The sequence below is a fragment of the Streptococcus sanguinis genome (assembly GCF_019929225.1).
GTDB classification, from domain to species: Bacteria; Bacillota; Bacilli; order Lactobacillales; family Streptococcaceae; genus Streptococcus; species Streptococcus sanguinis_J.
Genome location: NZ_JAHZPA010000005.1, coordinates 114,109 through 171,779 on the forward strand (window position 1 = coordinate 114,109; position 57,671 = coordinate 171,779).

Annotated in this window: 55 protein-coding genes and 1 pseudogene; 5 read left to right on the forward strand and 51 right to left on the reverse strand. The window is 43.3% G+C overall.

Annotated features, from left to right (window positions below; translation table 11 throughout):
• Positions 1-753: 753 nt before the first annotated feature.
• The 15 genes and pseudogenes from K1I80_RS08980 to K1I80_RS09050 form a co-directional block, all read right to left on the reverse strand.
• Positions 754-2,481: a KAP family NTPase gene (locus tag K1I80_RS08980; RefSeq protein WP_223339039.1), complete on the reverse strand. Its 1,728-nt coding sequence runs from the start codon at positions 2,479-2,481 to the stop codon at positions 754-756.
• Between the two features lie 7 nt (positions 2,482-2,488).
• Positions 2,489-2,563 (reverse strand): annotated as a pseudogene (locus K1I80_RS12130) (hypothetical protein); the annotation flags it as partial.
• 973 nt (positions 2,564-3,536) lie between these two features.
• On the reverse strand, positions 3,537-5,393 hold the full coding sequence (locus tag K1I80_RS08990; protein WP_223313633.1) for a Cna B-type domain-containing protein: 1,857 nt from the start codon (positions 5,391-5,393) through the stop codon (positions 3,537-3,539).
• A 465-nt stretch (positions 5,394-5,858) separates the two neighbouring features.
• Positions 5,859-7,481 carry a chaperonin GroEL gene (gene groL, locus K1I80_RS08995; protein WP_002896724.1) on the reverse strand — a complete coding sequence of 541 codons (1,623 nt, stop codon included), beginning with the start codon at positions 7,479-7,481 and terminating at the stop codon, positions 5,859-5,861.
• A 23-nt stretch (positions 7,482-7,504) separates the two neighbouring features.
• On the reverse strand, positions 7,505-7,786 hold the full coding sequence (groES, locus tag K1I80_RS09000; protein WP_002898579.1) for a co-chaperone GroES: 282 nt from the start codon (positions 7,784-7,786) through the stop codon (positions 7,505-7,507).
• 211 nt (positions 7,787-7,997) lie between these two features.
• Positions 7,998-8,288 carry a hypothetical protein gene (locus K1I80_RS09005; RefSeq protein WP_002901670.1) on the reverse strand — a complete coding sequence of 97 codons (291 nt, stop codon included), beginning with the start codon at positions 8,286-8,288 and terminating at the stop codon, positions 7,998-8,000.
• Positions 8,289-8,300: 12 nt separating this feature from the next.
• A complete protein-coding gene (locus K1I80_RS09010) occupies positions 8,301-9,131 on the reverse strand; it encodes a PTS system mannose/fructose/sorbose family transporter subunit IID (protein ID WP_002923061.1) in 831 nt (276 codons plus the stop codon).
• A 1-nt stretch (position 9,132) separates the two neighbouring features.
• Entirely contained in the window at positions 9,133-9,990 is an 858-nt protein-coding gene (locus K1I80_RS09015) for a PTS mannose/fructose/sorbose/N-acetylgalactosamine transporter subunit IIC (RefSeq protein WP_111676703.1), read from the reverse strand.
• Between the two features lie 27 nt (positions 9,991-10,017).
• Positions 10,018-10,512 (reverse strand): PTS system mannose/fructose/N-acetylgalactosamine-transporter subunit IIB, encoded by a 495-nt coding sequence (locus K1I80_RS09020; protein WP_002896729.1) that lies wholly within the window; start codon positions 10,510-10,512, stop codon positions 10,018-10,020.
• A 43-nt stretch (positions 10,513-10,555) separates the two neighbouring features.
• Positions 10,556-10,993 carry a PTS sugar transporter subunit IIA gene (locus K1I80_RS09025; protein ID WP_002919851.1) on the reverse strand — a complete coding sequence of 146 codons (438 nt, stop codon included), beginning with the start codon at positions 10,991-10,993 and terminating at the stop codon, positions 10,556-10,558.
• 220 nt (positions 10,994-11,213) lie between these two features.
• Positions 11,214-12,497, reverse strand: coding sequence for an ABC transporter substrate-binding protein (locus tag K1I80_RS09030; RefSeq protein WP_125445445.1), 1,284 nt, complete (start codon positions 12,495-12,497; stop codon positions 11,214-11,216).
• Positions 12,494-13,177, reverse strand: coding sequence for a response regulator transcription factor (locus tag K1I80_RS09035; RefSeq protein ID WP_125445446.1), 684 nt, complete (start codon positions 13,175-13,177; stop codon positions 12,494-12,496). Before K1I80_RS09035 ends, K1I80_RS09030 begins: the two co-directional genes overlap by 4 nt.
• The gene (locus tag K1I80_RS09040) at positions 13,170-14,483 is read right to left on the reverse strand and encodes a sensor histidine kinase (RefSeq protein ID WP_223311940.1); all 1,314 of its coding nucleotides are present in this window, start codon (positions 14,481-14,483) and stop codon (positions 13,170-13,172) included. The genes K1I80_RS09035 and K1I80_RS09040 overlap by 8 nt, the downstream gene beginning before the upstream one ends.
• Positions 14,483-15,469, reverse strand: a complete 987-nt coding sequence (locus tag K1I80_RS09045) for a substrate-binding domain-containing protein (RefSeq protein WP_223311941.1) — start codon at positions 15,467-15,469, stop codon at positions 14,483-14,485. The genes K1I80_RS09040 and K1I80_RS09045 overlap by 1 nt, the downstream gene beginning before the upstream one ends.
• A gap of 277 nt (positions 15,470-15,746) precedes the next feature.
• Entirely contained in the window at positions 15,747-16,142 is a 396-nt protein-coding gene (locus tag K1I80_RS09050; protein ID WP_002896737.1) for a single-stranded DNA-binding protein, read from the reverse strand.
• Between the two features lie 128 nt (positions 16,143-16,270).
• Between K1I80_RS09050 and K1I80_RS09055 the strand changes: the two genes are divergently transcribed.
• Positions 16,271-16,858 carry a hypothetical protein gene (locus K1I80_RS09055; RefSeq protein ID WP_223313634.1) on the forward strand — a complete coding sequence of 196 codons (588 nt, stop codon included), beginning with the start codon at positions 16,271-16,273 and terminating at the stop codon, positions 16,856-16,858.
• 496 nt (positions 16,859-17,354) lie between these two features.
• Here the strand turns inward: K1I80_RS09055 and ytpR are convergent, their stop codons facing one another.
• The 3 genes from ytpR to K1I80_RS09070 are packed head-to-tail and all read right to left on the reverse strand — an operon-like array spanning position 17,355 to position 18,597.
• Positions 17,355-17,981 (reverse strand): YtpR family tRNA-binding protein, encoded by a 627-nt coding sequence (gene ytpR / locus K1I80_RS09060; protein ID WP_223313635.1) that lies wholly within the window; start codon positions 17,979-17,981, stop codon positions 17,355-17,357.
• Entirely contained in the window at positions 17,978-18,313 is a 336-nt protein-coding gene (locus K1I80_RS09065; protein WP_223313671.1) for a thioredoxin family protein, read from the reverse strand. The genes ytpR and K1I80_RS09065 overlap by 4 nt, the downstream gene beginning before the upstream one ends.
• The gene (locus tag K1I80_RS09070) at positions 18,310-18,597 is read right to left on the reverse strand and encodes a DUF4651 domain-containing protein (RefSeq protein WP_223313636.1); all 288 of its coding nucleotides are present in this window, start codon (positions 18,595-18,597) and stop codon (positions 18,310-18,312) included. Before K1I80_RS09070 ends, K1I80_RS09065 begins: the two co-directional genes overlap by 4 nt.
• Before the next feature lie 170 nt (positions 18,598-18,767).
• Here K1I80_RS09070 and pepA point away from each other — a divergent pair, with 170 nt between their 5' ends.
• On the forward strand, positions 18,768-19,832 hold the full coding sequence (gene pepA / locus K1I80_RS09075; protein ID WP_223313637.1) for a glutamyl aminopeptidase: 1,065 nt from the start codon (positions 18,768-18,770) through the stop codon (positions 19,830-19,832).
• A gap of 119 nt (positions 19,833-19,951) precedes the next feature.
• Complete coding sequence (locus tag K1I80_RS09080; RefSeq protein WP_223313638.1) at positions 19,952-21,436, forward strand: DUF1846 domain-containing protein; 1,485 nt, start codon at positions 19,952-19,954, stop codon at positions 21,434-21,436.
• Between the two features lie 54 nt (positions 21,437-21,490).
• Here the strand turns inward: K1I80_RS09080 and K1I80_RS09085 are convergent, their stop codons facing one another.
• The 33 genes from K1I80_RS09085 to pbp1b form a co-directional block, all read right to left on the reverse strand.
• The gene (locus K1I80_RS09085; RefSeq protein WP_223313639.1) at positions 21,491-21,925 is read right to left on the reverse strand and encodes a hypothetical protein; all 435 of its coding nucleotides are present in this window, start codon (positions 21,923-21,925) and stop codon (positions 21,491-21,493) included.
• Between the two features lie 9 nt (positions 21,926-21,934).
• Positions 21,935-22,099: a hypothetical protein gene (locus K1I80_RS09090; protein WP_002923047.1), complete on the reverse strand. Its 165-nt coding sequence runs from the start codon at positions 22,097-22,099 to the stop codon at positions 21,935-21,937.
• On the reverse strand, positions 22,096-22,299 hold the full coding sequence (locus tag K1I80_RS09095) for a helix-turn-helix transcriptional regulator (RefSeq protein ID WP_002910824.1): 204 nt from the start codon (positions 22,297-22,299) through the stop codon (positions 22,096-22,098). The genes K1I80_RS09090 and K1I80_RS09095 overlap by 4 nt, the downstream gene beginning before the upstream one ends.
• Before the next feature lie 149 nt (positions 22,300-22,448).
• Entirely contained in the window at positions 22,449-23,486 is a 1,038-nt protein-coding gene (locus K1I80_RS09100; RefSeq protein WP_223313640.1) for a sensor histidine kinase, read from the reverse strand.
• On the reverse strand, positions 23,453-24,151 hold the full coding sequence (locus K1I80_RS09105) for a response regulator transcription factor (RefSeq protein ID WP_223313641.1): 699 nt from the start codon (positions 24,149-24,151) through the stop codon (positions 23,453-23,455). Before K1I80_RS09105 ends, K1I80_RS09100 begins: the two co-directional genes overlap by 34 nt.
• Positions 24,152-24,163: 12 nt before the next feature.
• Positions 24,164-24,886, reverse strand: a complete 723-nt coding sequence (locus K1I80_RS09110) for a lantibiotic ABC transporter permease (RefSeq protein WP_223313642.1) — start codon at positions 24,884-24,886, stop codon at positions 24,164-24,166.
• Entirely contained in the window at positions 24,886-25,674 is a 789-nt protein-coding gene (locus tag K1I80_RS09115; protein ID WP_223313643.1) for a lantibiotic ABC transporter permease, read from the reverse strand. Before K1I80_RS09115 ends, K1I80_RS09110 begins: the two co-directional genes overlap by 1 nt.
• 1 nt (position 25,675) lies before the next feature.
• Positions 25,676-26,383: an ABC transporter ATP-binding protein gene (locus tag K1I80_RS09120; protein WP_223313644.1), complete on the reverse strand. Its 708-nt coding sequence runs from the start codon at positions 26,381-26,383 to the stop codon at positions 25,676-25,678.
• Between the two features lie 94 nt (positions 26,384-26,477).
• Positions 26,478-27,290 (reverse strand): 2-amino-4-hydroxy-6-hydroxymethyldihydropteridine diphosphokinase, encoded by an 813-nt coding sequence (folK, locus tag K1I80_RS09125; RefSeq protein WP_223313645.1) that lies wholly within the window; start codon positions 27,288-27,290, stop codon positions 26,478-26,480.
• An 87-nt stretch (positions 27,291-27,377) separates the two neighbouring features.
• A complete protein-coding gene (folE, locus tag K1I80_RS09130) occupies positions 27,378-27,932 on the reverse strand; it encodes a GTP cyclohydrolase I FolE (RefSeq protein ID WP_002896758.1) in 555 nt (184 codons plus the stop codon).
• Positions 27,913-29,307 carry a bifunctional folylpolyglutamate synthase/dihydrofolate synthase gene (locus K1I80_RS09135; protein WP_223313646.1) on the reverse strand — a complete coding sequence of 465 codons (1,395 nt, stop codon included), beginning with the start codon at positions 29,305-29,307 and terminating at the stop codon, positions 27,913-27,915. The genes folE and K1I80_RS09135 overlap by 20 nt, the downstream gene beginning before the upstream one ends.
• Position 29,308: 1 nt before the next feature.
• Positions 29,309-30,262: a dihydropteroate synthase gene (gene folP, locus K1I80_RS09140; protein ID WP_223313647.1), complete on the reverse strand. Its 954-nt coding sequence runs from the start codon at positions 30,260-30,262 to the stop codon at positions 29,309-29,311.
• Between the two features lie 193 nt (positions 30,263-30,455).
• Positions 30,456-31,094, reverse strand: coding sequence for a CAAX protease family protein (locus tag K1I80_RS09145; protein WP_223313648.1), 639 nt, complete (start codon positions 31,092-31,094; stop codon positions 30,456-30,458).
• Between the two features lie 116 nt (positions 31,095-31,210).
• Positions 31,211-31,960, reverse strand: a complete 750-nt coding sequence (locus K1I80_RS09150) for a CPBP family intramembrane glutamic endopeptidase (RefSeq protein WP_223313649.1) — start codon at positions 31,958-31,960, stop codon at positions 31,211-31,213.
• A 134-nt stretch (positions 31,961-32,094) separates the two neighbouring features.
• A complete protein-coding gene (locus K1I80_RS09155) occupies positions 32,095-33,288 on the reverse strand; it encodes an acetate kinase (RefSeq protein WP_223313650.1) in 1,194 nt (397 codons plus the stop codon).
• Positions 33,289-33,324: 36 nt separating this feature from the next.
• Entirely contained in the window at positions 33,325-34,290 is a 966-nt protein-coding gene (locus K1I80_RS09160) for a class I SAM-dependent methyltransferase (RefSeq protein WP_223313651.1), read from the reverse strand.
• 81 nt (positions 34,291-34,371) lie between these two features.
• Positions 34,372-34,764, reverse strand: coding sequence for a competence type IV pilus minor pilin ComGG (gene comGG, locus K1I80_RS09165; RefSeq protein ID WP_223313652.1), 393 nt, complete (start codon positions 34,762-34,764; stop codon positions 34,372-34,374).
• Positions 34,745-35,182: a competence type IV pilus minor pilin ComGF gene (comGF, locus tag K1I80_RS09170; RefSeq protein ID WP_002927109.1), complete on the reverse strand. Its 438-nt coding sequence runs from the start codon at positions 35,180-35,182 to the stop codon at positions 34,745-34,747. Before comGF ends, comGG begins: the two co-directional genes overlap by 20 nt.
• Positions 35,166-35,459: a competence type IV pilus minor pilin ComGE gene (gene comGE, locus K1I80_RS09175; protein ID WP_223313653.1), complete on the reverse strand. Its 294-nt coding sequence runs from the start codon at positions 35,457-35,459 to the stop codon at positions 35,166-35,168. The genes comGF and comGE overlap by 17 nt, the downstream gene beginning before the upstream one ends.
• Complete coding sequence (gene comGD / locus K1I80_RS09180) at positions 35,425-35,859, reverse strand: competence type IV pilus minor pilin ComGD (protein WP_223313654.1); 435 nt, start codon at positions 35,857-35,859, stop codon at positions 35,425-35,427. The genes comGE and comGD overlap by 35 nt, the downstream gene beginning before the upstream one ends.
• Positions 35,819-36,136 carry a competence type IV pilus major pilin ComGC gene (gene comGC, locus K1I80_RS09185; protein WP_223313655.1) on the reverse strand — a complete coding sequence of 106 codons (318 nt, stop codon included), beginning with the start codon at positions 36,134-36,136 and terminating at the stop codon, positions 35,819-35,821. Before comGC ends, comGD begins: the two co-directional genes overlap by 41 nt.
• Positions 36,136-37,170 (reverse strand): competence type IV pilus assembly protein ComGB, encoded by a 1,035-nt coding sequence (comGB, locus tag K1I80_RS09190; protein WP_263280762.1) that lies wholly within the window; start codon positions 37,168-37,170, stop codon positions 36,136-36,138. Before comGB ends, comGC begins: the two co-directional genes overlap by 1 nt.
• On the reverse strand, positions 37,100-38,041 hold the full coding sequence (comGA, locus tag K1I80_RS09195) for a competence type IV pilus ATPase ComGA (RefSeq protein WP_223313657.1): 942 nt from the start codon (positions 38,039-38,041) through the stop codon (positions 37,100-37,102). Before comGA ends, comGB begins: the two co-directional genes overlap by 71 nt.
• Positions 38,042-38,170: 129 nt before the next feature.
• Positions 38,171-38,551 (reverse strand): DUF1033 family protein, encoded by a 381-nt coding sequence (locus K1I80_RS09200; protein WP_223313658.1) that lies wholly within the window; start codon positions 38,549-38,551, stop codon positions 38,171-38,173.
• Between the two features lie 138 nt (positions 38,552-38,689).
• Complete coding sequence (locus K1I80_RS09205) at positions 38,690-39,751, reverse strand: zinc-dependent alcohol dehydrogenase family protein (RefSeq protein ID WP_002898647.1); 1,062 nt, start codon at positions 39,749-39,751, stop codon at positions 38,690-38,692.
• A 171-nt stretch (positions 39,752-39,922) separates the two neighbouring features.
• Complete coding sequence (locus K1I80_RS09210) at positions 39,923-41,029, reverse strand: glycosyl hydrolase family 8 (RefSeq protein ID WP_223313659.1); 1,107 nt, start codon at positions 41,027-41,029, stop codon at positions 39,923-39,925.
• A gap of 8 nt (positions 41,030-41,037) precedes the next feature.
• A complete protein-coding gene (locus tag K1I80_RS09215) occupies positions 41,038-42,348 on the reverse strand; it encodes a glycosyltransferase family 2 protein (protein ID WP_002896777.1) in 1,311 nt (436 codons plus the stop codon).
• Positions 42,341-42,484: a hypothetical protein gene (locus K1I80_RS09220; protein ID WP_002896778.1), complete on the reverse strand. Its 144-nt coding sequence runs from the start codon at positions 42,482-42,484 to the stop codon at positions 42,341-42,343. The genes K1I80_RS09215 and K1I80_RS09220 overlap by 8 nt, the downstream gene beginning before the upstream one ends.
• An 11-nt stretch (positions 42,485-42,495) precedes the next feature.
• Complete coding sequence (locus tag K1I80_RS09225) at positions 42,496-43,284, reverse strand: hypothetical protein (protein ID WP_002896779.1); 789 nt, start codon at positions 43,282-43,284, stop codon at positions 42,496-42,498.
• Positions 43,277-44,434, reverse strand: coding sequence for a non-hydrolyzing UDP-N-acetylglucosamine 2-epimerase (gene wecB / locus K1I80_RS09230; protein ID WP_223313660.1), 1,158 nt, complete (start codon positions 44,432-44,434; stop codon positions 43,277-43,279). Before wecB ends, K1I80_RS09225 begins: the two co-directional genes overlap by 8 nt.
• A gap of 762 nt (positions 44,435-45,196) precedes the next feature.
• Positions 45,197-48,844 carry a DNA-directed RNA polymerase subunit beta' gene (rpoC, locus tag K1I80_RS09235; protein WP_223313661.1) on the reverse strand — a complete coding sequence of 1,216 codons (3,648 nt, stop codon included), beginning with the start codon at positions 48,842-48,844 and terminating at the stop codon, positions 45,197-45,199.
• Positions 48,845-48,884: 40 nt separating this feature from the next.
• Positions 48,885-52,451, reverse strand: coding sequence for a DNA-directed RNA polymerase subunit beta (rpoB, locus tag K1I80_RS09240; RefSeq protein ID WP_223313662.1), 3,567 nt, complete (start codon positions 52,449-52,451; stop codon positions 48,885-48,887).
• 393 nt (positions 52,452-52,844) lie between these two features.
• Entirely contained in the window at positions 52,845-55,259 is a 2,415-nt protein-coding gene (gene pbp1b, locus K1I80_RS09245) for a penicillin-binding protein PBP1B (protein WP_223313663.1), read from the reverse strand.
• Between the two features lie 154 nt (positions 55,260-55,413).
• Here pbp1b and tyrS point away from each other — a divergent pair, with 154 nt between their 5' ends.
• Both tyrS and K1I80_RS09255 read left to right on the forward strand, forming a co-directional pair.
• Positions 55,414-56,670: a tyrosine--tRNA ligase gene (gene tyrS / locus K1I80_RS09250; RefSeq protein ID WP_223313672.1), complete on the forward strand. Its 1,257-nt coding sequence runs from the start codon at positions 55,414-55,416 to the stop codon at positions 56,668-56,670.
• Between the two features lie 93 nt (positions 56,671-56,763).
• Complete coding sequence (locus tag K1I80_RS09255) at positions 56,764-57,612, forward strand: putative RNA methyltransferase (protein ID WP_223313664.1); 849 nt, start codon at positions 56,764-56,766, stop codon at positions 57,610-57,612.
• Positions 57,613-57,671 lie beyond the last annotated feature (59 nt).

Here is a 57,671-nt window from a genome sequence, read left to right on the forward strand (position 1 = left end):
AAGGATTTTTTAAAAATCCGGCATAAAAGGGATAATTAAACCCTAAAATCCCCTTATGGCACAAAAGGAATTTTTCTCTGGCATAAAAAGGATTTTTTAAAAATCCGGCATAAAAGGGATAATTGAACCCTAAATCCCCTTATGGCGCAAAAGAATTTTTCCTGGCATAAAAAGGATTTTTTAAAAATTCGGCATAAAAGGGATAATTAAATCCTAAATCCCCTTATGACGCAAAAGAATTTTCCTGGCGTAAAAAGGATTTTTTAAAAATCCGGCATAAAAGGGATAATTAAATCCTAAATCCCCTTATGACGCAAAAGAATTTTCCTGGCGTAAAAAGGATTTTTTAAAAATCCGGCATAAAAGGGATAGTTGAACCCTAAATCCCCTTATGGCACAAAAGGAATTTTCCCCTGGCATAAAAAGGATTTTTTACCTCTGAAATATCTTCTGTCCGATTTTTGTCCGACTAATCCCCATTTTTTAACCCCTTTTATCACATTTTATTACACTTTAACATACTAAAAATACTGTTCTATCAACTTTTACAAAATTATCCCTAAAAATTCAAGGCATGCAGGGGGCATAGAAATATAGAGAAAAAGCCTTGATTTAAAAGGCTTTTTTGATGTCAAATTACTTTTTGTACCGAATAATTATAAAAGTTTACTTGTATTTGTTTTATAAATTTGTCTTTCTAAAAAATCAAGGTTTAAGATCTTGACTAAATAAAAATTTTATAATTATTGTTCTTTACTTTTGCCAGTGTTCTAACAACTCATATAATTTTTTAAGTAGATGATTAATTTTAAAGCTATCAACTTTATCTAATGTCTTATTCTTAGATAAATTATTGATTTCACAAATCATTTTTTTAACATCCTCTATCTCATCTTGATGATATTCGTATGAGTTACTGACTCTTAAGTATTCTGAATTTATAAAGGTTGCTAAATTGAATGCTTTGTTATTATGAGCTACAATCTTTGTAGGAAGCAAATTATGAGATAAGATACTTTCGAATACTTTGATTTCTTCAGACGGAGTATTTTCAATTATATATTTTTCTTTTTTATAATCTTCTTTAAAGATAGCATCAATCAGCTCTAAATTGTTATCTGAGTAGTGAGAAGCAAGTTTTTCTTCAATAGCTTCTTTTAAGCTGTTAATGTTTTTATTAGTAGATGAAGTATCCTCAAAAATAATGTCTTGGCGTAGACGATTTGCTTCTTCAATTGAGATATTTGTATTTGATAGCAATTGAGTTATTCTTAATATCAATTCTTCTAATTTATTTTTTTCTATTAATAATAGGTCAATTGTTTGAAAATAAGAAAACCGACGATATATGTCCACTACTTTTTCATATGTTATGTTTGGTTTATAACACTCATTTAACAATTGTTCTTGGATATTTAAAAGTTCTTTTTCAGAATAGTTGTAAAAATAATTCAATTTTTCATAATTTTCAATGCTACCATGTGGATAAAAACATTCATACCATTTATTCCTATAGTTATCATCATACCAAATTCCACTTACGACATAGGACATAATACCCTTAGAATAAATTATATAATCGTCGAATAATTTATTCTTCCGATGATATTTGCTTATTAAAATATGCCAATAATTTTTACCATCAAGTTCTCCAAAGATATAAAACATTCTGTCAAAGGCATGCAGCCCCAAAATTTTTAATTCTTCATTTTTAATATATCCTGATTTAAGTTCAGTTGTAAGAACATACACATTTAAAAATACTGACTTTAGATATTCATTACGATATTGTTCGTCAAATTCTGAAGGTTGTTCCTTAAATTTCCGTTCAATAAATTCAAAGTTATTTATGATACTAAGAACTGTTCTAATATTAATTTTGGAAATATCGTCAAAAATAGAAAAAATATCAATAATCCAATTTAGATTATCTATTAGAAAATCACTTGTTACAATGCCTTGTAATATTTCTTTTAGTAAAGACTCATCTTTAGAAAATTCAATGGTTTTACTAATAAATTTTTCTCTAATTTTCAAAAATTCCTCATAATTATCCATTTTAGTTTCATTTGAAATAATTAAGACTTTAAAATTGAACTTATCAATAATATCATTTGCTATAAATCCTAAAAAATCATGAAGTTCGATTTTTTTACTTAATCGTTCTAAATCATCAATAACTACTAGTATCGTTTTATCATTCTTCGCTAAAATACTTTGTATATATTTCTTTAGAACAACATCTGATAAAATACTTATAGAATTCAATACTAAATCGCTATTATTATTGATTCGTCTAAATATTGAAGTAATTTTATTACCGCTCTTAATTATAGAAAAATTATCAAGCTCTATTGCTAATTGTGATAATAGCTCCATTTTTAAGTTTTGCAAGTCATTATATCCATAAGACTGAAAAATAAATAACTCTAGCTTTAGTAGTAATTTTGGAATAATTATTAATAAAATAAGTTTTTCCACTTCCCCACTCGCCATCAATTTGTAAAGCATAGGGTTCTGGATTATCAATATAGTTATCAATAGCATTTGTTATATAGTCCATGTTATGCCACTCTCTTTTTTACTCCTATTATACCAAATTGTTATTTATTCTAGTGTCCCATAACATGGGGAAATTATTTTGCATCAATAGCTTTTGTAAGATTGTATCCTACTTACTGGTATATTACTTAGAGTTATTCCATCTCTATCACGTTTTTTACCGATTAGTTACAGAGAGGCTTAAAAGTTCCGCCTTGTTCATTTATGTACCGATCCGGCTTTTTCATGGTTTCGCTTGCTAGAATCAATTGTATCTATAAAATCGGCACCGTCATCCGTTTTCTGACTCAGAGAGCCGTTCGTATATTTCTGAGTCATATCATCTCGAATTTTAAAGATCTGATTTTTATTACCAATAATTGTCTGTTGGTTTAAGCTAATCATGCCAATAACTTCATCATTGAAGTTATTAGCATTTCTAGAATTTTAATCAAAGCTACCGTAAATATCTTATTTTACAAGGCTTTTTGTTTGTCTAATTTCGCTTTTTTTCAGCTCAATCATCTCCTTAAATTCAAAGTAGATTTTCCACAAAAAAATCCCCTTCCTTTAGATACAAGAAAGGAGGGGCATCGCATAGAAAAAACTACGAGAGAAGACTGAAGCAAAATATATTTGACGAAAACCTGATAAAGATGATCACACACCGAGCATATTCCTAAGGATGTCTTATAATTTTTTTAGTTTAGGAATTAAGAAAGATTATATATCAAGTTTTGATATGCCTCACGCTTGCATATCCAAGCGGCTTTCCCCGTAGTTCTGAGCAACTAATTTGTTCTAGGAAACATCTTAGTTGCTTTTTATTTTAAAACAACTATATTACGGAACATCACAGTCTGGATTAACAAAAGGATACAAGATAGTGACTGATTGTAAAAAAGCATTCTTATTTCTGCTTTCTAAAAAACGGCTACTGGTAATCTAGGTTTGGAGTAAAAAATCTCTGTCCCTCAAAGGAACAGAGATGAAATTTATTTCTTCTTCGCACGGAAGACAATGAAGCCTACCAAGCCTACTAGAGCTACTCCAGCAGCAATCATGATCCAGCTAGCATTCTCACCCGCTTTAGGGAGAACTTTCTTGGTTCCAACATTAGAGGCATTTCCTCCGCCAGTACCATCGTCTGATTCGATGATCACAACAGTACTTCCTGTAGTGCTGCTTGAGCTAGAAGTCGTGCTACTGCTGCTTGAGCTACTTGAACTGCTTGAACTAGAGCTGCTCTTAGAGCTATTGTCCGAGCTAGGTTTCGGTGGTTGCGGAACTCCTGGAACTGGTGTATTGGTAATGTTCATACCATCAACAGTGGCTGTATAACCATAAACACGATCTTCAGTAACTGAGTAGACAATATCTTTTCCATCTTCACCAGTCGCTGGCAAGTCAGTGAACTGATACTTCCACTCACCCTTATCATTCGGACCAACTTCTTTATGAGCGACTTCAACGCCATTTGCATAGAGACGAACGGTAATCTTGTCTGGACGTTTGCCATCTTTATTGTTGTCATCATTCCATGTCTTGGTACCTGAAGCGGTAATCAATGCCTTACGGTTTGTAAAGTCTTTGTAAATAATACCAGAGCCATAATTCTTGAGCTGAGCGGCATTGACCTGAATCTCTTCATCTGACAGTTGGTAACCTTCTGGTGCCTTGGTTTCCTTAATCAGATAATGCTCCTTAATCAAGTTGCTGAAAGAAGCAATCCCATTAGCATCACTGGTTGCTTTTTGAACAATTGTCACACCATCTTCATCATACAATGTGAATTCAGCACCTGCCAAGGCTTTACCAGCTTCGTCTTTTTTAGTCACCTGCACACCATAGACATCTCCATGTGCATAGCCGTTTGCACGTTGGTAGCGGACAGCAACCGAAGATTTTTGTTCTTCAATATTATCTGCTCGCATGATTGCTTCGTTCGGGAAAAGTGTTCCATCAGTCGGAACTGTAGGGAAGTTGACACGATAGCGAACATAAAAGCCTTCGTTGGCACCGATATGCCCCATGTTAATGGTAAAGGAACGCTTGTCAGCAGCAAGATTAATCGTATAATTTGCTGTCACATCCTCGCGTTGCTGGCTTAGTCGGTAAGAGTTATCAGCCGGGTCAACAACCCATGAGCCTTTAAGAATTTGGAAGCTGTTGAGATCAATTTCTCCGGTATTAAAGCCCAGAGTATCTGAAATAACAACATTATCTAGTTCTTGATTTTGTTGGTTGATATTCAGACTGTAAGTAATGCTCTTGATATTATCCGCATTATTCCAGCCGTATTTTATGAAAGTATAAGGAGTTGCTTGGCCAGGAAGACCTTTGTAGTCAATTTTTCCATATTCAACAATCTTCTTACCAACGATAAGTTTCAGAGGAATAGAGCCTTTATCTCTAGCTACTGTATGATCAACGCGAGCTAAAAGATGAACTTTTCCTTCAATATGAGAGCGAGTCAGGACATAGTCTGTATAAGTCAGTGTAAGCTGTTTAGAGCTTGCATCAACCACAGCTGTCGCTACGAGATTGCCGTCATCATCTTTGACTTCAAAATCAGCTCCCTCCAAGGCAAATTCAGCAGGAAGTCCAATGGTCGTAGTATCTCCTGGCTGAACCTTGCCATAATTAAAGGCAAAGTTTGCGTCAATTTGGAATTTTTCCCAAGGGGAAAGGCCGTCAGTCAGTTCTTCACCCTTTTGATTGTAAACATTTACTGAGGTGATAACATCGTCTACCGTGTTAGCTCTGGCAGATTGACTGCTAGAAAACAGGCTAAAGAGGAGCACAAAGGCTACTGAGAAAAAGCGCGCAATAGTATGAGATATTCTTTTCATAAATAATCCCTCCGTTTTTTTCCTTTTTTCCTTTTTATCGAACATGTAAAAATATTAAAATTTCTTTACATTTCCAATATACTACATATATTAGACTAGCATACGATTGACTATAAGTCAACTATTTACCTTTACCAGTTCAGCTTTTGTCAACAATGTGTAAACCAGTTTATTTCTCCAAAAACCTTGTCATATAAGAATTGAAAACCGTTTCCTCCGTCATCTTCTTGTATTTTCTTGAAACAAAAATGTAATATTTTGTCACGTAATAAATGAACAAATATGAATTATATGACCATAAATATTTATATATATAAATTTGTTTTTAAAAGCAAGCATAATTATTAATGCTTGCTACATAACTAGTCACAATAAAAAAACTGAACAAATCTGCTCAGTTTTCTAATTGATTAATATAAGACAAAGATTATACCTAATTTATACGAATATATAATCCATTATTTTCTACATCATACCGCCCATCATGCCTGGATCCATAGCTGGAGCTGGGCTAGCTGGTTCTGGTTGATTAGCTACTACTGCTTCGGTTGTCAAGATAAGGCTAGCAACAGAAGCAGCATTTTGCAAGGCTGAACGAGTCACCTTAACTGGGTCAATGATTCCTGCCTCAATCATGTTAACCCATTCGCCAGTCGCGGCATTAAAGCCTGTACCAACTTCAGAGTTTTTCAGACGGTCAATGACGATTGAACCTTCAAAGCCTGCATTCAGAGCGATTTGACGGACAGGCTCTTCCAAGGCGCGGAGAACGATGTTACGACCAGTCGCTTCATCCCCTGCCAACTCAAGACCTGCGACAGCGTCCAGTACGTTGATATAGGCAGTACCACCACCTGAGACGATTCCTTCTTCTACCGCTGCACGAGTTGCATTAAGGGCATCTTCGATGCGGAGTTTCATTTCTTTGAGTTCTGTTTCGGTTGCAGCTCCAACCTTAATCACAGCTACACCACCGGACAATTTAGCCAGACGTTCTTGCAGTTTTTCACGGTCAAACTCAGAAGTGCTGCTTTCAATCTGCGACTTAATAACTGCCACACGGTTAGCAATGGCTTCAGGATTACCAGAACCTTCCACAATCACAGTGCTGTCCTTATCAACAGTGACTTTAGAAGCTTGTCCAAGCGCTTCAATCGTAGCATCTTTGAGCTCTAGGCCAAGATCATCTGTAATCACTGTACCGCCCGTCAAGATAGCGATATCTTCCAACATAGCCTTACGACGATCGCCAAAGCCTGGTGCCTTAACAGCTACGACATTAAAGGTTCCGCGAATCTTGTTAAGAACCAATGTTGGCAGAGCTTCACCGTCCACATCATCCGCAACGATCAAGAGCGGACGATTGGTTTTCAAAATGTTTTCCAATAATGGCAGAATCTCTTGAATGTTAGAAATTTTCTTGTCAGTAATCAAGATGTAAGGATTGTCCAGTTCGGCTACCATTTTTTCATTGTCAGTTACCATATATTGAGACAAGTAGCCGCGGTCAAACTGCATTCCTTCAACTACATCCAGCTCAGTTTCCATCCCTTTGGACTCTTCAATGGTAATAACGCCGTCATTGCCAACTTTTTCCATAGCTTCTGAGATGTACTCGCCGACTTTCTCGCTGCGAGAAGAAACGGCAGCAACCTGAGCAATAGCTTCCTTGTTGGAAACTGGCACTGAGTTAGATTTCAGAGCTTCAACAGCTGTCGCAACGGCTGCTTCAATCCCGCGGCGGATACCGATTGGATTAGCACCAGCTGTAACATTTTTAATCCCTTCGCGGACGATAGCCTGCGTCAAAACTGTTGCTGTTGTTGTTCCGTCACCAGCGATATCGTTGGTTTTTGAAGCTACTTCTGACACCAGCTTAGCGCCCATGTTTTCAAAATGGTCTTCCAGTTCGATTTCCTTGGCAATGGTCACACCGTCATTGGTGATAAGGGGTGAACCAAAGGATTTTTCCAAAACGACGTTGCGACCTTTAGGACCCAAAGTTACCTTGACAGTATTTGCTAAGATGTCAACTCCACGAACCATACTGCTTCTTGCATCTGCTGAAAATTTAATATCTTTTGCCATTTTATTATTCCTCTCTTCTAATCTTACTCGACAACTGCTAGAATATTGGCTTCACTGACTAAGAGATAAGCCTCATCTCCATCCTTGACTTCCACGCCTGCGTGATTTTCTACGAGAACCTTGTCCCCTTCCTTAACGCTTAGGGCTACTAGCTCACCGTTCAAAGTACGAATACCTTGACCGACTGCGACAACTTCTGCTGTCTTAGTCGCTGCTTGGCCGTTGCCTGCAATGACAAATCCGCCAACTTTCTGCTCTTTTTCTTCTACTTTTAAGACCACACGGTCTCCTAATGGTTTTAACATAGTTTTCCTCCAAAGATTGAATTTTTAGCACTCTAAACTATCGAGTGCTAATCTATAGTTATTATTTTATCACTTGGTCAGAAATAGTCAAGAAAAAAACCGGCTAGATGAAAGAAAAATTTTATTTTTTTGCTTTACTTGCTCCTAGAGCCAAAGAAAAAAAACAAGTCCGAGCTAAAATCCTCTCAGACTTGTCTTTAGGGGGGAATGTCTATCTTGCAAGTTTTAGTTTTGCTTCAAAATCATCAATCACTTTTTGCAGATTTAGGCGTCCTCTATAGATACCATAGCCAAACAAAAGCATAGCTAAGATACCTAGTAGAGCTAGGACGATTCCTGCAATCAGCGCTAGGAGATTGGTCTCATGAAAGAGATAAATCAGAACAAGACCGATGCTGGCAATGGCAAAGAAGAGACTAAACCAGCGTCCTAGATTTTCAATCATATGCTTCTGGTAGTGAATTTCTGTTTCATAGCCTTGAATCAATTCTTGTTCTGTCATGATCTTCTCCTTTTAATATTTCAATCCTGGGTTGAAGAAACCAACTAATACACCAACAAAAGCAACTACAACGAGGATGAGCATAACCTTGATTGGAGAAAAGTTTTTCTTCGCCATCAGCCACCAACAGAAAACGATAAAGAGTGCTGTCAAGAGACCAGGGTAGACACCATCTAACTGATCTTGCATGACCAAAAATGCTTTACCAGATGAATCTTTCAATTGGAAAGCCGTTTTTACTGGAACCCAAGTAGCAGCAACTGCTCCGATAACCATACCACCAACGATAGATACTGATTTACGGATAGCCTGTCCTTGAGGACCTACCAAAAATTCAACAGCCTTATCACCTAATTCATAACCTTTGAAATAGGCAAATTTCATACCTGCATAAGCAAGTAAATTCCATACTACGATGTAGAAGATTGCACCTAGAGGTGAACCGCCATTAGAGAGTCCTAGGGCAATCCCTAGAATAATCGGAATCAAGGTACCAACAATAAGGGAATCCCCAATACCTGCAACCGGTCCCATAAGACCAGCCCGCAGTCCATTTATAGTTTCATCATCAACTCCATCAGCACCATTGGCACGTGCTTCTTCAAGACCAGCTGTAATCCCAACAATCAAAGCTCCCAGCTGAGGTTCTGTATTAAAGAAAGCAGTATATGTTTGCATAGCCTTTGCCTGCTCTTCTTTATCCTTATAAAGCTCCTCCACCACTGGCAACATAGAAGCTAAATAACCAAAGGTCTGCATGTGTTCTTGTGAAAAACATGTTAGATTCCCATAGTACCAATGATGGAAAGATTTGCCTAAAGTTTTTCTCGTTAATTTCACCATCTTAAATATCCTCCTCATCATCGTCTTCAATAAAATCTGCATTTGTTCCCGCAGTAGCTTGCGCTCTTATATTTTTAGCCATTTGAATTTCATAAAACAGAACAGCGAAAATCAGAGAAACAACAGCACAAGAAACAAGATTCAGACCCAGAGAAGCAGCCAATGTAAAACCGACAAAGAAAGGAATGAAATCAACAGCTTTTTCAACAATTTGTTTTAAAAGGATAGCGATTCCGACACACGGAAGCAGTGAACCAACTGTAAAGAGAGTTTTCATAGGAATTCCATCCAACGGTAGGGCTGATTTCAAAGTTGTTACAGCCTCAGCACCTAGTTTACACATGATGAGTGTAGGCAGGAATGAAAAAACCAAGTGTGAAATCCAAGGGAAACCCCAATCGACTACATATAGCTTTTTAAAATCCTTTTTTTCTACTGCTTTCCAACCAATATGCTGCCAAAGCAGATTCATAGTTGCTGTACCATAGAAGAGTACTGTACCAACTGTTCCTACCAGAGTTCCCATTGATTTTGCAAGGTTTGCCGCATCAGCAGAATCTAAAGTTAAACCTTGTGTCTTAATGGCAACCATAGCAAGTGGAATCCCGATGTAAGAAACAGCTCGCACATCAGCAGAGACAGTACCACCAGGAGTGACCAAAGCGATGTAAACCAATTGCATAGCAACTCCACAAACAATACCGAGCTTAATATCTCCTAAGATAAGACCAGATATTAAACCTCCTACTAAGGGACGTCCTAATGTATAGTTACCAATAGATGTACCACCTAAACCAGGCATAGATGACAAACATGCAAATAATCCCAGTAAAGCGGCTTGCAGCCAAGAAATTGTCATAATAGACTCTCCTTTTCATTATTGTAATTAAAAACCAAATTTAGACTTGAAATCGCTCCAGTAACCGATGGAAACATCAGGCAAGAGCTGGAATTTGACTTTGTAGCCAGCTTTTTCAATCGCTTCAATCGCTTCTGCCTCTTCCTGAGTTATGGACTGGTTGTTGCCCAGCTTAACAGCTCCCGGACGGTCATTAGCAGGACCGACGATGATTTCCTTAACATCCCCAGGTACAAAACCTTGGTCCACTAGGATTTCCTTCATATCTACAGGATTTTTCGTAATGAGGAAATAACGGCTGTCTGACTCGGTGACCTTGCCTGATTTTTCCTTGAAGGCTTCCTTGGTCCAAACAAAAGTCTTCTTGTCAGAAGCTCCCTTGTAGGCCTGAATCAAAACCTTGTTTCCTGCCGCAGCATTATTAACTGCAATCAAGCCATCACAAGGGTATTCCTTAGCCCAGCGAGTGACTGTTTGACCGTGGATCATGCGGTCGTCAATCCGTACAAATGATACTGTCATCTTTAAAATCTCCTTTTATCTTTTATAATGTATAGCGGAAGCACTAAATGTCATCTTCATCTTCGTCAGCTGCATCACTTACGACTTCAAATTCCTGCAAAGCAGCTGTGGCCTCGGAAAGGATGGCCTGAGCCAGCTCTTTTCCGTCCAAGATGTCTTTCATAACCAAGCCAGTAAGTCCCATGGTCAGGTTCAAACCTCCCAAGATAACTGCTGAGTCGAGCTTACCCATGTCAGCTAAGACGCTAGCTGCTGTCGTCAGAGGACTGCCTCCTACAATATCAGCCAGAACTAAGACACTGTCATCAGCGCTTAAGCCAGACAAGGCCTGAGTAAAATCAACTGCAAAATCATCAACTGACTTACCTTCCTGAAGACCGACCGCAATCACCTGATCCGTCTTGTCTCCAGCAAACATCTTCAAGGAACTCTGCACGCCTGCAGCCAGTCCCCCATGGCTGACCAGTACAAGGTATTTCATCTTTCCTGCCTCCTTTATCCTTCAACTTCTTAGCCAAGTCAGGCTTTAGATGACGAAGGATTTATTGATGATTTTATTGTACAGAATATGGAACCGGTTTCATATTGTCAAATGTCACTTTGCCCAGATGACATTTGTTAGGAAAAATATGACATTTGTCATATTGGTCTAGGCAGCTGTACTTTTTCTGACTTAATTAGCAATAAAAAAAGAAAGCAGATTATTTTCCGCTTTCTATTTCTCTTTGAATGCTAGGCAAGGCACTGTCAATCTCTTGATTCTGCATAGCATTTTGAATCAGATAGTCCATCCGGTCCATGGTATGACGGTCTACTTCTAGACTGATATCAATGATGGAGCGATTCAGCATGTGGTCTAGCCTCTCAGAAGTCAAGGAATCCAAGCCAAAATCATCTGCCTGTAAAATTTCTCTAGCCTGTTGACTTTTCACCACAGATGGTAAGACTGAGGTCCCCTGCGATTTTTCAAACAAGGCCTGCTGGCTTTCTTTATCTTGTGACAGCAAGAGCATAAATTCCCAAGCCAGCTTCTCTTGCTTGGTATTGGAAGACATGGCAAAGAGCGAGGTCTTGACCTGTGTTCCCATCACCTGGCTATTGGCTGTTGGCATCGGGATACAGGTCCAAGAAAAGCTAGAATACTTGGCAACATGGTATGGGTAAGGCTTGTAGGTCCGATACTGAGCCAGACTCATAGGATAGAAGGCCACTCGTCCCTCATCAAAGTCATTCGAAGTCACCTTATAATGCTGGCTGAGCATGTCTAGCTTGCTCATAAAGGCCAAGGCTTGGTGCATCTCTGAGCTGTCTACATTGATACCGGATTTATCGGTAAGATGGCCGCCGTAAGCTACCAGAGCTTGCTGCCAAGTGTAATCCGTAATACCGTACTGATCCACCACACCATCGCCATTGGTATCCTTGGTTACTTTCTTGCAAATCTCATAGAAATCCGCCAGGGTCCAACCTGACTCAGGAATGCTAATTCCTTCTTTTTCAAGCAAGTCTTTATTGACACACATCATGATGGGATTGCTCTCAACTGGAAGGGCATAGCTGACTCCCTGATATTGCCCAGCTTCATAAGCCACCGGATAAAAGGCTGTCCGTTCATCATCCGTTAGGAGGGTATCCAAGGATTTAAGCGCGCCAGTCGAAGCCAACATGCTAAAGTCGTTTTCTGGTACCATAAAGAGATCTGGCTGCTCGCCTTTCAAGACTTGCTCTGCCAGCCAGTCAGCATAATCATTCTTGGGAATACCGCTTTCATAAACGACCTTGACATGAGGATGCGTCTTTTCAAATTTTTTAATCAGGCTGTCCAAGACCTTGTTTTCGCGGCTGTTAGGCACATCCCAGCTAGAGCCAGCATAGACCCCGATACGCAGGACTTTTTCCTGAGCTGAAGCCCAAAAGACAAAAGCCAGAGCAACAGATATGATTAGGACAACCAGCAGGGCCAAATGTCTTAGTCTCCACTTCATTTGTCGCTTTCCTTACTAAAATCTCTCTGGGTGGCTCCGGTCTGCACAGCCCAGATAGCCAGCTGGGTTCGGTCGCGCAAGTTGAGCTTGGCTAGGATACCCGACAGGTAATTTCGGACTGTCCCTTCTGATAGAAAAAGCTTGGCTGCAATTTCTTTATTCGAAATCCCAAAGCCAATCTGCTGGATAATCTTCCACTCCGTCCGGCTCATGTCCTCTATATTTTCCTCCGTCACTGTAATAGCAAAGTTGGACTGGGCCATCTGTGAAAAGATTTTGAAAACCTTGGTGGCAATATTGGGATTGATCATGGCTCCGCCCCGATAGACTGTCTGAATGGCTTCGTGAAGCTCTTCTGTCGAAACCCCTTTGAGAATATAACCAGACGCACCGTATTTGAGAGCGGAGAAGATAAATTCATCGTCATCAAAGGTCGTAAGAATAATAATCTTAACATCTGGATACTGCTCCTTGACAGCCTTGGTACAGAGAACACCGTCCATGACTGGCATGCGAATATCCATCAAAATCACATCTGGGCGTACCCGATGAAGCTTTTCCAGCACTTCCTTGCCGTCTCCAACTGTCCCGACTACCTCAATATCTGCGTGGGCAGACAGAATGATTTGCAGAGACTCGCGAATCAAGGCCTGATCGTCTGCTATTAAAACCTTAATCATGTCTTCCTCCTATTTTTGGGATTTCGATATGCGTGTAGAAACCGTCCCGATTTTCAAAGCAGACGCTCCCGCCAATAATCATTAGGCGCTCCTGCATCTGCTTGAGGCCATAGCCATAGTGGAGTTCATCAAAGCCAACACCATCATCCTGAATGGTCATTACATAGGACTCTTCCTCCAACAGCTCAATCCAGATAGTCTTGGCATGCCCATGGCGGACAGAGTTGGTAATAGACTCCTGAATCACCCGGAAGACAATGTCTTCCTTGGCGATATCCAAGTCAATATTATCCCATTCGTAGCGGAGATGAATCTCCAAATTGGAGATAGCTTCATACTCACGGATAATCTTAATCAGAGCTTCCTTCAAAGTGTTATTTTCCAGAGCTCCCGGTCGCATCTTATTGAGCGAGCCTCGGACATCACGAATACCGTCTCGAACGACGACCGAGACATTATTGAGCTGCTCCTTAGCCCGATTGGTATCAATATCAACCAAGACCTTGACCGCATCAATACCCGCTGAAATTCCTGTCAGGGCATGGCCCAATGTATCGTGAATCTCTCTGGCAATACGCTTCCGTTCTCGGTCTTCTGCTATTTTTTCGGACAAGGCCAGATAAGAGTTTAGCTCGCGATTGGCCTGAGAAGCCATGCGCAGCTCTTCCTCAATCCGATGACGCTCTGTAATAGCTGACAAGATATAGAAGAGCAAGGAAATCATAAAGACGACGATATTTAAAGAATAGAGGAAATTCTTACCAAAAAGCAGTAACAGCCGGACGGACTCTGGGTAAAACCGAATATAGGTATCCAGCGAAGGCAACTTGATAAAGAGCGACATGAGGTCATAGTTGGACAAGAGCAGCATGCTAAAGCTCAAAATAATGAAAGAAAACCAATACTTCTTGTCCTTGGAAGAATTGAACTCCTTAGAGCCATAGAAAATATCCGCAAACACCAAGAGGATCAAGCCATTGTAGGACGAGTGTAAGACAGAAAAGATGACCAGCATGAGCAGGATTTCAATAATGGTCGCCTTGTCATAGACGGACAGCTGATTGGGGTGGCGCTCGCGATAGTACATGACCAAAAGCAGGCAGGCATACAGGCTAATTGATACCCAGAAAATCAAGCTGGGAGAGCCCGGAATAGCATCCAAACGCTCCAAAAGCGAGTGACTGAAGCCCTTAGCTGCTACATAGTTGGTCGCAAAGAGATAGATGGACGCATTATAGACAATGGCAACCAGATTGATGACCATCAGGGCTATTTTGCTGTAAAATATACTTTTTTGAGGTCTCATTATTGCCACCCTGTAACTGTGTATTGACTGATATTATCCCTGTTGACTAAGTGAACTGGAATCAGGTATTGGCTGTCGTAGGATTTCCCCTCTTGCATCAGCTCAATTACCTGCGCCACCTTGCGTCCCATCTGAATGGGCGATTGGGCCACGGTTCCCTCTATATCGCTAGTCGTAGCCAGAAAGTTTTTGATATCTGGTGAACCATCCACGCCATAGATTGAGATTTTCTTATCAAGACCTTGATTTTTAATAGCAGCCAAGGCCCCGATGGCTGCTCGATCATTGAGCGCCATAACTACATTAAAGTCTAAACCTTCATCCAGAGCCCCTTTGACCTGCGGCATGGTTTCCTCAGTCTGGCCTAGTGTTTCTTTCTGGGAAATAATCTTGTAGCTAGGCTGTTTTTCAATCGTATCAATAAATCCCTGAATCCGGTCCATGGCCGAGACGGCATTGCGGTGCTCTAGAAGGAGAATATTGGCAGAAGGCAGACGCTTCATCATGTCCTGGGCAATCAGGACGCCTGCTTGGTAGTTATCAGACACAATGGTCGTATCCACTTTTACATCCTGACTGATAGGCGCATCCACTACGATGATTTTAATACCAGCTTTCTTGGCCTTTTGAAGAGCGGAAATAATACTTGGACTATTGCTTTTTACCGGATTGATGACAATGACATCAACCTTTTCTCGGACAAAAAAGTCAATCTGCTGGCTCTGCTTACCCTCATCCAGCTCAGGATCCCGAACGTAGATCCGGCTGCCCTGCTGGTTGGTTTTCTTCTCCAGCTCCGCATTTAAGGTCTTGTAAAAGTCATTGTTCATGGTCATGTAGGTCACCCCAATCTTGACCTGCTTCTCATCTGGCAGAACGCCCTTGAAATAAACAAAAAGCAAACCCAAGATAAGCAGAATGAAAAGCGGCCAGAAAGCCTTCTTCTGATAATGCTGTATCCGTTTTTTGACCTTAGCTGATACCATTTTTCACCCCCTATGCCGTAAGCGCCTTTATGAAACATATAGGATTATTATATTACAAAGCCGCCAAAAAGCAAAATCTTTCCAGAAATGGCAATAAAAAAGGCGAGACAGAATCTAAAAAATCCATGATTTTTGATTCTTAGTCCCACCTCGACAATCATAATTAAACTTTTAAAAGCTTGATAGAAATAGACTTTCAGTCAAACAGATCTTGCATCCTGCAAAACTGAATGATGAATTTTTAGAGCAAGGTCATTTCCCAGTCTTTGCTTCTTGCTTAAAAGGGAAGTTCCTCTTCTTCCAACACTAAATCTGCCAAATCAGCTCCGCTATTATTTTCACGCAGAGCGCGCTGGGCCCGACTTTCCAGGAGCTGGAAGCTATGACAGAGCACTTCTGTCACATAATGAGTCGCCCCCTCCTTCTCATAGCGACGAGTCCGTAGCTCTCCATCCAGAGAAATCAAGCTGCCCTTACTTGCATAGCTAGCTAAAGTCTCAGCTAGACGCCCCCAGACAACCACATTTACAAAATCCGCCTCACGCTCACCGCTCTGAGATTTATAACGGCGATTAACCGCGACCGTTGCACGAGCCACAGATTTTTCATTCGCAGTCTTGTGCAGTTCAGGTGTAGCCGTCAGCCGGCCGATTACAATTACTTTATTATACATTTTATATCCTCCTAACTTATCATTCGTAAAAGGAGGCAAAAAGTGAAAAAAATGTGGTATAGTAAAGATAAAAAAGAAAGTTGCAGTTTCTGCCCCTTTTCTACTAGATTTGTACGACGGAGGCTCCGATGACCATTAAACATTCGCCTGTGAAAAATATTCTTTTTATCCTGATTTCTCTGTGGTTCGGAGGTTTTTCTGCCTGGGCTGCCGTAGACTACCTGACTAGCTCCAACCCCTACAAAGACACTAGTTTCTTTGTCATTAGTCTGCTGGTTGCTGCTTTCTTCTTACTGCTCCTTATCTTTGCTATTCGCAGGCTAACCATTCATGCGACTATCCTCTCCTTTGACCACGACTATGTGACCTACCACTATAGCGGACTCTTATCAGCTGCCACCTACTGCATTCCTATGCAGCAGATTAGTCATGCTCGCTACAGCCGAGACAGTGAAGAATCCGAGATTAGTCTTTGGATGGAGGACGGCTTCCATGACTTTGCAGCCTTTAACCATCCCCGTCATAAGATTTATGCCTATCCTGATAGCCAACTCATCGGTATTGTTTTCAAGAGAAAACGCCTCAAATTATTGGAAGACCACGGCCTAAACAGCCTTATCTACCAATACAAATACAGTACTCCGAGCCAGATTCCCACAGCCACTCCTCAATCATCAACCGACTCGCAAAGCAATAGCGACAGCGTCTTCTTTTGAGACAGTGTGGTGATTGGTAAGACAAATCACTTTAGATTACGGAGGATATCTAATGAGCTATATAGTTTTTGTTTATTCCATTTTTTTATTATTTTCAACCTATTTCGCTTATAAAAAGAAAATGGGCAGTTCCAAAATCTCATTAATCATCAGTTCGTTTTTATTTTTCCTAACCCTTCTGAATTTATTTTTCTTCAATTTTTTACTGAAAACTTTAATATCCATTCTTTTAATTTTGACCTCAGTAAGTTTTTTCCATGACAGAAAAATAAGTAAGAAGCAGATTCATTATACTCATCATTGTGTTAGATTGATTTTTCATCTGTTAATCATTTATTTTCTCTACCATTAGCATGAGATAGATTTATAACGCTAAATTTATTACTATAAAAAAGAGCGAAACGACTACACAAATCGTTTCGCTCTTTTTTATATTTCGGCTGTTATAGGGTACATCGCCTATTTCTGAGTTTTTTAGAATGTTAAATCCTATCCCTTATCCCTGCCAATGCTTGGATGGGTCAAAGGCGGTTCCAACTAGTTCGCTATCGGATAATTCAATGATGCCGCGTTTTTGAGGCGCATTAGGTAACTGAAGTTCCCGTGGGCTGCACATCATCCCAAAACTCTTTTCGCCTCGAAGTTCTCCCGGGAAAATCAAATTCCCTTTCGGCATCATAGCACCTGGCAGAGCCACAATCGTTTTGAGGCCGACTTTGGCATTAGGAGCGCCAGCCACGATTTGAACGGTCTTATCAGCAGCTACCTGCACTTGGCAGATATTCAGGTGATCACTATCTGGATGAGCTACCATATCAACAATTTCTCCAACCACAAACTTCGGCTGGCTGTCATTAACCAAGTCCGCTGGGAAGCCTTCCTTGCTCAGCTCCTGATTGAGAATAGCCACTTGCTCATCTGTCAAAAAGACCTGTCCGCGCTCTGCAATTTCAAAAAGGTCAGACTGCTCAAAAATATTCCAAGCTACTGTATGGCCATTATCTTCACGGTAAACACGCGCTACCCGTCCCTTGCGCTCAGCCGCCAGTTTAGCCCCTTGATTGTCCGCAGCAATAATCATCAACACGTCGCCGACATATTCTTTATTATAGGTAAAAATCATTTTACGCTCCCTTTTTCTCTTATACTAGCTAAAAATTCATTGATTTGGCCCTTGGTCTTGCGTTCACGATTGACCAAACGGCCAATCTCCTGTCCCTTTTCCAGCACTACTAAACTGGGAATCCCGTAAATGTCCCACTCTTTGGCCAGATCCAAATAGGCATCACGGTCCACTTGGATAAAGCGATAGTCAGGATTTTCAGCTTCTATCTCTGGCAGAAAAGGTCTGATAAATCGGCAATCTCCGCACCAGCCAGCCGTGAAAAAGAAGACAGTCTTCTCCCCATCATTGACATAAGAAGCCAATTCCTCTATATTTACAGGAAAAATTATGCTTCTTCCTCGTAGCTTAGCTGACCATTTTCATAGACAAAAGCAAAATGACGGTCGTCCTCTAGGACCAGACCGCCAACCAAGCGGTCATCTGTGGACTCGTAGAGCTTGACATAAAGGCAGGAAATAGTACCCTGACTGGAAAAGAAATCTCGCACAAGCTCGACGATTTCCTCCCGATTACGCAGTCGTTTCTGCTCCTGTACGACTTTGGCTGCCCCAAAAGCCAGCGCTCCAGCCCCCAAAAGGACGGTTGTGGTTAAAATGATTTTTTTAGCTTTCATGTAGAATATTTTAACACAAAAGAGCAGAGGCGACAAACAATATTCCAGATTTTCCTGGGAGAAGCTGGATTCTTGGGCGGGCAGTCCTCTTGACTCAGGCAAGCTATAAGATTTTCCTACTCATTTACCGCAAAAAGTGATAAAATAGGGGGCAGAAAGAAGGTAAGTTTATGACAACATTATTTTCAAAAATCAAGGAAGTAACAGAGCTTTCTGCTATTTCAGGTCACGAGGCACCTGTTCGCAGCTACCTGCGGGAAAAACTTACTCCCCATGTCGATGAGGTTGTCACCGACGGCCTGGGCGGTATCTTTGGGGTACGCCATGCAGAAGCTGAAAATGCTCCCCGTGTATTGGTAGCGGCCCACATGGACGAGGTTGGCTTTATGGTCAGCGAGATCAAAACTGACGGGACCTTCCGCGTAGTGGAAATCGGCGGCTGGAATCCGCTGGTCGTTAGCAGCCAACGCTTCAAACTTTTTACCCGTGAAGGTCGGGAAATTCCCCTTATCTCAGGCTCAGTCCCTCCTCATCTGACGCGCGGATCTGGCGGACCAGTTATGCCACAGATTGCAGATATTGTCTTTGATGGTGGCTTTGCGGATAAGGCAGAAGCCGAAAGCTACGGCATCCGTCCAGGAGACACTATCGTGCCAGACAGCTCTGCTATTCTCACAGCAAACGGCAAGAACATCATCTCCAAAGCCTGGGACAATCGCTACGGCGTCCTTATGGTCAGCGAATTGGCTCAAGCCTTGTCTGGTCAACCACTAGACAGCCAACTCTATGTCGGTGCCAATGTTCAAGAAGAGGTTGGCCTGCGTGGTGCCCATGCTTCAACGACAAAATTTGCACCTGAGGCCTTTCTGGCTGTGGACTGCTCCCCAGCGGGCGACATCTATGGCGGTCAAGGTGCCATTGGCGACGGAACGCTGATTCGCTTCTTTGACCCTGGTCATCTCATGCTGCCAGCTATGAAGGACTTCCTCTTGACAACTGCTGAGGAAGCCGGTATCAAGTATCAATACTACTGCGGCAAGGGCGGAACGGATGCTGGTGCTGCCCATCTCCAAAGCGGCGGCGTACCATCTACCACCATTGGTGTCTGTGCCCGCTACATCCATTCCCACCAAACCCTCTATGCCATGGACGATTTCCTGCAAGCCCAAGCTTTCTTGCAAGCGCTGGTCAAAAAGCTGGATCGCTCAACGGTGGACACGATTACCAACTATTAATCTCAAAAGGCAGCCCGTTACTCATTCGGGCTGCTATCTCTTTTGTCTGATACTTCCCCTTTCAACTTTCCAATTTGAAGAAAATTTTGTTATAATGCTTAGCAGAGGTGAAAATATACATGAAAAAAATTGCTTTTGATTCTGAGAAATACTTAAACCTGCAGCGCGACCATATCTTGGAGCGTATTAATCAATTTGAGGGCAAACTTTACATGGAATTCGGCGGTAAAATGCTGGAAGACTTCCATGCTGCCCGCGTCTTGCCAGGCTATGAGCCGGACAATAAAATCAGACTGCTCAAAGAGCTCAAGGACCAAGTAGAGATTGTCATTGCTATCAATGCCAACAACATTGAGCACTCTAAGGCGCGTGGTGATTTGGGCATTTCCTACGACCAGGAAGTTCTGCGACTAATCGATACCTTTAACGAGCTGGATATTTATGTAGGCTCAGTGGTCATCACCCAGTATTCCGGTCAGCCGGCAGCTGATCTCTTCCGCAGCCAGCTGGAAAAGAATGGCATTGCCTCCTATATCCACTACCCAATCAAGGGCTATCCGACCGACATGGACCATATCATCTCACCTGAAGGTATGGGGAAAAACGACTACATCAAAACCAGCCGTAATCTAGTCGTAGTGACCGCACCTGGTCCTGGTTCTGGTAAATTGGCTACTTGCTTGTCCAACATGTACCACGACCAAATCAATGGCATCAAATCAGGCTACGCCAAGTTTGAAACCTTCCCAGTTTGGAATCTGCCCCTGCACCATCCTGTCAATTTAGCTTATGAGGCAGCGACAGCAGACCTGGACGATGTCAACATGATTGATCCATTCCACCTGCAAACCTATGGTAAGACTACAGTCAACTACAACCGTGATATTGAAATTTTCCCAGTCCTCAAGCGTATGCTGGAGCGCATCCTAGGCAAATCACCCTATGCTTCTCCAACAGATATGGGTGTCAACATGGTCGGCTTTGCCATTGTAGACAATGATGCAGCTATCGAGGCATCCCAACAGGAAATCATCCGTCGCTACTACCAGACGATTCTGGACTTCAAGGCGGAGCGCGTTCCTGAATCTGCTGTCAAGAAAATCGAACTTTTGATGAACGACTTGGGCATCACACCGCTGGACCGTAAAGTAACAGTTGTTGCGCGCGATAAAGCTGAAAGCACTAGCGAGCCAGCTCTGGCCTTGGAATTGCCAAACGGTAAAATCGTAACCGGTAAGACCTCTGAACTCTTTGGTCCTACGGCAGCTGTCTTGATTAATGCCATTAAGAAATTAGCCAATATTACCAAAGAAACCAAGCTGATTGAGCCTGAGTATGTCAAGCCAATCCAAGGCCTGAAAATCAATCATCTGGGCAGCCGCAATCCGCGCCTCCACTCAAACGAAATCTTGATGGCTCTGGCAATCACAGCCATGGAAAATCAAGATGCGGCAAATGCCATGCAACAACTAGGTAATCTCAAGGGCAGCGAGGCCCACTCCACTGTCACTCTGACTGATGAAGACAAAAACGTCCTGCGTAAGTTGGGCATCCATGTAACCATGGACCCCGTTTACCAGTATGATCGACTCTATAGAAAATAAAAACAAGCTCTGTTAAAAGCTTGTTTAGAAAGCTGGCTTCGCCAGCTTTTTTTGTTAATAACGCTTAGATAGGAGAAAACGCAAGAGATAGTAAAGTCCCAAAACCAGGATAATGGTCACGGTCAGAAACTGATTGAGACTTAAGATGATTGGGAAAATCATGGACAGGACACTCAAGCATGCTGCCAGCAGCAAAAGAATATTAAAAAGTAGAGTGCGAGTCTTTTCGTCAATCATGCGATTGCGCTCATCAGTCACCTGAATGTAGAGCTTATCAAAATTTTCTTCCCGTCTTAGGGCCAGATTATACCGAATGGTCATCAAAGAAAGCCCCAGCAGGATGCCGACCATGACTCCTTCCTGCTGATCATCCAGAGAATGAAAATGGCTCCAGGCCAGTCCTACCAAGATGATTAAGATTAAGATACGCCCCACGATAACTTTCCTTTGAAGTTTTTTCCTAAATTCTTGTTTCGTTAGTGTTTCCATGTCAGCCTCCTATTTTTCATACGCTTGAAAAATTTTCAAAATCACCACAATCAGGAAAATTCCCACAAAAGGCAGGATTTCCTTAGGGATAAAATTGGCTTGCAAATGGAGATAAGATAAGCCAACCACCACCAAAATAGCCAATATCCATTTACACAAATAAGTCCATTTCATGATTCATCCTCCTCAAAGAGAAAAACTTCTTCAATCCTTAAATCGAAAAAGGATGCAATTTTATGAGCCAAAAGCAGCGAAGCATTGTAGCGGCCTTTTTCCAAAGAAATAATCGTTTGTCTCGTAACTTCTAGCTTCTCAGCCAGTTCCTCCTGGCTGAGCTTTTTTCTTTTTCGCAATTCTTGAATTCGATTTTCCAAGGCTGCCTCCTTTTCACAATGTAAAACAAACCTTACTTTTCAAATATAGTATAGCTCCCTTTACATCTTTTATCAAGAAGAAAGCGGTAAAAAAAGGACTGAAAGTTTAAACATTTCAGTCCTTTCATCATCTTGATTGATTTCCTTTGTTATTTGCTTTTTAAAGCCACAGTCAACTCGACACAGGCTCCTCCTTGGTCTGGATTGAGCAGGGTCAGACGACCACTGTGCAAGAGAGCTACCTGCTTAGAAAAGGCTAAGCCGATGCCATGGTGGGGATTAGCTGAATTGCGGCTTTGGTCACTCTGATAAAAGAGCTGTTCCGCTCCCAGCAGCATCTCCTCTGAAAATGCAGGGCCATTGTTCCAGATAGCAAAAACCAACTGGTCCTGATGAACTGATACAGATAGCTTCACTTCTTTTTGATCCTGATTAGCATGTTCAAGCGCATTCAGTAAAATATTGAGCAAAGCCCGTTTGAGATAGTCCAAATGAATTGACAAAATCAGACTAAGATCACAATCTTCTTGGAGATAGAAACGATAGCTTTCCTGTTTGCTGAACAGTGCCCAGTCGTCCTGTAGATAAGCCAAAAAGTCCCCTAAGGAAAGCTGACTGAACTGATTAGAATCAATCTGAAAAGTCTTAGCGTAATCAATCAAAGAGCCACAATACTCTTCCATCTTGTGACTAGCCTGCAAAATCTCAGCAGCATAGTCTGCCTGTGGATGGCCCAACTGCGCCAATTCCAAGAGCTCAGAGTTCCCTTTAATCACAGTTAGGGGGGTCTTCAAATCGTGCGATGTTGCTGATAGCTGTAAAATCAACTCCTGATTATGCTGCTGCTCTCTTTCTAGAAGACGAGCATTATCTTGGTGGCTGCTCCGTAAATCGCTGTAGACTTCTAGCATTTCCTCAATCCGAAAAAGCTGACTTTGATTTTCTTCCAAAAGCTTCTCACTCTTTAGCATTTTTATTTCCCTGTCGATTTTTCGGAGCAATTTCAAAATATGATAAAAAGTAATCAGCAGTAAGCTCCCTGCCCAAAAGAATAAGGTGAAAAGAACGTGATTACTGCCTTGCGTAAATTCATAGCCTATAAGCACAAAAATCAAAACATGGAAAAAGACGATTTTTAAACTGGTTGTCCAGACTAGGCTTTTGAAATTTCGGGTTCTAATTGCCATCTATAGCCTACTCCTCTCACTGTTGCGATTGCTTGCAACCCTTCTTGTTTGCATTTTTGGCGAATCTGATATACGTATTCTGAGATGGAGCGAAGCTGTGTTTCTGAGCTTTCTGGGTAAAGCAAGGTATGCAGGCGTTCAGCTGAAAAGCTCTGCTTGGGATTGCTAGCTAGTAAATGTAGCAACTTAAACTCTCGCTCTGAAAATTTCAAGACTTTACCAAAACAGGCAACTTCATAGCGCTCTAGATAAAATTGACAAGAAGCAATTTCAGAATATCGCTCCTCACGTCTTTCCTCCCGCCGAAGATGAGCTCTGACACGCGCCAGCAATTCTTTGGTCCCAAAAGGTTTGACAATATAGTCATCTGCACCACGAAAGAGCCCCTCCACCTTGTCCGCCTCCAACTCCTTAGCCGTCAGAAAGATGATTGGACACGAAAGATGAGGACGAATGTAGGAACACAGCTCAAAACCATTAACAGGCTCCATCATCACATCCAGCAGAATCAAGTCATATCCGACAAAATTCGTCAGCTCTAGCTCTTCTATCCGATCAAGCGTCGTCACATCATAAGCATCGAGCTCTAGGACGTTTTTCACTAGCTTCAAAATGCTCCGGTCGTCATCAACCACCAAAATACGATACTGTCTCATGAGTTCCATTATAGCATACCTCTAGCGAACATCTCGTTTCAAGCTTGAGAATATAGCAGAGCTCCAAACCAAAGCTAACCAGAACAGCTGTATCCCCAGACCTGATAAATCTATTGAATGCTGAAGCCCTTCATACTCAAAAAGATTTAGCGTAGCCAGATCGGGCAGGTATTTTGCTTCCTTGATGAAGGTTGCCAATAAACGGCTGAGTCCAATCAGGAGAGGAAAGAGCACCGACACCGGCACAACCCAAGATTGAAAGAGCAAAGCGAGGCCGGCAGTTAAAAAAGCCAGAAAAAGATTGCTGAGAAGACCAAAAGAGCTGTAATAAAGGAATTTCCCCAATAAGGACCAGCTAAAGTCTAGGTTAAAACGAGCCAGCATAACAAGGAAACAGCTGCCTATCATGACACTGTAGAGAGCCAAGAGCAGCAAGGCCAGAAAAAGGAATTTCCCAGCCAACCAAGCCTTTCTATTTGATACGGCTAGAAAATTCGTTCGCATCCCAGACTTGACAAACTCCTGGGCAAAATAGAGCGAAGTAAAGATGACGATGACAGGCTGCGCCAGATAGAGGGCATGTAAAGCCTCACTCAGAGCCTTTGTCTGGCCAACTACTGTCTGACTATAGTCAAGATTCATCAGAAAAAAAGGAACGACTACCAGAGCCACCAAGGCGGCACCAAGAGCGAAATAGTAAGAACGGAACTTAATCCATTCACTTCTAAGCAGAGCTTTTATCATCAGTAGTGCCCTCCTAAATCCGTCTTCAAAAAGCGCAGAGAGGTCATGCCGCCGATGACTAGTAACCATGCGCCTAGTATCAAGAGCCCTTGCAAGGGATTGTTAGCATATTGGGAAGTTGGCGTTGCAGCAAACAACTCTCCTGCTGGTTGTGGCAGATAAGCTCCCCAACTCGTGTGAGCTGCCAGGTAGTTTCCTAGATTATAGATCTGTGGCACGAGAAAAAGCAGAGGAACTAGCATGGTCCGAGCCAATAAACCTAACAAAAATGAAAGGATTCCTAATAGGGTTAGAGATAAGGTTTTCCACAAAATCAAACTCCAAGCTGCCTGATTGAGCAGAATCGGATCAAGCCCTTCCTTTCCTAAAGCCAGGTGCATGACCATATAACTACAGTAGATTGATAAAAAGCTACTGGCAAGAGAAAAGCAAGCAAAGGTCATGAGTTTCCCCACAAGCAACTTCAGGCGGTTATTACAGGTCAAGAGACTGGTTCTCAAGCTATGAGACTGAAATTCCATAGCTCCCAAAATTCCAGCTAAGATGACCAAAACCATGCCTGCCATAGAGGCACCATTGAGGCCTAGATATTCCAGCGGGTCAATGGCTTCTGCCAGACCGGGAACCGTCTCAGGTGTGGCATCCAAGCCGACAGATAAATACTGTCGGCCCTCTAGCCAGGATACGGCAGGCACCAATAGCAGCATGAAGGCCATACTCACTTTGAAAGCCTTGGTTGAACGGATTTTCAACCATTCTGAATGCAATAAGGACATCGTTTCTTTCATCTTAAACCTCCTCTGTCAAATCAAAGAAGAGATCTTCTAGACTGTCTGAATCTTGCAGCACCTCTTCCAATGGTCCCTGCTCAATAATTCGCCCATGATGAATCAAGACTACATCATCTGTCACCATTTGCACCTCTGATAGGATATGAGAAGATAGAAGTACCGTTTTCCCTAAATCAGCCTGCTGACGGATGAACTTTCTAAACCACTTGATCCCACTTGGATCCAGCCCATTGGTCGGCTCATCTAATATGAGAAACTGAGGATCACCCAGCAAAGCTGCTGCCAAACCCAAGCGTTGACCTTCCCCCAGAGACAGGCTTGACAAAAGGTCCTTCCTCTTATGAGTAATTCCAGTCATCTCCAAAACCTCATCGATTCGAGACTTGGAAATAGCATTACTCGCCGCAATAATCCTCAAGTGGTCATAGACCTTTCGATTTGGCAGACCGCCAATGCCGTCAAAGGCTGCACCTACCGTTCTGAGCGGATAGGTCATTGACTGATAGGTTTGCCCATCAAAAGTCGCAGTTCCTGTTGTCGCCCGATCTAACCCCAACAAAATCCTCAAGGTCGAACTTTTCCCTGCACCATTTGGACCCAGAAAAGCTGTAATCCGCCCGCTTCTAGCTGTAAAAGAAATATCTTCTAAAATCTGCTTGCTCCCATGCTTTTTGCAGACTCCTTCTATTTTCACTATATGTTCCATACTGAACTCCTTTTGATTTTTCTTTAGTATACAAGGGTAAGTTCAGAGAAAGTTCAGACAATAAAAAAACTTGCCTTGCGACAAGCTTCTTTTCTCATTTTTCAACCGCATCCCAGAGCTGGCGGATGCTTTTTTTCTGCACCGGATCGACAAAGTGTGGAGCGATTTCCACCAAAGATTGCAAGACAAAAGCTCGCTCAGCCACATAAGGATGAGGAACAATCAAGTCCGGACTGTATATCTCCTCCTGCCCTATGTAAAGGATATCCAGATCAATCACACGAGGTCCCCATTTGATCTCCCGCACGCGCCCTAGATCCGCTTCGATAGCCAAGAGCGTCTGCATCAACTCCTCAGGATTGAGCCAGGTTTCAACTTCAACAACTTGATTGAGAAACGGATCCTGCTCAACGCCACCCCAAGGCTCTGTCTCAATGCGGCTTGATGCCTGCAAAATTCTTATATTTTGCTCGGCCATTTTTTCCAGAGCCGCATCCAGATTGGCAGCTGGGCTGCCTTGATTGCTGCCCAGAGCGATAAAAGCTTTCCGCTTCTGACGCACTAGCTTGACTGAGCAGGTCTCTAAAGGCAACGGCACCGGTGCCCAAGGCTTCTTGACCTCCAAGCTGACCTTTTGCACCAAAGGATGAGTCAGAAAAATCCGATCAATCAGCTTATAAGCCAGCGTCTCAATCAAGTCTTCCTTGCTTTCCTGACACCAGTGGGTCAAATTCTGAGCCAATTCTCCATAGTGGATAGAAGCTGTCAGGTCGCCTGTTTTGGCAGCCCGAGTCATATCATAATCCAAAATCAGATCCAGCACAAAACGCTGGCCCAATTCCTTCTCTGCTCCAAACAGACCGTGATAAGCATATACTTCCAAATCCTTTATGCGCAGCTGATCCATTCTCTTGTCCTTTCTGATTCAAGTTTCTGCATTTTATCCTTGATAAAACTATCTAACCTTTCCTAACATGCTCCACCACTGATAAGATCAATGTCCCATCAGCTTGTAAGCTTCATTTTTCAGATCCTTATCCGTCGCTAAAACGCCACGCGCTGCTGTAGTAACCGTTGCAGTGCCAGGCTTTCTGACTCCGCGCATATTCATACACATATGCTCAGCTTCCACCCAGACCAGAGCCCCTTGAGCACCCAGATAGTCCATCAAGGCCTCAGCAATCTCTACGGTCAATCGCTCTTGAATCTGCGGTTTCTTGGCATAGACTTCTACCGTTCGGGCCAGCTTGGACAGGCCTGCTACCCGACCATTAGGCACATAGGCGATGTGAACCTTCCCGTAAAATGGCAGGAAGTGGTGCTCACACATGGAATGAAAGAAAATATCCTTCTCCACTACCATATTATTGTCAATGATTTCAAAAGACTTGGCCAGATGCTCCTCAGCAGTCTCGCCCAGCCCAGCAAAGATTTCCTGGTACATTTTAGCAATGCGCTGTGGCGTCTCCTGCAAGCCTTCGCGGCTTCCGTCTTCTCCAACCGCCTCAATAATCTGGGCAACAGCTGCTTCAATTTTCTTCGTGTCCATATATGCTCCTATGTTCATTTTTATTTTTTGATAATTGACTTGACTGAGAAGGACGCTCAGCAAAGTCTAACTTGCAATCCTCAAGGATTGATTTTCTAACCTGAGCCAGAAAATAAAGAGAACCCGTGATCAACAAAAGTTCATCTGACTCATGCTCTACTGCTAAATAATCTGCTAAATAATCCGGCCATTCTTTGTAAGACAGGCCTTGCTGCTCAGCCAAGGCTTGCATACTTTCTTTAGAAAAACTCCGCGGATCAGCAAAGGCTGTCAAGCTTATAGCTGCTTTGGGAATCTTTTGCAGCAGCTCCACCATATCATCCAAGGCCTTGGTTTGGATACAAGCAAATAAAATGTGCTTCTTATAAGTCGGATAATGCTGGTCCAATGTCGCTGCTAACGACCGCAGAGCATGAGGATTATGGGCTCCATCCAGAAGAATAAGCGGCTGATCCAATATTCTTTCCAAACGCCCAGGCCATACAGCAGCAAGCAAGGCCCTCTCAACATCTGCTTTTGTCAATAAGGTCAGCGACTGTAGCTGACAGTATAGGTCACACAAGTGCAGAGCCAGTCCAGCATTATCTGCCTGATGCAGTCCCATCAGAGCTGTTTGATACGAGTCTTTGGCCCGATAGGCATTCGAAAAGGAAAAGCACTCCCCCTCCTCTGACTCTTGATGTTCCACTTGATAGTCTTGAGACCAAGAAAAGAGCGGAGCATCTTTTTCAGCAGCCTTTTGCTCGACTACTGCCAGAGCCTCTGGCTCCAACCTACCAGTCACAATAGGGACTCTAGGCTTGATAATGCCAGCTTTCTGCTGGGCAATAGCCTCTAGACTGTCACCTAGCAAGGCTACATGATCCAGACCGACTGTCGTGATAGCAGTAAGCAAAGGCTGACAGACATTGGTACTGTCCAAAAGCCCACCCATGCCGACCTCGATAATAGCCACATCCACCTGCTGCTGGACAAAATAATCATAAGCTAGAGCAGTCACAATCTCAAATTCAGTCACCCCCTGCAAGCTAGAGTCTGTCGCATGCTGGGCTAAGAGGTCCTGATAAAGGCTCAGCAATCGCTGAAGGTCTTGGTCGGAAATAGCATTGCCATTAATGGCAATCTGCTCATTGTAGCTGACTAGGTAGGGAGAGGTGAAAGTGCCAACACGCAGGGCTCGCACCTCCAAAAGTTGGCGCAGATGGGCAATGGTCGAGCCCTTGCCATTAGTCCCTGCAATATGGATGACTGGCAGCCGCAAATGCGGATTCCCCCGCAGCTCCAGCAAACGCTCCATCCGCTCCAAGCCAAAATTGGGACTGGCTGTCCGATAGGCTTCCAGCCAACTTAAATCAGGTAATTCTTGTTTTTTCATCTTACTTGTACTGACCTAGATTGAGATCTTCTGTCTGCTGTGCTAGACGAATCGCATCGCCAACCGCAGCAGCCATCCGGTGCTTAGCCACTTCGTGTACTCTGACAACTTCAACACCTCTGCTGGCCGCAAGGCTAGTCAGATTGGCTGAAGCTGTATCTCGGTTTTCAAAGCCTTCCTGAGTATTAGGATTGACCTCAAAGCCGTTTTCTTCTAAGATACTAACGAGAAACCGCTTACGAGAAACTCCAAGAAAAATAGGGAAACCAGCCTGATGGAGACTATCCAGCTCCTGCAAAATGAGAAGATTCTCCCGCTTGGTCAAACCGAAACCAATCCCTGGATCCAGCATGATATTCTCACGCGAAAGGCCAGCATTTTCAGCCACCTTCAAAGATTTCTCAAAACACTTCCACATCAGTTCTGCAATCGGCAGCTCTGCAAAAAGAGATAACTCTTCCTTTATGAAGGCTGAACCAAAGCCAAATTCTGGGAAAATTTTTGAGCTGGCATGTTGAGGACGAGCCATCACTGGATTAAACATGACAATGACTGGCGCGCCATATTTCGCAGCAGTCTCTGCCATCTTTTCATCACCCAAAAGACCGGTAATATCGTTAATGATATCTGCACCCGCAGCCAATGCCGCTGCAGCCACTTCCGACTTCCAAGTGTCCACAGAAATCACAATATCACTTTCCCGACGAATAGCTTCAATGATCGGCACAACCCGTTCTATCTCTTCTTGAATAGCCACAAAATGACTGCCCGGCCGAGTAGACTCACCACCAATATCCAGCATGTGAGCTCCCTCAGCAATCAGCTTTCTAGCCTGAGCCAATGCCGTCTCAACCGTATTGTAGCGCCCACCATCTGAAAAGGAATCCGGCGTCGCATTGATAATGCCACAGAGGCCCGTTCGGCCATCTGGAGCAATTGCTTTTAGATTCACCATTGATTTTCATCTCATTTCTATCGACTGCCCTGCTCTTCAACAAAAAAGGCACACTCATCTAGTGTACCGCAAAGCTCTCAGCAGATGCAGCATCCAGTCCTATGAACTGCACTCGACTTCACAAGAAGACCTTGTCTAGTCCCTTGTTTCATTTACCATTTTACCATAATTCTTCTATTTGACAAAACACTTTCTAAAAGCAAAAGGGTAAAAGGCTGAGAATAATCATATTTCTGAGAATATGGGCCAGCATAGACAGCTCCAAACGCTGAAAATAAGGCCTGAGGAGATGGGCAAAGACTAGTCCCAAAACTAGATAGGAGAGAAAACACAGAGTTTCCTGAAGATTTTTCGCAAGGGAAAAGCAGAGCAAACCTAGTGCAATCCCCCAGCTCTTCCGATAGCGAAGAGAGGAGGCCTCGTCAATAAATTTCGGTGCCGCAGGGGATAAAACGACGATGTCAATCCCCAGAAGCAAAAGAGAAGATGACAGAAAACTCTCCGTCAGCATCTGCTCCACCGCCTGTCCTGACTGCACCTCCTTGCCACACAGCAGAAGAACCCCCGCAGCATTGACCAAAATCATCAAAAAATACAAGAAAAGCAAGTGTCGATAGTTGCTTGACTGCCGCAGGGAACCTTTGATTTCCTGAAGTTCTCTGGAAAAATAAAAGGCACAACAAAAAAGCAACCCCAGCAAGCCCACCATAAAAAGCAGATTAGCCTGACTAAAGACCAAGCGATGAGGCATTGGATGAAACATGAGTAGCAGTCCCGTCTGAGTCAACATAGCCAGTAATAACAATTGAATGATTTTCTCTAATTTCAGCATATTCTCTCCATTCTTCTCTTATCATTATAGAAGAAGTAAGAGCAAGCTGGGAGAAATCCCCTCAAATGTCCTAATTTGTGCCTCAAATGACAAAAAAGCAGATATTCTCTGCTTTCCTACTTGTTCACCAAACCTGTCAGTATCATGATGAGTACTGCAACTCCATTTCTCAACATGTGTGCCAAAATAGACATTTCCAAACGCTTAAATATATAAGCAACCGCAGCTAAAACAGCACCCATACCTGCATATATAACAAAACTGCCGATATTGGTCGGGCCATGAAAAAGACCGAAAAGAATGACTCCTACAACCAATCCCCAAACATAATGCTTGGTAAAAATCTTCTGAGGAATCAAGCCACGAAAGACCACCTCTTCCAAAATAGGAGCCTGAATCACGGCACCTACCACTAATAAAATCTTGGGTACATGCTGAAATAAAGCATTCAAGGCATCCTGATTAGCAGTAGAAATGGCCTGACCTTCCAGCAGCATGATAATTGCTCCCAGCATGTTGACGCCAATCATGACAACATTAGAAACAGCTAACCAGCCAAACGAAGACCATTTAAAAAAGCTAAAGTCAAGGCTCAGCAGTTCTTCTTGCTTAGCCATTCTCAGAACAAAAAAGACAATCAAAAGATATGCAACCAGCACAAAGATAGTCTGTCCAGCTGAAAAACTCTTCTCAGAAGATGTCATTTGCCGGATAAATATAAATGATATCTGGCTGAGAAATAAGACAAACAAAGTCAGTAGGATGTACTCTAATTTTTTTAGAATTGCTTTCATATCTTCCTCCTTTTCCTTCCTAGTATAGCTCAATTTTCTTATTTTGTATAGACAATTCTTAACTGCAAGCATTTTATATATCACGTATTGAGAGCCAATACTGATAGTGACTATGAGAACGAATCGCTCAATGTTTTCAAGGCCAGCAACCAAGAAAATCCTTTCTTAAAGCATATAAAAAGCCCAGTCAAACTGAGCTTTTGGATTTATTGAGTTTTAAAACGTTCAACTTCACGCGCGATGACCAATTCTTCGTCAGTCGGGATAACCAAGACTTTGACCTTGGCATCAGGACTGGAAATCACGCCCTCTGCACCACGCACATTCTTTTCTAGATCTACGTTACAGCCAAACCAAGAAATACCATTAATAACCAGTTCACGAATGGTCACAGAATTTTCACCGATTCCTGCGGTAAAGATGATAGCATCAGCTCCATTCAAGACGGCAAGATACTGACCAATGTATTTTTGAATCCGGTCTACAAAAATGTCGTTGGCTAATTGAGCCTTGGCATCACCTGCCCGCATCGCCTCATGGATATCACGCATATCACTTGACTTCTCAGAAACTCCAAGCAAGCCAGATTCACGATTCAAAACGCGGCTAATATCTTCCGGAGTATTAAAGTCATCTGTGTATTGCATCAGGTAAGGAATGATAGCTGGGTCGATATCCCCAGTCCGCGTTCCCATCATGACGCCGCCAAGTGGTGTGAATCCCATAGAGGTATCTACAGAAACGCCCTTGTCAACTGCTGTGATGGAAGCTCCATTACCGATATGGCAGGTGATAAGCTTGAGTTCTTCAATCGGACGACCCAAAACTTTAGCAGCTTCTTTCGCTACATACTCATGGCTGGTACCGTGAGCTCCGTACTTGCGAACCTTATTTTCAGTGTAATATTTAGTCGGAATCGGATAGCGATAAGCTTTTTCTGGCATAGTTGTATGGAAAGAGGTGTCAAAGACTACCACGCTGGTGATGTCTGGCAGAATTTCTCTAAACGCACGGATGCCTGCAGCGTTGGCTGGATTATGCAATGGAGCCAGAAGAGACAACTCCTCTACCTTTTGAATCACTTCTTCATCAACAAGGGCTGAATCCTTAAAGTATTCACCGCCAGCCACAACACGATGGCCCACACCGGTAATCTCATCATAAGATTCAATGATATTAAAGCGTTTCAAATCATCCAGCAAAATTTTTACGGCCTGCGTGTGATCTTCAATATCAAGAACCTGCTTCTCTGACCGACCGTCAAATTTCACTGTTGAAATAGAATCCTTGAGACCAATCCGTTCCAGCAAGCCCTTAGCCAAGACCTTTTCTTCTGGCATCTGATAAAGTTGCCATTTTAAGCTTGAGCTTCCTGCATTAATAGAAATTGTTTTCGACATTTCTTCACCTCTTTAAGCGTTTTCAAAATCATTATATCAAAATTTTGTTTGAATTTCACTATCTTTGTACCAGTTTTGAAAACTTTGGCGGAATTTAAACATTTCATCATGATCCTGCAAATCCCGCAGAGGATAGATAAAAGGCTGAACGTTGTTAGCTTCTTGCTTCCTCAAGACAAAAAGAGTTTTGGCATGCTTGCTGCTTGAGAAAATAGACTCTGGCAAAGTTATCATCGCGATAAACTGAGCCTTAGCTAGGAGCCATTTTTTCAGCAACGGAGCTTGAGCGCTGGTCAAGAGGTCATTTGGCGCCAGAAATATAGCATAACCACCTGGCTTCAGATATTTGAGTGATTGCTCCATCAGGAGATGATGGGCATAAGTGTGCTCATCCGGACTAGCCACTTCATAGCGGGAGGCGATACTGTCGTCTGGATAATAACCAACCGGTAAATCACTGATAATGATATCACTCTCTTTCAGAACCTGAGGTCGAACTGCATCCCCCTGAGCAAAGTGAGCCTTAGAGTTCATAACCTCTGCAATGCTGGCAGAAAGGTCAATTAATAAATCATCTAGCTCCAGACCTAAGTAGTCAATCTTCTTTTGGGTATGATTGAGAACAGTCTCCGTCAAATTTCCAGTCCCGCTGCCGATTTCTAATACATCAGCTTCCTCTCCGTGAGCTAGCTGGTCCAGCAGGAAAGTAATCAGAAAACCAATTGTATCAGGAGTGAACTGATGGTTGACCTGCATGGGCTCCGTCTGGGCAGCCTTCATCAGGATAAACTGATAGGCTCTCCGCCACTCTTCCTTGGTCAAATGCAGAGCGCGGATTTTTTCATCGTTGACCAGAACTTCTTGTAAGTCAGTATCTCCATCTAGGTAAATGCCGTTCTGCTCAATCAGAGCATCGTAAAAATTGGTCGCCAGAGTGTTTTGGATATTCTGGACGTTTTCGAGAATCAGAGTATAAGCTTGTTCTATCTTTTCAAAATTCATGGAATCCTCCGTTCATCCTATCATACCAAAAATAAGGCCCCTTTCCAAGATATATAAAATTACAAAGATTTTACAGTTATATTAGTCCGACTTACCAGCTTCGTCCGAAATTGCTTTCTCTTTTTTGTCAGTTGGTTTCTTGTCTTCCTTAGCTTTCTCCTCCTCCTTCTTAGAAATGGTAAAAGTAAAGGAATAGGAATGCCCGCTGCTGAGCTGACTGCTGATTTCCAGTTCCTTCCCTTCCTTACGGTAGGCCGCCTTGCCTTGCTCAAACTCCATCTCACCGCTATCATCCTTGGCTGTAGCTTTTGTCAGAACTGCCATTGCATAGGCTTCCGTCCTTTCCCTGTTGAAAAGCTGCAAACGCTGACTGCTGACTTGACGGTTGAGATAAAACTGCAGGAGCAGGCTAAAGACTGCGGCCATCAGCAGCGCATACAGTAAAATACCTGCCTCAACTTTCTTCTTCCACACGATAGACGAACTCCCTCTCTAAGCCTTTTTCAAAGCGAAAATGAAGATGGACAAGCTTACCGTCCTGACGCACATCAGCTGCTTCCAAACCATAAATCATCGGCTGGTAGCCGCGACCACTCTTATCTGTTTTACGGAAATCATCGCCCTTAGATTTACCCAAGGCCAGGTCCCTGCCATCTTGTCTGATGTAGATTTTATTGTCTTCTACCTTGTCAAATTGACTTCGAGAAAGCTCCGTCTCCAGTTGGTCGGTAAACAAAAGCCACTCTTGCTGCTGATTGTTTTCCTGCTGATGCAGTTCTGAAGATAAGAGCTGGGTCATGGCCTGAAAGACTAACACACCGCCACTGAGAACCAGCAAGGCTACTAAAGCCTCCAAGAGAGTAAAGGCCTTGACTTTAAGGTTTTTGGACACGGATGACTACCTCCCCTTCGTGATAGACTAGCAGCTGCTTATCTGTCTTAAGCTGACGCACAGCAATTCCATTGATATGAAGCTCTTCTTGTCCTGTTTGCAGGGCCATACGAGCTATCCGAAGCACCTCTTCCTGCTGCAGAAGGATCTGCTGCTCTTTACGAGACCGGCTAATCTGGCCCAGAAGCAGACTGGCAATAGCCGCAAAAACTGCCATGGCTACCAGAGCTTCCAGCAGAATGCTAGCTTGAAGATGTCGTCTTTTTAAACTTGCCATTGCCCATATAAAGCTGGTAAACAACTGTCCTGTCCTCCGTCTGAAAAGTAATTTTGCTGAGCGATGAATTTCCCCCAGCCCGGTCAAACTGAATGACCTGCTGCTCATGTTCCTGCAAAGTTTGTGGAAAATCCAGCTCTTGATAGCCATTGGAAATCTGCCGTCCTGAAATCTTGATAGAAAGCTTCTCATGCCCAGCTAAGCTCAGCCTCTGCGTCTCCTGATAGAGCCGCTCAAATTCTAAAAAGAAGAGTTGCTCTTGAACCTGATTGAAGCCAGCCCTCACCGAGCCAGATAAGCCTAGTAGTAGAAAACTAACGACAAAAAGAACGAGGAGACTTTCCAGCAGCGTAAAAGCCTTAATTGGCAACCGTTTGAGTTTCACCACTGTGTTTTCCATAGTAAGCCTTATAAGAATCTGCCTGCTTCTGGCTAATATTTCCTGCGCTGACCAGCTTGCTCAGACTAGCCTTTTCATTGGTATTCTTCAATTCATACAGCTCCGCCTGGCTTTCTACTACCTTGACCACCGCTGCAGTTCCTGTATCTGAAACAGCATCTTTTTGCTTGGTCAGATTAGGCACAAAGAGCAGCAAGAGTACGCTGATAACCAGTAAGACAATCAGCATTTCCACAAGGGTGAATGCTTGAACTTTTAAGGTATTAAGTTTTTTCATTACAAATGAACCTCCATATTCTGATAAATGGGCAAGAGCATTGCCGCATAAAGTAAAACAATCACTAAGGCAACAAAAATAAATACTAAGGGCTGAATGAAATTCATGGCCCGGTTGATACGTAGGAAAAATTCCTCCCAAGTCTTTTCAGCATAGACTTCCAGTTCACTCCCCAACTTGGACTTTACCTCACCATACTCGATCATCAGGGACAATTCTTTCTTAAAGAAAGGATAGCTCGCCACCTTGTCCGCATAGCCTTGACCGCCTTGCAAAGCAGCAGCCATATCTTCTCCTATTTCCTGAAAGAGCTGGGAAGGCTGCTCCTGCATAATCGCAAAAATCTGACTCAGTTCCAAGCCCTGGCCAATCATATTTCCCCATTCACGAGCATAATAAGCGGTCAAGTAAGCCTGTACCAAACGTCCAATAAAGGGCAGAGCTGCTAGTTTGCTGAAAAAACGAATCTTGGAAGACTTTCGATAGTAAAAGACAGCCAATGAAACCAAGACAGCTAAAGCAAAGCTGCTCCACAAAAAGATCTGAGGCAGGTGATTAATCAGCCGGGTAGCTAGATTCTGGCTGTCCAATTGAGGCAGAAGATAGTTGCGCAAGCCCAGCATGATAAGGACCAAAAAGCCCAGCAGCATGAGAGGATAGGTCCCTACCTCTATCAATTTTTTCTTAACCTTGGACAGATTTTCCAGATAGGCCTCAATTTTGCCCAGACTAAGTGTCAGATTGCCATGCAGCTCAGATAAGGAAAGCTGGGTTACAACGCTGTCGGAAAATCCCAGTCGACTGACAATCTCTGAAAAGGACTGACCAGCTGACAAGCCTGCCCGCATTTCTGCGACATACACTTCCTCCAGCAAGGCACTTCGTCTCAGAAAGTCTACAATCTCTGCTAAGTGAAAACCGCTGCTGAAGAGATTATGAAAGAGCTCAACAATCTTTTTCTGCTTAGGCGTAGACAATTTTTTCTGTCTGCCTTTGCTCAACACTGATATGTCCTTCTGCAAAAAGCTGATCAATCTGCTGATTCCAGACTGCGGCTTCGTGCTCTTGATAGTTTTGACTGACAAAATCAACGACACCTCCTCCCCCAATTAAACGCTGGTAACAAACACCTTGAAGCACCATTCTTAGCTCGTCCTCGCTAACGCCCAATTCCAAAAGCCGCTCATAGACACCGCGAACACTCTTGGCATGAATTGTTGAAAAGACCGTAGCTCCGGTCAAACTTGCCCGAACCACTGCTCTAGCTGTCTCTCGATCACGGATTTCCCCGATAATCAAAAGATCCGGCCGATGTCGCAGAGACAGCTTAATTAGACTGTCATAAGTCATGCCAATGGTTTCGTTCAGCTGCAGCTGCAGCATAGCCTCTTGCTTAATCTCAACCGGATCTTCAATCGACATAACCTGCTGGCCAGAAAATTTGAGCTGAGCCAAATGGTACATCAAGGTCGTCTTGCCACTGCCAACAGGACCCGAAAAAAGATAGAGACCGCGAGCCTGAATTTTCTTGCGCAGCTCCGGCAATTGCTCAAACCAAAAGCGCAGCTCCCTGTCTTCGTCATGCAGGAGTCGGATGACCAGACTTTCAAAACCACGGTAATCCCCAACTGTCGACAGCCGGATTGAAACCTTGGCTTCCTCACAGTCATAATCGCAAGACCCCAGCTGACTTCGGCGCTTCTCTCCAACATTCATACCTGCGACAAACTTAAAGTGGCTGATAACAGCTGACAGAATCTCGAAATCATAAGTTTTTATAAAGCGACGTTCATCACCGATTCTCATATAAAGCTCATAGCAAGTAGTCTTAGGAATGAGGTAAATATCCTGCGCCCCCTCTTGCCGAGCCTGCCTAATCATTTCTTTTGCAATTTCTTGAACCATACATCCTCCTCACCTTACTATTCGCAAAAAATCCAGAAAAAGAAAAAACAGCAGAAGAAACTTAACTTCTAACAAGTTAGGTCTCTTCTGCTGCTCTATTATCAGATTTGCAAAATATATTCTTTCGATTTAAAGAGGCTTAGCGGATTTTAGTTTGACTGAGCAAGCTCGGTGCTTTTCAAGGCCGTTCTGCTTAGTATAGCCTGGCCGATACTTGCTCTTAGGAATCTTGCACTCATTCTCCAGCAAAAACAGCGAATGATACTGCTGAACATTCTCATCGCACTCCTCGCACCAGCGCTGATCCTCCGGATCCCAAAAAATTGTCATTAAATCACTGCGGCTCTTATACAAAGGTGACTGGTCTGCCATTTGCAGCCAGCGGTTTTTATAATACTTAAGGGCTTCATAATAATCATCGAACTGCTTTTTTGCAACGATATCCTCTTCCCAGCCATCCAGGAACCACCACGGTTCATAGTCCCCGTACATCTCAATTACACAAAACATACTCGTCCTCTCTTTGTACCGTATATTATATATGAATTCTTTGACGAACAAAACTATTTTGCTCAAAATCAGAAAACAATATAAAAAACCCTTTTAACCAAAGATTAAAAGGGATAGGTAAAAGACAACTTAAGAATTTTATTGGACTGGAGAGAGGTCATTTTCTATAATAACCTTAATGGCATGATGGTTCGCAGCTTGGCCGAAAACCTTGAAAGCTTCTTCAATTTCACTCAACTTAAAGTAATGAGTCACTAGCTTTTCTGGCTCAATCTTATGACTTTCCAGAGCCTTTAGCAGCTGTGGAGTAGTATTGGTAGATACCAGCCCGGTCGTCACATTGATATTTCGAATCCAGAGCCGATCTAACTCAAACTCTACAGGTTTGCCATGAACTCCACAGTTAGCAATGGTTCCATCAACGGCAATGACTTTCTGACAAAGATCAAAACTGTCTGGAATCCCTACTGCTTCAATGGCTACATCAACTCCACGTCCATCTGTCAAGTCAAAGATAGCCTGCACAGCTTTTTCAGCATTCGCTGAATTTACCTTATCTGTTGCCCCAAAGGCCATGGCCGTATCTAAACGATTCTCATCGATGTCAACCATGATAATCTTTGACGGAGAATAAAACTGAGCTGTCAGCAGAGACGCGAGACCAATTGGCCCAGAGCCAACGATAGCTACTGTACATCCAGGCTCTACTTTACCTTTTAAAACTCCTATTTCATAAGCTGTTGGCAGGATGTCTGACAGCATGACTAAGGCTTCATCTGATAAATCAGACGGTGTGTGATAGAGAGTATTATCAGCATGCGGCACGCGCAGATACTCAGCTTGAGTTCCGTCAATCAAATGCCCGAAAATCCATCCACCTTCATCTTCACAATGGGCATAAATGCCCTTCTTGCAATAATAGCACTTGCCACAGGCACAAACACAGGAAATCAGAACCTTATCGCCCTTCTTGAAATTGGTTACACTGTCACCAACTTCTTCAACAATACCGATGCCTTCATGTCCCAGAATAGTACCGCTCTTGCAGGCAGGTACGTCTCCTTTAATAATATGAAGATCAGTCCCGCAGATAGTGGTCTTAACCATACGGACAATAGCGTCTGTTGGCTTGCGTACGACAGGTTTATCAACATCTATAAACTGGGCAAATCCCGGCTTAACATAAGTATAGGCTTTCATAGGCTATCCTTTCTATTGTTATGTTATGATGAATGTTTTCCATTTTATTTTAACAGTTTGTGAAAAAAATCGCAAGGTTTTTCCTCCAAAAAAAGTGGGACAAACACCGTTTTGTCCCACCCTATTGTCTGCATGATCTTAAGCAAAATTTTTATTCTGCTTGTTTCTGCATTATAACGTTTCTAAAGCAACCATCGTTGTCACAGCTGCGTCATAGTAATTGTCTGACGGCAAACCTTGCATGAAGAGATATTTATTCTGCTGTACTAATTTGCGGAATTCTATATTGTTGTTAGCCGCATAGAATACTGGTGCGGTAAAGCTGCCAGCCTGATTGCTATTGAGAGCCTTGCCTTTCAGGTTGTAGCCCGCATAAATCTTTTCTTGATTGAGGAAGAAGCTCAACATCTTCTTCAGCATTTTTTGACTTTTTTCATCCTTGCTTTGAGCCAGGTTGTAAGGAAGCCGGCATGCATTATAAGAATAATAGCCATCATTTGCAGACTCAACCGTATCAGGCTCAGCAGCCCGAACTTTGTCACCGTCAACCCAGATAAAGTCTGGTATCAAACCAGTCTTGTTATCAGCGCTGATTGCTTCAAGTTTGCTGAGCATGTTATCTCGGATTGTCAGCCACTGCTTATCCTTTGTCAGCTCATAGAAAGCTTGGAACTGCTGCGGCAAGGTATCAGAAGTCCGCATGAGATTATAAAATTTTGATTCTGCATTTGCCCAGTTCCCAACCGTCAAAACGCCATTGCTTTCATTATAGTTATAAGCCAAGACATCTTTCAGAATAGCCTGAGCCTGAGCTTGATATTCTTTAGCCTTGTCCGGCCACTGTTTAGCCGCCTGAATCAAAGCATAGGCAATGTAGAGATCGCCGTCTGTAGCATTGTTTTCGTCTTCATGGTTGCTCTTACCATCCTTAATCGTCTGTTTCCAAGACATGAGTTGGGTATCTTTCAGACGATGAGCTAGATAATATTGGTAGAGCTTTTCAAAATCAGCCGAACTGGCATCGCCTTGCTTAGCTGCATCCACAGCAATCACCATGCCATAACCCTGTGCCTCAGACAGCACAACATCTTCAGTCTTACTGTTTGTCGTCCTGATATAAGACAATTTGTCCTTGGTTACGACATATTCTTTAGACCATTGGCTGTATATCTTCTTTTTGATATTAGGAGTACTGCCCATGCGGGTGTACAACAGGATACCAGCCAAAACAGCCAGAATTGTCACAAACCAAATAAATCTTAATCTTGTTCTTTTCACACTTTCTCCTAACCTGCAAATCGTTTTGTTTTAACCCACTTGGTTTCTTTCCGCTTCAAAATCTTGTCCAAGATAACAGATCCTACTGCATCTAAAGAAACAACGATAAAGAGCTGAGAGTAAGTCAAATAGGACACAAGAGCCAGCCAAATCTGTTTGGTGGTCGCCTGTCCAAACTGAGAAGCCAGGGCGATATTGATCTGCAAAAGATAAAGCAAAATCATCAGAAGCCAGTTAAAGAGCATCAGCTGGACGATATAGATATTCTGAGCATCAAAAGCGAAAGGAATCCGCACATCCGGTACAAAGAGCTGGGTAATCATTGCGGCTACGTTAGCAAAGAAAACCAAGTCAGATAAGACAATTGCCAAATTAAACCAGAAGAAGATACAAGAATAATTGAACACTTCCAGTTTCACGCGCCAGTTACCGCCACTAAAAAGATGTTTGAAGTTGGCAAGAACTACCTCGTAATTCCCCTTAGCCCAGCGCTTACGCTGCATGTAGTAGGACTTGAGGGTTTCTGGCTCTTGTTGGAAGGCCTCTGAGTTATAAGCCAAAGCAATCAGCTTGCCGCTCTGCATAATCTTAAAGGAAATTTCCGTATCCTCTGTCAAGGCACCATTTTTCCAACCACCGATACTCTTAACAAACTCAGTGTTAATCAAGAAGTTCGTACCTGGAATCCGCCCAATCTTAAAGAGGTGCCACATACCTACGTGGTAAACACGCTGAGTTACAACGATTTCTTGGTTGATACAACGTGTCAGGAAGTTCTGATTGGCATTCCGAGTCTTGTTGCGTCCGAAAGAAGCAACGTGGCGTTCTGGATCTTCCAAAACTTTCTTGACTAGGAAGTAAAGAGCATTCTTTTCTGGCATGGCATCCGCATCATAGACACAGATATATTCACCCTTGGCCATCTTCAGGGCGTCATTCAGCACCCCTGCCTTACCTCCCGTACCAGTACGGTCTGTAATTGTAATATTGCGTCCAGCGTACTCAGGCATAGCCTGAACTTTCAGCATTTCTTGATAAGTGTCATCCGAGCAGTTGTCCGCAAAGAGCAGAACTTCCACTCGGTCATGAGGATAGTCCAAGTCCAGAATGGCCTTAGTTGTCTGAGCGATAACCACATCTTCATTGTGAGCTGGGACAACGACAGTAACCATAGGATAATGTTCCAATGGGCTGGTATCCACGTTGAAGTCACTGCGTTTCATCCAGAAATGCACGGAAGAACATAAAATTACCAAAGCCCAAGCCAGAGACATCCAGATAGAGAACAGAGTGACAATCATAATAAGTTGACTAATCATGACGAGTCACCGCCCTAAAATTTTTATTGACCCGATTGTAAATAACCAGATAATAAATGAAGAGGACCAAAAAGCTAATAGCAAAAAAGATACTTAGCACCATAGAGATGATAAAAAATACTTCTGTTAAAGACATGTGTTTACCTCCTAGTATTCTACGATAATGTCGGTTTCAAGCTGACGCTCCAGATTGCTCAAAGCGTCATCGAAATTATGGAATTTGTCAATGTTTTGAGCATTAAGTTTTAAACTGCCGGACTGAAACTGAATTTTTTGGTCAGTTTTCTTATTCTCAAAGTGCATCATCGTTAAATCGTCACGCACTTTCTCTTGGAAATATTCCTTGACTTCCTGATCCAGATCTTCTACCAGAACGAGAAAGTTACCATTGGATACATAGTAAACTGTTTCTACATTCTGGAAGTCCCAGTTAAGCAGTCGTAAAATTCTCTTGAGCATCCGCTTGTACTCCCGAGAGTGAATTTGATAAAAATGATGATTGTGCGCCCAATGGACCAGCAAGGCCTGAAAGGCTGGAGCTTGTTTCTGATTTACTTTCTGAACCATTTCTTCATAGGCCTCAGCAGCATCTTCACTGTCATCCTGCACTAATCCCAAGCGCTGATGGAGATAGAAATTCACTCGGCTGGTCAGCCAAGCACTGACAGGGAAGACATAAAGCAAGAAGAGAACTTGATTGTCCGGTAGGTAGGTTACATCAAAGAGCAAGATCAGAGTTGCGATAACCACACCCAGAATCATAGCCCATGTCACCAAGAGATCAGATAGGACAAAGACACTAAAAATACCTAATAAAATCAGCGCGATTCCGATATAAAATATGTTAGCTGCAAAATTCCAACTGTAGAAAAGAATTAGTCCAATTGCCAGTACAAAGACTGCTAATGATTTTTCTAGTCCTTTTTTCCTAAACATTTTTTACTCCTGTCTTAAATTCTTCTGGTCTAGCTGTTTGCTTAAAATAGTGGGCAATAGCTTGAGCAATCCGCTCAGAAGCCTTACCGTCACCATACGGATTGCTGGCTTGGGCCATTTCCTGATAGAGTGACTCATCTGTCAGCAGGGCTTCCATTGCCTCTGCTACTGCTTGAGTTTCTGTACCGACCAGCTTCAAGGTGCCGGCCTCAACTCCTTCTGGTCTCTCTGTTGTATCACGAAGTACTAGTACAGGCTTACCTAAGGAAGGCGCTTCTTCCTGCACTCCGCCTGAGTCTGACATGATAAAGTAGCTTTTAGCTGCGATATTATGGAAATCCAACACATCTAAAGGCTCAATCAGATGAATTTTCTCATTGTCACTCAGAATTTCTCTAGCCGCTTCCTGAACCGCTGGGCTCAGGTGAACGGGATAGACAATTTCCACATCATCATGGACATCTACAATCTGCCGTAGAGTTCGAAAGACCCTTCTCATCGGCTCACCTTGATTTTCCCGGCGATGCATGGTCACCAAAATCATCTTGCGATCTGGATTAATACGGTCAAGCACCTCGTGCTGATAATCAGCCTGGACGGTCAGCTTGAGAGCGTCGATAGCTGTATTTCCTGTCACAAAAACTGTTTCTGCTGGATGGTTTTCCTTGAGCAAGTTAGCCTTACTCTGATCCGTTGGTGCAAAATACAAGTCGGTCAAAGAGTCGGTCATCTGACGATTCATTTCTTCTGGGAAAGGAGAGTATTTATTCCAAGTCCGCAACCCAGCTTCTACGTGGCCGATACGAACTTGATTATAAAACGCTGCAAGACTAGCCGCAAAAGTCGTTGTCGTATCACCGTGCACCAGCATGATATCTGGCTTGTTTTCCTTTAAGATATCATCCAACTTATGAAGAATCTTGACAGTAATATCTGTCAGGGTTTGATTCTTCCCCATAATATCCAAATCATAATCAGGCTTAATCTTAAAAGTTTCAAGTACCTGATCCAGCATCTGACGATGCTGAGCAGTCACAACTGTTGTTGTCTCAAACAAGTCTGCCTGCTTCTTCAGTTCAATAACCAGTGGAGCCATCTTAATTGCTTCTGGACGAGTTCCAAAAACAACCATTACCTTAATTTTCTTCATTTTTCCTCACCAAAAATCAACATTGTTATATTAACTTTTTACTAAAAAATGTTTGCTTTAAGTAACCTTAGTTATTTTACCATCAAGCGTTTCAATAATCAAAGCATGAACTATTATTTTATACTTTCTTAATAGTAATTTACATGTTGGTAACTTATTTAAGATTATTTTAATTTTCTTAACTTAACTGTAACTTAAAATTGCTGAAATTTTTCGGTTTTCTCAAAAAAATAAATAAAAAGGAAAGAACTTATAGGCTTAAAGCCCTGTTTTATGCAGAATTTTGTGTTTTTTACCTATATTTTTTAATCTTTATTCATTGTAATAAAATATTATTCTATTTGTAATCTAATTGTTTTCTATTCTTTATATTTCAAAATCCTCCCTTCCTGAATGAGCTAGCTGGATAAATGCCAGCTATCGTTCTCTATAACCTCCGACCACTACCATTAAAACCAATCTCCTCTTTTTTAAAATTTCAAATCTCCCCCTCCTACTATTTTAGGATTTTTAAAATAGTATAACCTAGCGCTATTATACTACAAAAAACCAGCTACCTCCCTGATTAAAAATAAATATGGCGTCTCGCATCATAGAAAAACTGAAACAGGAAATCTCGAGTATTTCTTCTATAGTTGTTTATCCATAAAGGAGAACTTAAAAACAACTTTCTAAGTTTATTATAGGATAATATTTAGTGGTGAGCAAGAAATTATCGGCTGCAACAAAAAATCCCTCCCGATTTTCGGGAGGGAAGGTTCTTTATTTAAGAACAATATTTTCTTCAGTTTCAAATCCACCTGGCAGTTCTGTCACTTCGTCGATAATTTCAACTTCATTGACAGCCTGAGGCTCCAGATTGCGATAGCGGGCCATACCAGTACCAGCCGGGATAATCTTACCGATGATAACATTTTCCTTGAGTCCGAGCAGGTGGTCTTTCTTACCACGGATAGCAGCATCTGTCAGGACACGAGTTGTTTCCTGGAAGGAAGCTGCAGACAAGAAGCTGTTTGTCTCAAGGGAAGCTTTGGTAATTCCCATGAGGACTGGACGAGCTGTCGCAGGCACACCACCTGAGATAACCACATCACGGTTAGCATCTGTAAAGTCTGTGATATCCATGAGAGTTCCCATAAGAAGATCTGTATCTCCTGGATCCATGACGCGCACCTTGCGAATCATTTGACGAACCATTACCTCAATGTGTTTGTCGCCGATTTCTACCCCTTGGCTGCGGTAAACTTTCTGTACTTCAGCAAGCAGGTAAGTTTCAACAGACAAGACATCACGGACAGCCAGCAAGTGCTTAGGTTGGATAGAACCTTCAGTCAAGGCAGCACCACGAGAGACTTGGTCGCCAACTTCAACCTTCATGCGGGCTGTAAATGGTACCACATATTCACCTTCGCCAGTTTGGCCTTTAACAAAGACCTTCTTGGTACGAGTAGATGCATCTTCTTCGATAGCAGTAATTTCACCCTTGACTTCAGTGATGACCGCTTCCCCTTTCGGATTGCGGGCTTCAAAGATTTCTTGGACACGAGGGAGACCTTGCGTGATATCGGTATTAGAGGCAACACCACCCGTGTGGAAGGTCCGCATGGTCAGCTGTGTACCAGGCTCCCCGATAGACTGGGCAGCGATGGTTCCGACTGCTTCACCGACTTCAACCGCATCACCCGTTGCCAAGTTGATACCGTAACAGTGACGGCAGACACCGTGGCGGGTATTACATGTAAAGACGGAGCGGATTGTCACTTCTTCAACACCAGCATTAACGATTTCACGCGCCTTGTCTTCGGTGATCAATTCATTTGGACCAATAATGACAGCACCAGTTTCTGGATGTTTAACTGTTTTCTTAGTGTAACGACCATTTAGGCGCTCTTCCAGAGACTCAATCATTTCCTTGCCTTCTGTGATAGAAGTGATGAGCAAGCCGCGATCTGTACCACAGTCATCTTCACGGATAATCACATCTTGGGCAACGTCAACCAGACGACGAGTCAGGTAACCTGAGTCGGCAGTCTTAAGGGCCGTATCTGTCATACCCTTACGAGCACCGTGGGTAGAGAAGAACATTTCCAGAACGGACAGCCCTTCACGGAAGTTAGACAAGATTGGCAATTCCATGATACGTCCATTTGGCGCAGCCATCAGACCACGCATACCGGCCAACTGGGAGAAGTTAGAGATGTTACCCCGAGCTCCAGAATCCATCATCATAACGATAGGGTTCTTCGGATCTTGGTTGGCAACCAAACGTTTTTCCAATTTCTCACGAGCTGCCCGCCACTCAGCAGTCACTGCATTGTAGCGTTCGTCATCAGTAATCATACCGCGACGGAATTGTTTAGTAATTTGTTCAACACGCTTGTGGGATTCTTCAATAATCTCAGCCTTGTCTTCGACAACTGGGATATCAGCGATACCCACTGTCAGACCAGCCAAAGTAGAATGGTGATAACCCAAGTTCTTCAAGCGGTCAAGAAGAGCAGATGTTTCTGTTGTACGGAAACGTTTAAAGATTTCCGCAATGATATTACCAAGATTTTTCTTCTTAAACGGAACATTGATCTCAAGCTGTTCAATGACTTCCTTGATATCTTGCCCTGACTCCAAGAAGTACTTAGCTGGCACACCTTCTGTCAAGTTAGCATTAGTCGGCTCTTGTAGGTAAGGCAATTCCTCTGGCATAATCGCGTTAAAGAGGATTTTACCAACAGTTGTAATCAAAATCTTATGCTTCTGGTCTTCTGTCCAAGGCTTATTAAGACTATCGGTTGCAATACCAACACGAGTATGCAAGTGAACATAGCCGTTACGGAGAGCCATCACCGCTTCATCCATATCCTTGAAAATCATGCCTTCGCCTTCGCGGCCAGCCTCTTCCATGGTTAGGTAGTAGTTCCCCAAGACCATATCCTGAGATGGTGTTACAACTGGTTTACCATCTTTCGGATTCAAGATGTGCTCAGCAGCCAGCATGAGGATACGAGCTTCAGCTTGGGCTTCCTCTGACAATGGTACGTGGATGGCCATTTGGTCACCGTCAAAGTCAGCATTGTAGGCTTCACAGACCAGCGGATGCAAACGAAGAGCTTTACCATCAATCAGAACTGGCTCAAAGGCCTGAATTCCCAAACGGTGAAGGGTCGGTGCGCGGTTAAGAAGCACTGGGTGTTCCTTGATCACTTCTTCCAGGATATCCCAGATACGCTCATCTCCACGCTCTACCAAGCGTTTGGCAGCTTTTACGTTCTGCACAATATCGCGGGCAACGATTTCCCGCATGACAAACGGCTTGAAGAGCTCAATCGCCATTTCACGCGGCACACCACATTGATACATTTTCAAAGTAGGACCAACGGCGATAACGGAACGACCTGAGAAGTCAACCCGTTTACCCAGCAAGTTTTGACGGAAACGCCCTTGTTTTCCTTTGAGCATGTGGCTCAGAGACTTAAGTGGACGGCTGCCTGGTCCTGTAATCGGACGGCCCCGACGACCATTATCAATCAAAGCATCAACCGCTTCCTGAAGCATCCGCTTCTCATTTTGAACGATGATACCAGGTGCATTCAACTCAAGCAAACGAGCCAAACGGTTGTTCCGGTTGATAACACGGCGATAGAGATCATTGAGGTCAGATGCCGCAAAACGACCACCATCCAGCTGAACCATCGGACGCAAATCTGGCGGAATAACCGGTAGGATATTGAGAACCATCCATTCTGGCTTGTTGCCAGACTTGTAGAAGGCATCCAAGACATCCAAACGACGGACAGCCTTGATCCGTTTTTGACCTGAAGCAGTTTTCAATTCTTCTTTGAGGACAGCAATCTCAGCTTCCAAGTCCACTTGTTTCAAGAGGTCTTGAATAGCTTCTGCTCCCATTTTGGCTACAAATGAGCCTGAACCATACTCGCGTAAACGCTCACGGTACTCACGCTCCGTCATGATGGACTTGTGCTCTAGCGGTGTATCCTTAGGATCAATCACCACATAAGCCGCAAAATAAATGACTTCTTCCAAGGCACGTGGGCTCATATCCAAAGTGAGCCCCATGCGGCTTGGAATTCCTTTAAAGTACCAAATATGTGAAACAGGTGCCTTCAATTCGATATGACCCATGCGCTCACGGCGAACCTTAGCACGAGTTACTTCAACACCACAGCGGTCACAGACGATTCCTTTGTAACGAATCCGTTTGTACTTACCACAGGCACATTCCCAGTCCTTTGTTGGACCGAAGATCACTTCGTCAAAAAGGCCTTCGCGTTCTGGTTTCAGGGTTCGGTAATTGATTGTTTCAGGTTTCTTCACTTCCCCATAAGACCATGAACGGACCTTATTTGGAGAAGCTAGGGTGATTTGCATACTTTTAAAACGATTTACATCAACCACTATTTCTTACCTTTCTTCATTTTCTAATCAGTGTGTATTCTTATTCTTTTCCTTCAGCCTCAAAAGCTGCTTTCGCTTCTTGAGCTGCCTTTTCACGCGCTTTTTCAAGATCATCAACGTGAATCACGTCATCATCTTCACCTTCGTCTAGGTCACGCAGTTCTACTTCATTGTCATCTTCATCGAGAACGCGCATATCCAGACCAAGAGATTGCAACTCTTTGACAAGAACGCGGAAGGATTCTGGCACACCTGGTTTTGGAATTGGTTTCCCTTTGGTAATAGCTTCATAAGCCTTCAAACGTCCATTGACATCATCTGACTTGTAAGTCAGGATTTCTTGCAGAACGTTAGAGGCACCGTAAGCTTCCAAGGCCCAAACTTCCATCTCACCAAAACGTTGTCCACCAAACTGAGCTTTACCTCCGAGCGGCTGTTGGGTAACCATTGAGTAAGGACCTACTGAGCGGGCATGGAGTTTATCATCTACCATGTGGTGGAGCTTGATCATGTACATGACACCGACGGATACACGATTGTCAAACGGCTCACCGGTACGTCCGTCATAAAGAATAGTCTTGGCATCACTATCCATACCAGCTTCACGGACTGTATCCCAGAGGTCTTCTGAGCTTGCTCCATCAAAGACTGGTGTTGCAATATGGATGCCCAAGTTACGTGCTGCCATACCAAGGTGAAGCTCCATAACCTGACCAATGTTCATACGAGATGGTACCCCGAGTGGGTTCAACATGATATCAACTGGTGTTCCATCTGGCAAGTAAGGCATGTCTTCCACAGGAACGATACGGGATACAACCCCCTTGTTTCCGTGACGACCGGCCATCTTATCTCCGACCTTGATCTTACGTTTTTGAGCGATGTAGACGCGAACCAGCATATTAACGCCAGATTGCAGTTCATCACCATTAGCACGGGTAAAGATCTTCACGTCACGAACCACTCCGTCGGCACCGTGTGGCACACGCAGAGAGGTATCGCGGACTTCACGAGACTTGTCACCAAAGATGGCATGAAGCAGGCGTTCTTCAGCAGAAAGGTCTTTTTCACCCTTAGGGGTAACTTTACCTACTAGGATATCACCTTCCTTGACTTCTGCCCCAATGCGGATAATCCCCATTTCGTCCAGATTGCGTAGGGCATCTTCCCCTACGTTTGGAATTTCGCGGGTAATTTCTTCTGGGCCAAGCTTGGTGTCGCGAGTTTCTGATTCGTATTCTTCCAAGTGAACAGAGGTGTAGACATCGTCTTTCACCAGACGCTCACTCATGATAACCGCATCCTCGAAGTTGTAACCTTCCCATGTCATGTAGGCAACGATTGGGTTTTGTCCCAGGGCCATTTCTCCATTTTCCATAGAAGGTCCGTCAGCGATAAAGTCGCCTTTTTCAACGACATCGCCAACTTTTACCAAGGTACGTTGGTTGTAAGCAGTTCCTGAGTTCGAACGGCGGAATTTTTGAATTTGGTAAACATCAAGAGAACCATCTTCACGGCGGACTTCAACCTTGTCTGCATCCGCATAGGTAACCTTACCATCATGCTGGGCAATGACCGCTGCACCAGAGTCGTGGGCAGCCTGGTATTCCATACCAGTACCAACATAAGGTGCTTTTGGATCAATCAAAGGCACAGCCTGACGCTGCATGTTGGCACCCATGAGGGCACGGTTGGAGTCATCATTTTCCAAGAAAGGAATACATGCTGTCGCTACGGCAACTACCTGCTTAGGCGATACATCCATGTAGTCTACTTGGTCTGATGGAAATTCTTGGTTATTACCTTGGTGGCGTCCCATAACGATAGGCTCTGCAAAGCCGCCTTTTTCATTCAGCTTAGAGTTGGCCTGCGCTACGATAAATTCATCTTCCTCATCAGCGGTCAGCCAAACGATTTCGTTGGTTACTACACCAACTTCACGGTCTACCTTACGGTAAGGCGTTTGAATAAATCCGTATTTGTTAAGGTGCCCATAAGAAGACAAGTTATTAATCAAACCAATGTTTGGTCCTTCCGGCGTTTCAATCGGACACATACGGCCATAGTGAGTATAGTGCACGTCCCGCACTTCATAACCAGCGCGGTCACGTGTCAAACCACCAGGTCCTAAGGCAGAAAGACGGCGCTTGTGAGAGAGCTCAGACAGCGGATTGTGTTGGTCCATGAACTGAGACAACTGAGAAGAACCAAAGAATTCTTTAATGGCTGCAGTCACAGGACGGATGTTAATGATTTGCTGTGGAGTCAATACTTCATTATCCTGAACAGACATCCGTTCGCGAACATTACGCTCCATCCGAGAAAGTCCCAGACGGACTTGGTTGGCCAAAAGCTCGCCAACTGCACGAATACGACGGTTCCCCAAGTGGTCAATATCGTCCACACGACCGATACCTTCAGCCAAGTTGAGGAAGTAGCTCATCTCAGCTAAGATGTCAGCTGGTGTCACAATCCGAACCTTGTCAGATGGATTTGCGTTACCGATGATGGTCACAACGCGGTCTGGATCAGTCGGAGCCACTACCTTGAACTTCTGCAATTCTACAGGATCTGTCAAGACAGCTGAGTCGTTTGGAATATAAGTGATTTTGTTCAAACCATTGTCCAACTGCTCTGCAATGCTGTCAATGACACTGCGGGTCATAACTGTACCAGCTTCAACAAGGATTTCCCCTGTTTCAGCATCTACCAATGGCTCAGCAATGGTTTGGTTCAGCAAGCGTGTCTTGACATTGAGTTTCTTATTAATCTTGTAACGACCAACTGCTGCCAAGTCATAGCGATGCGGATCAAAGAAACGCGCTTCAAGAAGGGAACGAGAACTTTCAGCCGTCTTAGGCTCGCCTGGACGAAGACGCTCATAGATTTCTTTCAGGGCTTCATCTGTACGAGAGTCCATTGGGTTCTTGTGGATATCTTTTTCAATGGTATTGCGCACCAAGTCGCTGTCACCAAAGATGTCCAAGATCTCATCATCACCTGAGAAACCAAGCGCACGCACCAGAGTGGTAAATGGAATCTTCCGTGTCCGGTCAATACGAGTGTAGGCAATGTCTTTTGAGTCTGTTTCCAACTCTAACCAAGCACCGCGGTTAGGAATAACCGTTGAACCGTAGCCAACTTTCCCATTTTTGTCAACTTTATCGTTAAAGTAAACCCCTGGAGAACGCACCAACTGGGATACGATAATCCGCTCACCACCATTGATGATGAAGGTTCCCATTTCAGTCATGATTGGGAAATCACCAAAGAAGACTTCCTGAGTCTTGATTTCACCAGTTTCCTTGTTAATCAGACGGAAAGTCACAAAGATTGGCGCTGAGTAGCTGGCATCGTGAATACGTGCTTCTTCCAGCGTATATTTAGGCTCACGGATTTCATAGCCGACAAACTCCAATTCCATGGTGTCGGTAAAGTTTGAAATAGGAAGTACATCTTCAAAGACTTCCTTCAGACCATGATCCAAGAAATCTTGGAACGAATCCGTTTGGATTTCAATCAAATTTGGTAAATCAAGAACTTCCTTAATTCTTGAAAAACTACGACGGGTACGGTGTTTACCGTATCGAACTTCATGTCCTGCCAAGTTTTTACTCCTTTATGATAAGATACTAAGCCCTTGATAAAGCGAGAAAAGACATATCTTTTTCTCAACGCTTTGAGGGCGAGTTCTGTGAAATGTTTTCAGAGGAAAATCCTCTTTCATTTACAATGCTGCAAAACAGCTACAATCAGTCCCTTTTGTTTAATTTTCAGAAAAATTAAATTATGGTTACATAATTCGTTTTTCCTAAAAATAGGCACAAAAAGAGCAGCTAAATCTGACTTATTCAAGTTTGATTTAACTGCTGTAAGCTTCTATTTGGACAATATTTCAAATAAAGCACACGACAAATTATTGTTATCATTATACCTTATTTAGCTAGAAATTGCAAGGATTTCATCCGCTTTCTGAAAAGTTAAAACTGTTCTTGATGCGCTAGTTCCCCTGCCGGTTATTGTTGGAATTGGAGCTGGAATTAGAATTAGAGGTAGAACCGCCCAGTATAGCTGACCAAGCCTTCTGATAATCCGCATCTGATGCCCCAATACCAAAGCGATAGGTCGTGGTCGGAGCACCATTTTTAGCCCAATAGCTAGGCACTGTCGGACCACTGAGATTAACAGAGCGGCCGTTTACCGTTACTGTACCTGGCTTTTCCCCTGTGGACTTGAGCACATCAGACTTAATCACACTTGGATCAAGAGTGAACTTATCACCAACACCCCAGGCATTTGGATCTGCCTGATAGATAGCATCTGCCATATAGGCCATGTAGGAAGCATTATTGTTATAACCAGTCAACGCCGCCATAGAGCTATTATCATCATGACCAATCCAGCCTCCCAAAGTCATCTTAGGAGTAGAAAGCATCAACCACATATCACCGTTGGTGTTGGTCGTTCCAGTCTTACCAATCCAGTCGGCTCCAGCCAAGGTTCCGTTGACCTGACTGATTCTGGATTTATAGGTCGTAGTAGCTCCAGAATTGATAACGCCCCGCATGAGCTCCTGCATAATCGTAGCAGCTGCTGGACTGTAAATCTGAACAGGATTGGCCTTATGCTGGTAAATCACCTTGCCATCTCGGTCTGTGATTTTTTCAACCATGTATTTTTTCTGGTAGGTTCCATTATTAGCCAAGGTTTGGAAACCATTGGTATGCTGAGCTACAGATACTTCAATTCCCCCGCCCATAGGCAGACTCTCAATGCTGTAGTCATCGATGTAATAGCCCATTTTTTCCATATAGCCACGGACATTGACACCTTTTTCGCGTAATCCGCGGTAAGTCCAATAAGCTGGGATATTCCAAGAAGTATTGAGAGCTTCTTGCAAATCCATCATGGCCGTACCACGACTGTCCACGTGCATGATTGGATCGCCGCTTGAAAAGTTAGTCGGATAATTGGAAAGAACGCTGGCGCTGCCCATCAGGCCTTGGTCAATAGCAATCCCATAAGCCAGAATCGGCTTAATAGTCGAACCTGGCGAGCGTTCCGTATCAAAGGCGTGATTGTTCTGATTGGAAGCATAGTCTCTGCCTCCGACAAAGCCAATCACAGCACCAGTTTTATTATCCAAGAGGACATTTCCCACTTCAACTGCACCAGTTCCGTCATCCAAGACGCCGCCATAGTTGGCTACTGCATTTTGCATAGCAGTGTGGATGTTCTTGTTAATCGTGGTGGTGACAGTATAGCCGCCATCGCTCAGTTCTTTAGCAGCCAATTCCTTGTAGGCCTTGACAGTATCATTGTTTTTCAGCTCTTGCTGGGAAACATTGTCCCGCTGAATCAAGTACTCGTACATGGTCTGCTGGGCTTCTTCGACCGCTGTGTAATAAAGGTAGCCATGCGAAGATTTTTCCGAACTTTCAGAAGGCTTGAAATCCTTGGTCAAGTCGTAGTCCTTGTACTCCTTGTACTCTTTTTCGCTTAGATGACCCGTCCGATACATATTATAGAGCACATCCTTGGCACGTTCCAAGCCCAGAGCCATATCCCCTGCACTTTTGAGACTGCCATCGGCTGCATAAGGCGAATAAACGATCGGGCTCTGTGGCAAGCCGGCAATAAAAGCAGACTGGGGCACAGTCAAATCCTTAGCAGAGACACCAAAAATTCCTTGAGCAGCTTCTTCCACACCGGCGATATTCTGCCCCTTATTATTGCGCCCAAAAGGCGAAACGTTCAAGTAGGTCGTCAAAATATCATCCTTGGACATGTAGCGCTCCAAAGCCAGCGCATCAACAATCTCCGCTGCTTTCCGCTTGAAGGTCGGCGCATCGCCCACCACCTGCTGCTTGATCAACTGCTGGGTAATGGTTGACCCCCCGCTAGACGAGCCAACTCCGACAACAGAACCGAGCGTAGCCCTAAGCACAGCCTTGGGCACCACTCCGTTATGCGTTTCAAAATTCTCATCCTCTGTAGCGATAACAGCTTTTTTTACATTTTCAGAGATGGCGTCACTCTTAACTGGGATGCGGAGCAAATCATTGTCCACTTCTGCAATCAAGCTGCCATCAGCATAGGTAAGCTTAGAAATACCAGAGATATTATTCACCTGCTTGACCAGCTCTTCTTGCTTGGGCACTTCAACCTTACTGAATAGACTAGCTGCATAGCCTATCCCGATCCCAGCACCAATTACGCCACCGAAGAAGATAAACACAAAAGCCATATTCATCAGAAGCTTAAAAGTCCGCAAGAAAACAGCAAAAACATCACCGATAGACCAGCCATTGTTGCTACTGCCAATCTTCTTGCTCCATTCTGGAAGATGTATTTTTTTGATAAACTGCTGGGCTTTTCCCCAGAACTCTTTTAATTTCTCTATTAATTGTTCCAAGTTTGATTCTCCTTGTTATCTTCCCATTATACCAAATATCTATGATTTATTTCAAGGAAACATTGCTATTTAAAAGCTTTATGATACAATAGAGTAACATAAATTTAAAATATAGATAAGCCAATTTCTTGGCTTTTAGAATAGGAGAGACATGATGCACATTTTTGATGAGCTAAAAGAACGTGGCTTGGTATTTCAAACCACTGATGAAGCAGCTTTACGCAAGGCCTTAGAAGAAGGACAAGTCTCTTATTATAGTGGATACGATCCGACCGCTGACAGCCTGCACCTTGGCCACTTGGTAGCCATTCTGACCAGCCGTCGCTTGCAACTAGCCGGACACAAACCCTACGCTCTGGTCGGAGGAGCAACTGGATTGATTGGTGATCCATCTTTTAAGGATGCTGAGCGCAGTCTCCAAACCAAGGAAACCGTGGAAGGCTGGGTAAAATCTATCCAAAATCAGCTTTCTCGTTTTCTGGACTTTGAAAAAGGTGATAATAAGGCCGAAATGGTCAATAACTATGACTGGTTCAGCAGCATCAGCTTTATCGACTTTCTGCGCGATGTCGGCAAATACTTCACTGTCAACTACATGATGAGCAAAGATTCTGTCAAGAGCCGGATTGAGACAGGGATTTCCTATACAGAATTCGCCTACCAGATCATGCAAGGATATGACTTTTATATCCTCAATCAAAACCACGGCGTAACCCTGCAAATCGGTGGTTCTGACCAATGGGGGAATATGACAGCAGGTACAGAGCTCCTGCGCCGCAAGGCTGACAAGACTGGCCATGTAATAACCGTTCCGCTCATTACCGACGCTACTGGCAAAAAATTTGGTAAATCAGAAGGCAATGCTGTCTGGCTCAATCCTGACAAGACTTCTCCTTATGAAATGTATCAATTCTGGATGAATGTCATGGACGCAGATGCTATCCGCTTCCTGAAAATCTTCACCTTCCTGTCCTTGGATGAGATTGAAGAAATTCGTCAGCAGTTTGAAGCAGCACCACACGAACGCTTGGCGCAGAAAGTTCTGGCTCGCGAAGTGGTCAGTCTGGTTCACGGTCAAGAAGCTTACCAGGAAGCCCTCAACATCACTGAGCAGCTCTTTGCTGGAAATATTAAAAACCTATCTGTCAAGGAACTCAAACAAGGTCTGCGCGGCGTGCCTAACTATCAGGTCCAGGTAGAAGACAACCTCAATATTGTAGAACTGCTTGTGACAGCCGGCGTGGTAAACTCAAAACGTCAAGCCCGCGAAGACGTCCAAAACGGCGCTATCTACCTCAATGGTGAGCGCATCCAAGATTTAGACTATGTCCTCAGCGACTCAGATAAACTGGAAGACGAGCTGACAGTTATCCGCCGCGGTAAAAAGAAATACTTTGTCCTGACCTACTAAAGATAAAAAATCCGATTACCTGAATCGGATTTTTCTATGTCTTACCAAAAAGAAGTCATTCAGCTATATAAAAACAATAGAAAGAGAGCGACTATGAAACCAAAACTTGCCCGCTTTGCCCAAGCTCCGGCTCTGGTCTGTCCACTCTGCCAGCAAAGCTTAGCTATGGAAGAAAACAGCCTCAAGTGTCTTAATCGCCATTCCTACGACATCGCCAAATTCGGTTATGTCAATCTAGCTCCCCAGGTCAAACAAGCTAGAGACTATGACAAAACGAGCTTTCAAAATAGAAAAGTCATCTTGGAAGCCGGCTTTTATCAGCATATCCTAGATGAGTTGCAGGATCTGCTGCAGACCCTGCCTGAAGAACAGACCATTCTAGACGTCGCTTGCGGAGAGGGCTACTATGCTCGAAAAATTCAGGAAAAATTCCCCAACAAAGAAATTTACGCTTTTGATTTATCCAAAGATTCCATCCAGTTAGCTGCAAAAAGTGATCAGAGCCTGACTGTAAAATGGTTCGTCGGGGATTTGGCACACTTACCCGTTCAGGATCAAAGCATGGATGTCTTGCTGGACATCTTCTCACCAGCTAATTACCATGAATTTCAGAGAGTATTGAAAAAAGAGGGACTTATCATTAAAGTCATCCCAACAGAAAATCATCTGAAAGAAATTCGTCAAAAAGTTGCTCAATATCTGGACAAGAAAGATTATTCTAATCAACATATCATCCAGCATTTCCGGAAACACTTTACCATCCTATCTAAAAAGACCGTAGAATCAACTCATGCCCTGCATTCTGAGGAGAAAACTGCCCTGCTGCAGATGACTCCTTTACTCTTTCATGTTGAAAAAAATCTAATCAATTGGGAGCAGCTTACACATGCCACCATTTCAGCCGAGATTCTTATCGGAAAACTAAAACAAGAAAAAATCTAAGCTCCTTTCAGTAAAAAACGCTGTTATAACAGCCATTTTAAAAACGCAGACAGGACTGT

What these genes read in the sequence shown, in the direction of transcription:
- K1I80_RS09225 (WP_002896779.1), bottom strand. Translation starts at nt 43,284, where the DNA reads ATGTTTAGGAAAAAAGGACTAGAAAAATCATTAGCAGTCTTTGTACTG.
- folE (WP_002896758.1), bottom strand. Translation starts at nt 27,932, where the DNA reads ATGGACACGAAGAAAATTGAAGCAGCTGTTGCCCAGATTATTGAGGCG.
- comGA (WP_223313657.1), bottom strand. Translation starts at nt 38,041, where the DNA reads ATGGTTCAAGAAATTGCAAAAGAAATGATTAGGCAGGCTCGGCAAGAG.
- comGD (WP_223313654.1), bottom strand. Translation starts at nt 35,859, where the DNA reads ATGGAAAACACAGTGGTGAAACTCAAACGGTTGCCAATTAAGGCTTTT.
- K1I80_RS09100 (WP_223313640.1), bottom strand. Translation starts at nt 23,486, where the DNA reads ATGGCAATTAGAACCCGAAATTTCAAAAGCCTAGTCTGGACAACCAGT.
- groL (WP_002896724.1), bottom strand. Translation starts at nt 7,481, where the DNA reads ATGGCAAAAGATATTAAATTTTCAGCAGATGCAAGAAGCAGTATGGTT.
- K1I80_RS09020 (WP_002896729.1), bottom strand. Translation starts at nt 10,512, where the DNA reads ATGACAGTATCATTTGTACGGATTGACGACCGCATGATCCACGGTCAA.
- K1I80_RS08990 (WP_223313633.1), bottom strand. Translation starts at nt 5,393, where the DNA reads ATGAAAAGAATATCTCATACTATTGCGCGCTTTTTCTCAGTAGCCTTT.
- K1I80_RS09050 (WP_002896737.1), bottom strand. Translation starts at nt 16,142, where the DNA reads ATGTATAATAAAGTAATTGTAATCGGCCGGCTGACGGCTACACCTGAA.
- K1I80_RS09045 (WP_223311941.1), bottom strand. Translation starts at nt 15,469, where the DNA reads ATGGTATCAGCTAAGGTCAAAAAACGGATACAGCATTATCAGAAGAAG.
- groES (WP_002898579.1), bottom strand. Translation starts at nt 7,786, where the DNA reads ATGTTAAAACCATTAGGAGACCGTGTGGTCTTAAAAGTAGAAGAAAAA.
- folP (WP_223313647.1), bottom strand. Translation starts at nt 30,262, where the DNA reads ATGGTGAATCTAAAAGCAATTGCTCCAGATGGCCGAACGGGCCTCTGT.
- folK (WP_223313645.1), bottom strand. Translation starts at nt 27,290, where the DNA reads ATGGATCAGCTGCGCATAAAGGATTTGGAAGTATATGCTTATCACGGT.
- comGE (WP_223313653.1), bottom strand. Translation starts at nt 35,459, where the DNA reads ATGGCAAGTTTAAAAAGACGACATCTTCAAGCTAGCATTCTGCTGGAA.
- K1I80_RS09070 (WP_223313636.1), bottom strand. Translation starts at nt 18,597, where the DNA reads ATGAAAGCTAAAAAAATCATTTTAACCACAACCGTCCTTTTGGGGGCT.
- tyrS (WP_223313672.1), top strand. Translation starts at nt 55,414, where the DNA reads ATGCACATTTTTGATGAGCTAAAAGAACGTGGCTTGGTATTTCAAACC.
- K1I80_RS09025 (WP_002919851.1), bottom strand. Translation starts at nt 10,993, where the DNA reads ATGAAATACCTTGTACTGGTCAGCCATGGGGGACTGGCTGCAGGCGTG.
- K1I80_RS09080 (WP_223313638.1), top strand. Translation starts at nt 19,952, where the DNA reads ATGAAAAAAATTGCTTTTGATTCTGAGAAATACTTAAACCTGCAGCGC.
- wecB (WP_223313660.1), bottom strand. Translation starts at nt 44,434, where the DNA reads ATGAAGAAAATTAAGGTAATGGTTGTTTTTGGAACTCGTCCAGAAGCA.
- K1I80_RS09155 (WP_223313650.1), bottom strand. Translation starts at nt 33,288, where the DNA reads ATGTCGAAAACAATTTCTATTAATGCAGGAAGCTCAAGCTTAAAATGG.
- K1I80_RS09105 (WP_223313641.1), bottom strand. Translation starts at nt 24,151, where the DNA reads ATGGAACTCATGAGACAGTATCGTATTTTGGTGGTTGATGACGACCGG.
- K1I80_RS09120 (WP_223313644.1), bottom strand. Translation starts at nt 26,383, where the DNA reads ATGGAACATATAGTGAAAATAGAAGGAGTCTGCAAAAAGCATGGGAGC.
- ytpR (WP_223313635.1), bottom strand. Translation starts at nt 17,981, where the DNA reads ATGATTTTTACCTATAATAAAGAATATGTCGGCGACGTGTTGATGATT.
- K1I80_RS09040 (WP_223311940.1), bottom strand. Translation starts at nt 14,483, where the DNA reads ATGAGACCTCAAAAAAGTATATTTTACAGCAAAATAGCCCTGATGGTC.
- K1I80_RS09090 (WP_002923047.1), bottom strand. Translation starts at nt 22,099, where the DNA reads ATGAAATGGACTTATTTGTGTAAATGGATATTGGCTATTTTGGTGGTG.
- K1I80_RS09200 (WP_223313658.1), bottom strand. Translation starts at nt 38,551, where the DNA reads ATGTTTTGTGTAATTGAGATGTACGGGGACTATGAACCGTGGTGGTTC.
- K1I80_RS09150 (WP_223313649.1), bottom strand. Translation starts at nt 31,960, where the DNA reads ATGCTTGCAGTTAAGAATTGTCTATACAAAATAAGAAAATTGAGCTAT.
- K1I80_RS09205 (WP_002898647.1), bottom strand. Translation starts at nt 39,751, where the DNA reads ATGAAAGCCTATACTTATGTTAAGCCGGGATTTGCCCAGTTTATAGAT.
- K1I80_RS09220 (WP_002896778.1), bottom strand. Translation starts at nt 42,484, where the DNA reads ATGTCTTTAACAGAAGTATTTTTTATCATCTCTATGGTGCTAAGTATC.
- K1I80_RS09035 (WP_125445446.1), bottom strand. Translation starts at nt 13,177, where the DNA reads ATGATTAAGGTTTTAATAGCAGACGATCAGGCCTTGATTCGCGAGTCT.
- K1I80_RS09015 (WP_111676703.1), bottom strand. Translation starts at nt 9,990, where the DNA reads ATGACAATTTCTTGGCTGCAAGCCGCTTTACTGGGATTATTTGCATGT.
- K1I80_RS09110 (WP_223313642.1), bottom strand. Translation starts at nt 24,886, where the DNA reads ATGATAAAAGCTCTGCTTAGAAGTGAATGGATTAAGTTCCGTTCTTAC.
- K1I80_RS09145 (WP_223313648.1), bottom strand. Translation starts at nt 31,094, where the DNA reads ATGCTGAAATTAGAGAAAATCATTCAATTGTTATTACTGGCTATGTTG.
- K1I80_RS09010 (WP_002923061.1), bottom strand. Translation starts at nt 9,131, where the DNA reads ATGGTGAAATTAACGAGAAAAACTTTAGGCAAATCTTTCCATCATTGG.
- K1I80_RS09215 (WP_002896777.1), bottom strand. Translation starts at nt 42,348, where the DNA reads ATGATTAGTCAACTTATTATGATTGTCACTCTGTTCTCTATCTGGATG.
- K1I80_RS09135 (WP_223313646.1), bottom strand. Translation starts at nt 29,307, where the DNA reads ATGAAAAAACAAGAATTACCTGATTTAAGTTGGCTGGAAGCCTATCGG.
- pepA (WP_223313637.1), top strand. Translation starts at nt 18,768, where the DNA reads ATGACAACATTATTTTCAAAAATCAAGGAAGTAACAGAGCTTTCTGCT.
- K1I80_RS09005 (WP_002901670.1), bottom strand. Translation starts at nt 8,288, where the DNA reads ATGACAGAACAAGAATTGATTCAAGGCTATGAAACAGAAATTCACTAC.
- K1I80_RS09255 (WP_223313664.1), top strand. Translation starts at nt 56,764, where the DNA reads ATGAAACCAAAACTTGCCCGCTTTGCCCAAGCTCCGGCTCTGGTCTGT.
- K1I80_RS09030 (WP_125445445.1), bottom strand. Translation starts at nt 12,497, where the DNA reads ATGAAGTGGAGACTAAGACATTTGGCCCTGCTGGTTGTCCTAATCATA.
- K1I80_RS09085 (WP_223313639.1), bottom strand. Translation starts at nt 21,925, where the DNA reads ATGGAAACACTAACGAAACAAGAATTTAGGAAAAAACTTCAAAGGAAA.
- K1I80_RS09115 (WP_223313643.1), bottom strand. Translation starts at nt 25,674, where the DNA reads ATGAAAGAAACGATGTCCTTATTGCATTCAGAATGGTTGAAAATCCGT.
- K1I80_RS09160 (WP_223313651.1), bottom strand. Translation starts at nt 34,290, where the DNA reads ATGAATTTTGAAAAGATAGAACAAGCTTATACTCTGATTCTCGAAAAC.
- comGC (WP_223313655.1), bottom strand. Translation starts at nt 36,136, where the DNA reads ATGAAAAAACTTAATACCTTAAAAGTTCAAGCATTCACCCTTGTGGAA.
- K1I80_RS09055 (WP_223313634.1), top strand. Translation starts at nt 16,271, where the DNA reads ATGACCATTAAACATTCGCCTGTGAAAAATATTCTTTTTATCCTGATT.